Annotated in this window: 52 protein-coding genes and 6 pseudogenes (1 of these 58 cut by a window edge); 26 read left to right on the plus strand and 32 right to left on the minus strand. The window is 69.2% G+C overall.

Features of this window, described 5'->3' with window-relative positions:
- Positions 1 to 1317 precede the first annotated feature (1317 nt).
- Both SAM23877_RS00010 and SAM23877_RS00015 read right to left on the minus strand, forming a co-directional pair.
- On the minus strand, positions 1318 to 1479 hold the full coding sequence (locus tag SAM23877_RS00010; protein ID WP_159041943.1) for a hypothetical protein: 162 nt from the start codon (positions 1477 to 1479) through the stop codon (positions 1318 to 1320).
- 107 nt (positions 1480 to 1586) lie between these two features.
- The gene (locus SAM23877_RS00015; protein ID WP_053141967.1) at positions 1587 to 1883 is read right to left on the minus strand and encodes a hypothetical protein; all 297 of its coding nucleotides are present in this window, start codon (positions 1881 to 1883) and stop codon (positions 1587 to 1589) included.
- A gap of 713 nt (positions 1884 to 2596) precedes the next feature.
- Here SAM23877_RS00015 and SAM23877_RS00020 point away from each other — a divergent pair.
- The gene (locus SAM23877_RS00020) at positions 2597 to 5257 is read left to right on the plus strand and encodes a DEAD/DEAH box helicase (RefSeq protein ID WP_079029930.1); all 2661 of its coding nucleotides are present in this window, start codon (positions 2597 to 2599) and stop codon (positions 5255 to 5257) included.
- 209 nt (positions 5258 to 5466) lie between these two features.
- On the opposite strand, the gene SAM23877_RS40950 is transcribed toward SAM23877_RS00020, so the two are convergent.
- Positions 5467 to 5931 (minus strand): DEAD/DEAH box helicase family protein, encoded by a 465-nt coding sequence (locus SAM23877_RS40950; protein ID WP_053125580.1) that lies wholly within the window; start codon positions 5929 to 5931, stop codon positions 5467 to 5469.
- A gap of 376 nt (positions 5932 to 6307) precedes the next feature.
- Here SAM23877_RS40950 and SAM23877_RS00030 point away from each other — a divergent pair, with 376 nt between their 5' ends.
- The gene (locus tag SAM23877_RS00030; protein WP_244902867.1) at positions 6308 to 6784 is read left to right on the plus strand and encodes a hypothetical protein; all 477 of its coding nucleotides are present in this window, start codon (positions 6308 to 6310) and stop codon (positions 6782 to 6784) included.
- Between the two features lie 4 nt (positions 6785 to 6788).
- Here the strand turns inward: SAM23877_RS00030 and SAM23877_RS00035 are convergent, their stop codons facing one another.
- The 3 genes from SAM23877_RS00035 to SAM23877_RS00050 form a co-directional block, all read right to left on the minus strand.
- Entirely contained in the window at positions 6789 to 7175 is a 387-nt protein-coding gene (locus tag SAM23877_RS00035; protein ID WP_053125584.1) for a hypothetical protein, read from the minus strand.
- A gap of 880 nt (positions 7176 to 8055) precedes the next feature.
- Positions 8056 to 8571: an NUDIX hydrolase gene (locus tag SAM23877_RS40955; protein ID WP_053125599.1), complete on the minus strand. Its 516-nt coding sequence runs from the start codon at positions 8569 to 8571 to the stop codon at positions 8056 to 8058.
- 570 nt (positions 8572 to 9141) lie between these two features.
- On the minus strand, positions 9142 to 9714 hold the full coding sequence (locus tag SAM23877_RS00050; protein WP_053125602.1) for a CGNR zinc finger domain-containing protein: 573 nt from the start codon (positions 9712 to 9714) through the stop codon (positions 9142 to 9144).
- Between the two features lie 151 nt (positions 9715 to 9865).
- On the opposite strand from SAM23877_RS00050, the gene SAM23877_RS00055 reads away from it, so the two are divergent.
- The 3 genes from SAM23877_RS00055 (at position 9866) to SAM23877_RS38755 (ending at position 12061) form a co-directional block, all read left to right on the plus strand.
- Positions 9866 to 10321 carry a VOC family protein gene (locus SAM23877_RS00055; protein WP_053125604.1) on the plus strand — a complete coding sequence of 152 codons (456 nt, stop codon included), beginning with the start codon at positions 9866 to 9868 and terminating at the stop codon, positions 10319 to 10321.
- Between the two features lie 96 nt (positions 10322 to 10417).
- The gene (locus SAM23877_RS00060) at positions 10418 to 11329 is read left to right on the plus strand and encodes a pyridoxamine 5'-phosphate oxidase family protein (RefSeq protein WP_107408705.1); all 912 of its coding nucleotides are present in this window, start codon (positions 10418 to 10420) and stop codon (positions 11327 to 11329) included.
- A gap of 315 nt (positions 11330 to 11644) precedes the next feature.
- Positions 11645 to 12061 (plus strand): carboxylesterase family protein, encoded by a 417-nt coding sequence (locus SAM23877_RS38755; protein WP_107408627.1) that lies wholly within the window; start codon positions 11645 to 11647, stop codon positions 12059 to 12061.
- 393 nt (positions 12062 to 12454) lie between these two features.
- Here the strand turns inward: SAM23877_RS38755 and SAM23877_RS00070 are convergent, their stop codons facing one another.
- Positions 12455 to 12919 carry a hypothetical protein gene (locus SAM23877_RS00070; RefSeq protein ID WP_053125610.1) on the minus strand — a complete coding sequence of 155 codons (465 nt, stop codon included), beginning with the start codon at positions 12917 to 12919 and terminating at the stop codon, positions 12455 to 12457.
- A gap of 193 nt (positions 12920 to 13112) precedes the next feature.
- The gene (locus tag SAM23877_RS00075; RefSeq protein ID WP_244902869.1) at positions 13113 to 13733 is read right to left on the minus strand and encodes a GNAT family N-acetyltransferase; all 621 of its coding nucleotides are present in this window, start codon (positions 13731 to 13733) and stop codon (positions 13113 to 13115) included.
- A gap of 221 nt (positions 13734 to 13954) precedes the next feature.
- Between SAM23877_RS00075 and SAM23877_RS41995 the strand changes: the two genes are divergently transcribed.
- Together SAM23877_RS41995 and SAM23877_RS40960 are read left to right on the plus strand one after the other, a co-directional pair.
- Positions 13955 to 14179, plus strand: a complete 225-nt coding sequence (locus SAM23877_RS41995; RefSeq protein WP_079029931.1) for a transposase — start codon at positions 13955 to 13957, stop codon at positions 14177 to 14179.
- A gap of 196 nt (positions 14180 to 14375) precedes the next feature.
- Positions 14376 to 14894 carry a transposase gene (locus SAM23877_RS40960; RefSeq protein WP_159041945.1) on the plus strand — a complete coding sequence of 173 codons (519 nt, stop codon included), beginning with the start codon at positions 14376 to 14378 and terminating at the stop codon, positions 14892 to 14894.
- Between the two features lie 212 nt (positions 14895 to 15106).
- On the opposite strand, the gene SAM23877_RS00085 is transcribed toward SAM23877_RS40960, so the two are convergent.
- From SAM23877_RS00085 to SAM23877_RS00100, 4 genes are all read right to left on the minus strand, one after another.
- Positions 15107 to 15499, minus strand: coding sequence for a hypothetical protein (locus SAM23877_RS00085; RefSeq protein ID WP_053125618.1), 393 nt, complete (start codon positions 15497 to 15499; stop codon positions 15107 to 15109).
- Between the two features lie 35 nt (positions 15500 to 15534).
- Entirely contained in the window at positions 15535 to 16299 is a 765-nt protein-coding gene (locus SAM23877_RS40495) for a hypothetical protein (RefSeq protein WP_218922749.1), read from the minus strand.
- Positions 16300 to 16513: 214 nt separating this feature from the next.
- Positions 16514 to 17383 carry an MBL fold metallo-hydrolase gene (locus SAM23877_RS00095; RefSeq protein WP_053125620.1) on the minus strand — a complete coding sequence of 290 codons (870 nt, stop codon included), beginning with the start codon at positions 17381 to 17383 and terminating at the stop codon, positions 16514 to 16516.
- Positions 17384 to 17416: 33 nt separating this feature from the next.
- A complete protein-coding gene (locus SAM23877_RS00100; protein WP_053125622.1) occupies positions 17417 to 18028 on the minus strand; it encodes a ScbR family autoregulator-binding transcription factor in 612 nt (203 codons plus the stop codon).
- 398 nt (positions 18029 to 18426) lie between these two features.
- On the opposite strand from SAM23877_RS00100, the gene SAM23877_RS00105 reads away from it, so the two are divergent.
- Entirely contained in the window at positions 18427 to 19137 is a 711-nt protein-coding gene (locus SAM23877_RS00105) for an HAD family hydrolase (protein ID WP_053125626.1), read from the plus strand.
- A 365-nt stretch (positions 19138 to 19502) separates the two neighbouring features.
- Here SAM23877_RS00105 and SAM23877_RS00110 read toward each other — a convergent pair whose 3' ends face one another.
- Positions 19503 to 20348 carry a helix-turn-helix transcriptional regulator gene (locus SAM23877_RS00110; RefSeq protein ID WP_053125630.1) on the minus strand — a complete coding sequence of 282 codons (846 nt, stop codon included), beginning with the start codon at positions 20346 to 20348 and terminating at the stop codon, positions 19503 to 19505.
- A gap of 135 nt (positions 20349 to 20483) precedes the next feature.
- Here SAM23877_RS00110 and SAM23877_RS00115 point away from each other — a divergent pair, with 135 nt between their 5' ends.
- Positions 20484 to 20930, plus strand: coding sequence for a nuclear transport factor 2 family protein (locus tag SAM23877_RS00115; RefSeq protein WP_053125632.1), 447 nt, complete (start codon positions 20484 to 20486; stop codon positions 20928 to 20930).
- Positions 20927 to 21793 (plus strand): NAD(P)H-binding protein, encoded by an 867-nt coding sequence (locus SAM23877_RS00120; RefSeq protein WP_053125634.1) that lies wholly within the window; start codon positions 20927 to 20929, stop codon positions 21791 to 21793. Before SAM23877_RS00115 ends, SAM23877_RS00120 begins: the two co-directional genes overlap by 4 nt.
- Positions 21794 to 21908: 115 nt before the next feature.
- Here the strand turns inward: SAM23877_RS00120 and SAM23877_RS39520 are convergent, their stop codons facing one another.
- Together SAM23877_RS39520 and SAM23877_RS00125 are read right to left on the minus strand one after the other, a co-directional pair.
- The gene (locus SAM23877_RS39520; protein ID WP_159041946.1) at positions 21909 to 22082 is read right to left on the minus strand and encodes a hypothetical protein; all 174 of its coding nucleotides are present in this window, start codon (positions 22080 to 22082) and stop codon (positions 21909 to 21911) included.
- A 2-nt stretch (positions 22083 to 22084) separates the two neighbouring features.
- Positions 22085 to 22957 carry an alpha/beta fold hydrolase gene (locus tag SAM23877_RS00125; RefSeq protein ID WP_244902870.1) on the minus strand — a complete coding sequence of 291 codons (873 nt, stop codon included), beginning with the start codon at positions 22955 to 22957 and terminating at the stop codon, positions 22085 to 22087.
- A 79-nt stretch (positions 22958 to 23036) separates the two neighbouring features.
- On the opposite strand from SAM23877_RS00125, the gene SAM23877_RS00130 reads away from it, so the two are divergent.
- Positions 23037 to 23594, plus strand: coding sequence for a CGNR zinc finger domain-containing protein (locus SAM23877_RS00130; RefSeq protein ID WP_053125639.1), 558 nt, complete (start codon positions 23037 to 23039; stop codon positions 23592 to 23594).
- A 118-nt stretch (positions 23595 to 23712) separates the two neighbouring features.
- Here SAM23877_RS00130 and SAM23877_RS00135 read toward each other — a convergent pair whose 3' ends face one another.
- The 7 genes and pseudogenes from SAM23877_RS00135 to SAM23877_RS00150 form a co-directional block, all read right to left on the minus strand.
- Positions 23713 to 24258, minus strand: a complete 546-nt coding sequence (locus SAM23877_RS00135; protein ID WP_079029934.1) for an AAA family ATPase — start codon at positions 24256 to 24258, stop codon at positions 23713 to 23715.
- A gap of 601 nt (positions 24259 to 24859) precedes the next feature.
- A complete protein-coding gene (locus SAM23877_RS39525; protein WP_159041947.1) occupies positions 24860 to 24997 on the minus strand; it encodes a hypothetical protein in 138 nt (45 codons plus the stop codon).
- Between the two features lie 12 nt (positions 24998 to 25009).
- Positions 25010 to 25600, minus strand: coding sequence for an RHS repeat-associated core domain-containing protein (locus SAM23877_RS00140; RefSeq protein ID WP_244902871.1), 591 nt, complete (start codon positions 25598 to 25600; stop codon positions 25010 to 25012).
- A 19-nt stretch (positions 25601 to 25619) separates the two neighbouring features.
- On the minus strand, positions 25620 to 25799 hold the full coding sequence (locus tag SAM23877_RS39530; RefSeq protein WP_053141961.1) for a hypothetical protein: 180 nt from the start codon (positions 25797 to 25799) through the stop codon (positions 25620 to 25622).
- A 58-nt stretch (positions 25800 to 25857) separates the two neighbouring features.
- A pseudogene (locus SAM23877_RS40965) lies at positions 25858 to 26226 on the minus strand (RHS repeat-associated core domain-containing protein); the annotation flags it as partial.
- Between the two features lie 749 nt (positions 26227 to 26975).
- Positions 26976 to 27636 (minus strand): annotated as a pseudogene (locus SAM23877_RS00145) (nucleotidyl transferase AbiEii/AbiGii toxin family protein).
- Positions 27633 to 27993: pseudogene (locus SAM23877_RS00150) on the minus strand (hypothetical protein). The pseudogenes SAM23877_RS00145 and SAM23877_RS00150 overlap by 4 nt, the downstream one beginning before the upstream one ends.
- A gap of 357 nt (positions 27994 to 28350) precedes the next feature.
- Here SAM23877_RS00150 and SAM23877_RS00155 point away from each other — a divergent pair.
- Positions 28351 to 28888 (plus strand): annotated as a pseudogene (locus SAM23877_RS00155) (transposase); the annotation flags it as partial.
- A gap of 380 nt (positions 28889 to 29268) precedes the next feature.
- On the opposite strand, the pseudogene SAM23877_RS00160 reads toward SAM23877_RS00155, so the two are convergent.
- Positions 29269 to 32574 (minus strand): annotated as a pseudogene (locus SAM23877_RS00160) (RHS repeat-associated core domain-containing protein).
- 525 nt (positions 32575 to 33099) lie between these two features.
- On the opposite strand from SAM23877_RS00160, the gene SAM23877_RS00165 reads away from it, so the two are divergent.
- Positions 33100 to 33414, plus strand: a complete 315-nt coding sequence (locus SAM23877_RS00165) for a hypothetical protein (RefSeq protein WP_053125643.1) — start codon at positions 33100 to 33102, stop codon at positions 33412 to 33414.
- Between the two features lie 410 nt (positions 33415 to 33824).
- Here the strand turns inward: SAM23877_RS00165 and SAM23877_RS00170 are convergent, their stop codons facing one another.
- The 4 genes from SAM23877_RS00170 to SAM23877_RS00185 all read right to left on the minus strand — a co-directional run bounded on the left by SAM23877_RS00170 (position 33825) and on the right by SAM23877_RS00185 (position 36996).
- Entirely contained in the window at positions 33825 to 34481 is a 657-nt protein-coding gene (locus tag SAM23877_RS00170) for a class I SAM-dependent methyltransferase (RefSeq protein WP_053125645.1), read from the minus strand.
- 226 nt (positions 34482 to 34707) lie between these two features.
- Positions 34708 to 35244, minus strand: coding sequence for a hypothetical protein (locus tag SAM23877_RS00175; RefSeq protein ID WP_053125647.1), 537 nt, complete (start codon positions 35242 to 35244; stop codon positions 34708 to 34710).
- A gap of 868 nt (positions 35245 to 36112) precedes the next feature.
- On the minus strand, positions 36113 to 36814 hold the full coding sequence (locus SAM23877_RS00180) for a restriction endonuclease (protein ID WP_053125649.1): 702 nt from the start codon (positions 36812 to 36814) through the stop codon (positions 36113 to 36115).
- Complete coding sequence (locus SAM23877_RS00185; protein WP_053125651.1) at positions 36811 to 36996, minus strand: hypothetical protein; 186 nt, start codon at positions 36994 to 36996, stop codon at positions 36811 to 36813. The genes SAM23877_RS00180 and SAM23877_RS00185 overlap by 4 nt, the downstream gene beginning before the upstream one ends.
- A gap of 575 nt (positions 36997 to 37571) precedes the next feature.
- On the opposite strand from SAM23877_RS00185, the gene SAM23877_RS00190 reads away from it, so the two are divergent.
- The 4 genes and pseudogenes from SAM23877_RS00190 to SAM23877_RS36880 all read left to right on the plus strand — a co-directional run.
- Entirely contained in the window at positions 37572 to 39614 is a 2043-nt protein-coding gene (locus tag SAM23877_RS00190; protein ID WP_174532277.1) for a TerD family protein, read from the plus strand.
- A gap of 749 nt (positions 39615 to 40363) precedes the next feature.
- Positions 40364 to 40705, plus strand: coding sequence for a DUF6087 family protein (locus SAM23877_RS00195; protein ID WP_244902872.1), 342 nt, complete (start codon positions 40364 to 40366; stop codon positions 40703 to 40705).
- 96 nt (positions 40706 to 40801) lie between these two features.
- Positions 40802 to 41689, plus strand: coding sequence for a septum formation family protein (locus SAM23877_RS00200; protein ID WP_053125657.1), 888 nt, complete (start codon positions 40802 to 40804; stop codon positions 41687 to 41689).
- 145 nt (positions 41690 to 41834) lie between these two features.
- Positions 41835 to 42029 (plus strand): annotated as a pseudogene (locus SAM23877_RS36880) (phosphopantetheine-binding protein); the annotation flags it as partial.
- 269 nt (positions 42030 to 42298) lie between these two features.
- On the opposite strand, the gene SAM23877_RS39535 reads toward SAM23877_RS36880, so the two are convergent.
- From SAM23877_RS39535 to SAM23877_RS00215, 4 genes are all read right to left on the minus strand, one after another.
- Entirely contained in the window at positions 42299 to 42460 is a 162-nt protein-coding gene (locus SAM23877_RS39535; RefSeq protein ID WP_159041948.1) for a hypothetical protein, read from the minus strand.
- 100 nt (positions 42461 to 42560) lie between these two features.
- The gene (locus SAM23877_RS00205; protein ID WP_053125658.1) at positions 42561 to 43049 is read right to left on the minus strand and encodes an ATP-binding protein; all 489 of its coding nucleotides are present in this window, start codon (positions 43047 to 43049) and stop codon (positions 42561 to 42563) included.
- 467 nt (positions 43050 to 43516) lie between these two features.
- On the minus strand, positions 43517 to 44803 hold the full coding sequence (locus tag SAM23877_RS00210) for a PP2C family protein-serine/threonine phosphatase (protein ID WP_053125660.1): 1287 nt from the start codon (positions 44801 to 44803) through the stop codon (positions 43517 to 43519).
- Positions 44803 to 45606, minus strand: coding sequence for an alpha/beta fold hydrolase (locus SAM23877_RS00215; protein WP_053125662.1), 804 nt, complete (start codon positions 45604 to 45606; stop codon positions 44803 to 44805). Before SAM23877_RS00215 ends, SAM23877_RS00210 begins: the two co-directional genes overlap by 1 nt.
- Before the next feature lie 1049 nt (positions 45607 to 46655).
- Here SAM23877_RS00215 and SAM23877_RS39540 point away from each other — a divergent pair.
- The 9 genes from SAM23877_RS39540 (at position 46656) to SAM23877_RS39545 (ending at position 56242) form a co-directional block, all read left to right on the plus strand.
- Positions 46656 to 46820, plus strand: a complete 165-nt coding sequence (locus tag SAM23877_RS39540; RefSeq protein ID WP_159041949.1) for a hypothetical protein — start codon at positions 46656 to 46658, stop codon at positions 46818 to 46820.
- Positions 46821 to 48147: 1327 nt separating this feature from the next.
- Entirely contained in the window at positions 48148 to 48810 is a 663-nt protein-coding gene (locus SAM23877_RS00225) for an urease subunit gamma (protein ID WP_063796763.1), read from the plus strand.
- The gene (locus SAM23877_RS00230; protein ID WP_053125668.1) at positions 48794 to 50632 is read left to right on the plus strand and encodes an urease subunit alpha; all 1839 of its coding nucleotides are present in this window, start codon (positions 48794 to 48796) and stop codon (positions 50630 to 50632) included. The genes SAM23877_RS00225 and SAM23877_RS00230 overlap by 17 nt, the downstream gene beginning before the upstream one ends.
- Positions 50633 to 50708: 76 nt before the next feature.
- Positions 50709 to 51383, plus strand: coding sequence for an urease accessory protein UreF (locus SAM23877_RS00235; protein ID WP_053125670.1), 675 nt, complete (start codon positions 50709 to 50711; stop codon positions 51381 to 51383).
- A 28-nt stretch (positions 51384 to 51411) separates the two neighbouring features.
- On the plus strand, positions 51412 to 52110 hold the full coding sequence (ureG, locus tag SAM23877_RS00240) for an urease accessory protein UreG (protein WP_053125672.1): 699 nt from the start codon (positions 51412 to 51414) through the stop codon (positions 52108 to 52110).
- Positions 52107 to 53039 carry an urease accessory protein UreD gene (locus SAM23877_RS00245; RefSeq protein ID WP_244902873.1) on the plus strand — a complete coding sequence of 311 codons (933 nt, stop codon included), beginning with the start codon at positions 52107 to 52109 and terminating at the stop codon, positions 53037 to 53039. Before ureG ends, SAM23877_RS00245 begins: the two co-directional genes overlap by 4 nt.
- Positions 53040 to 53733: 694 nt before the next feature.
- Complete coding sequence (locus tag SAM23877_RS00250; RefSeq protein WP_159041950.1) at positions 53734 to 54012, plus strand: hypothetical protein; 279 nt, start codon at positions 53734 to 53736, stop codon at positions 54010 to 54012.
- 743 nt (positions 54013 to 54755) lie between these two features.
- Positions 54756 to 55103: a hypothetical protein gene (locus tag SAM23877_RS00260; protein WP_053125678.1), complete on the plus strand. Its 348-nt coding sequence runs from the start codon at positions 54756 to 54758 to the stop codon at positions 55101 to 55103.
- A gap of 626 nt (positions 55104 to 55729) precedes the next feature.
- Entirely contained in the window at positions 55730 to 56242 is a 513-nt protein-coding gene (locus tag SAM23877_RS39545) for an ATP-binding protein (protein WP_063796808.1), read from the plus strand.
- 93 nt (positions 56243 to 56335) lie between these two features.
- Here the strand turns inward: SAM23877_RS39545 and SAM23877_RS00270 are convergent, their stop codons facing one another.
- Positions 56336 to 56443, minus strand: partial view of a GAF and ANTAR domain-containing protein gene (locus SAM23877_RS00270; protein WP_053125682.1) — the 3' end only. It continues 582 nt past the right edge of the window; only the last 108 of its 690 coding nucleotides appear in the window; its start codon lies off the right edge, out of view; it ends in the stop codon at positions 56336 to 56338.

A 56443-nucleotide genomic window follows, 5' to 3' on the forward strand; every position in this document is an offset into this window, starting at 1 on the left:
CGGAGCGGGTACCACATCGCTGCGCGATGTGCAAGCGAACACCCGCGCTGCGCGCGGGTGTTGCGCTCACGCTCCGCGTGAGCGGAGCGGGACGCTGCGCGTCCCGCCCACCGGCCCGGCTGCGCCGGGCCGGTGACGCTCCGTCCGCTGCGCTCCCGGAGCGCGGGGCCTACGGCCCCGATGGGGTGGCCTCCGCTGCGCTCCAGCCACCCAACCGCACCCGCTGCGCGGGCACGGCAACGGGCCTGCGGCCCGGGCAGCGAGGAGAGGGTGCTGGGTGGGCCGGTTCTACTCGGGCTGGGTCACAGTCAGAGCCCAGCGGACACTGTCATCCGAGGCGTCAACGCCCACAGTGAAAGAACCTCGCTGCACGACCCCGGGGTCCATGGTCACCGAGCCCACACCCGCTCTGCCGGCAGGACAGTCCACCGAAAACTCAGCCACGCGTGCCTGCTGCGATTCCATCGTCACCGCCACACTGCCTCCGCCTTCACAGGCGACCGTGAGCACGGTCGGCAGCCCTTCCCATGCCCCACCGGACGCGACCCCGCCATCACCCGTCCACTCCGGCACCCACACCAAACCCTCAGGCCCGGGATGAGGAAGAAGACCACCATCCGCCGCGGCTGGCACCGCCCCTGCGCCCACCGCCCCGAAAGCCGCCAACAACGCCACTGCTACGGTCCTACGCGCACTCATCACGCCTGCCCCTCCTGATGGTCTGTCACGGCCAAGGCAGTGTGACGCGCGGGAAGACCACCACGCATGAGTACAACGACTCATGACATCCAGAGCGCTATGGGACATCAAGGGGTCGGCCCTGCTGCCGCGGGGTCGCTGCCGAACAGGCCTGCCGACCGAACCGCTACAGGGGAGGTCGGGTGTGGGCTAGAGCTGCTGGATCAGCATCCATATGACGAGTCCCAGGAAGATTACTCCGACCGCCCGGTTCATTTGCGTAACCCTTGCTTGTGGGCTCGGTCGCCTCGTGGTTCTTCACCCAGCCTCTCTGGAGGCGTGCGTTGGCCTTCCAGAGCAGTTGGGGGCGTACGACTTGGATCACCCCCATGACCAGAAAGAAGCACAAGACCAGGACGAATACCGGGCTGCTGCCATCACTGTCCGTGGCAGCCTGCACTACCGCATTGGGACTCATGAAGGCCGGTTGCCCCGGCCCCGGAGCAAGTAACGGAGGACACCGTCCAGGTGAACGCCTGCTAGGTGGCCTCTGCTGCGCTCCAGCCACCGGCCGAGCCCACTGCTGCTAACGGGCCGGCCTGCGGTCCGGGAAGGGAACCCCTGCACTGAGGGGTTGGCTCACTGACCGTCGCGCGCTGCTGCTTTCCTCTTGGCCCGGTTCGCCACCCACTGCACCACCACGTTGACCACGGCCACGAGAACCGCGAAGGCGAGCGCGTCGAGCCACGTTCTGCCTGTAACAGTGCGCCACACCACCGCGGCCGCCCCGTAGACGGCCACAACAATCGCCCAGCGCACCCAACGTCGAGACCACCACTCGACTGACCGCTCCCGTGTCTGCATGCCGACCAGTTACCCGGGATTCATGCCAGCAGGGTGACGGGGCTTCAGGCGGGGGCGTGACGGCGGGTGGCCGGCGCCTTGTGCGGGGCGGCGTAATGCGCGGGCCGGCCGGTCGCGGGGACGGCGAGGCGCCGCAGGGACAGGCTCGCGGTGGCCAGGAGAACGGTGAAGACGGCCAGGAGGAGGACGGACACCCACATCTGTCGGCTCCCGGGTGCCTGCCAGCCAGTCCAGGCCGCGGACCCTGCCCACAGCGCCATGGCTGCTGCGTAGAAGGAGCGGATGCGGCGCAGTTGGCGCTCGGCCCGCAGGAACTGGATGCGTTCGGTCTTCGGTGCCATGCGGCACCGTGTACCCCGATGCGTGATGCCCATCAGGGTCGGATGAAGTCTCGTGGAGGGGATCTGTCGAGGGGTGTCGCTAGTCTGCCTCTCAATGTGATGCAGCATGTAGTATTGGCGTAATGGGGGGACATTCGGTAGGAAGTGGTGCGCGTGGTGGTCTACGAGTACCTTCCGTGTGAACTTGCCCGGGCCGGGGTGATAGCACAAGCCGCTGGACTCGATCGTCACCAGGTGTCCGTGCAGGTACGCCTCGCGCAGGAACGTGTCGGGCGTGCGCGGCTGCGCCCTACGGAACCGCATCATTTGAGCGAGTTGTTCATCGCGGACCTGCGGCGCCTGCAGTGGGAACGGATCGCCCAGCTCATGGAGAGAGCAGGTGGTCGCGTACGTGCCCTCTCAGGACTTGCGTGCAGTCCGCTATGAAGAGCAGCGTCTGCAGCGGTTGGTGACAGACGGGGCCGAGGCTGAGCGGTCCGGGAGCGCAGCTTTGGAGATTGCGCGGCATCGTGTCTACCGGGTCGATACCCGGTGCACGCCGGCCGCTGCCGTCCGGACTTCCATGCCTCCACCGTCCACCTGATGGCCGCCTCCCCCGACGAAGCAGGCCGACGGGCGCGGGGCATCCACAAAGGAGACGACGGTCTCAACCAAGGCAGTAACTACCGGATCACGTCCGTCCAGCAGGTCCTTCCCGAACCGGGGGAAATCTTTTGATCCAGCTCCGAGAACACCAGGTGGAACAGAAACAGAGCATCCGGGAATGGGTCGGATTTTCTGCAAGATCATCTGTTCCCCCGGAAGGGATGCGGGGCACGATCGTGTCCGCCACCGGATCCGGCAAGACGATCATGGCTGCCGCGAGCGCGCTGGAGTGCTTCGCGGGCGGGCGGATCCTGGTGACTGTGCCCACCCTGGACCTGCTCGCACAGACCGCCCAGGCGTGGCGGGCGGTGGGCCACCGGGCGCCGATGGTGGCGGTGTGTTCGCTGGAGAATGACCCGGTGCTGGGCTCGCTGGGTGTGCGTACCACTACGAATCCGATCCAGCTCGCGCTGTGGGCCGGGTCCGGGCCCGTGGTCGTGTTCGCCACCTATGCCTCGCTGGTGGACCGCGAGGACCCGGAGGACCCGACGGGCCAGCGGACGTTTCGCGGGCCACTGGAAGCTGCTCTGGCGGGCGGGGAACGGCTCTACGGCCAGCGCCTGGGCGGTTTCGACCTGGCCATCGTGGACGAGGCGCACGGCACCGCTGGTGATCTTGGTCGGCCGTGGGCGGTGATCCACGACAACGCCCGCATCCCTGCGGACTACCGGCTCTACCTGACCGCCACCCCGCGGATCCTCGCCTCGCCCCGCCCGCAGAGGGGCGCGGCCGGCCAGGAGGTGGAGCTCGCGAGCATGACCGACGACCCGTACGGCACCTTCGGAGCCTGGCTCCCCGGCGCCGAGCTCGGGCTCTCGGAGGCCATCGAGCGGGGCATCCTCGCTGGATTCGAGATCGATGTCCTCGAGATCCGCGACCCCTCCCCCGTCGCCGGGGATTCCGAGGAGGCGCGGCGGGGCCGGCGCCTGGCGCTGCTGCAGACCGCACTTTTGGAGCACGCTGCGGCGTACAACCTGCGTACGGTCATGACGTTCCACCAGAAGGTCGAGGAGGCCGCCGCGTTCGCGCAGAAGCTGCCGAAGACGGCAGCCGAGCTGTATGCGGGCCAGATGTCGGCTGAGGAGCTGGCGAAGGTGGAGGAGAAGGTGGCGGAGCTGCCCGCGTCGTCGATCGGCGCCCGGCTGTACGAGCTGGAGGCCGGACGGCACGTACCGCCCGAGCGGGTGTGGTCGGCGTGGCTGTGCGGGGACCACCTCGTCACCGAGCGACGCGAGGTGCTCAGGCAGTTCGCCAACGGCATCGACGCAGAGGGCCGGCGCGTGCACCGGGCGTTCCTCGCCAGCTGCCGCGTCCTCGGGGAAGGCGTCGACATCACCGGCGAGCGGGGCGTGGAGGCCGTGTGCTTCGCGGACACCCGCGGTTCGCAGGTGGAGATCGTGCAGAACATCGGCCGGGCCCTGCGGCTCAACAAGGATGGGTCCACGAAGGTCGCGCGGATCATCGTGCCCGTCTTCCTCGAGCCCGGCGAAGACCCCACCGACATGGTCGCCTCCGCGAGCTTCAAGCCGCTCGTGGTCGTCCTCCAGGGCCTGCGTAGCCATGATGAGCGTCTGGTGGAGCAGCTCGCCTCCCGTGCCCTCGCCAGCGGCGAACGCAAGACCCACCTCCAGCGCGACGAGGACGGGCAGATCATCGCGGCCCACGGCGAGGTCCAGGAGCAGGCCGGCGTCGACGGTGCGGTCGAGTCCGCGCTCCTGCACTTCTCCACGCCACGCGACCCGGCGACCATCGCGGCGTTCCTGCGTACCCGGGTCTACCGGCCCGAATCGCTGGTCTGGCTGGAGGGCTACCAAGCCCTGCTGCGCTGGCGAAAGGAACATGAGATCACCGGGCTCTACGCCATCCCATACGACACGGAGACCGAGGTCGGCGTCACGAGGGCCTTTCCGCTGGGCCGATGGGTCCACCAGCAGCGCAAAGCGCTACGGGCCGGGGAGCTCGAACCGCGCCGCAAGAAGCTCCTCGACGCCCCCGAGGCGGGCATGGTCTGGGAGCCCGGCGAAGAGGCCTGGGAGAAGAAGCTGGCGGCGCTGCGCTCCTACCGCCGGGCCACCGGACACCTCGCGCCCAGGCAGGACGCGGTCTGGGGAGACGCCGAAGGCGAACTCGTCCCCGTCGGGCAGCACATGGCCAACCTCCGCCGCACAGACGGCCTGGGCAAGGACCACAAGCGGGCGGCTGAGCGCGCGGCGCAGCTGGCGGCGATCGACCGCGACTGGAACTGTCCCTGGTCGCTCGACTGGCAGCGTCACTACCGCCATCTCGCCGACCTGGCGGAGGACGAGCCTGGCGGGGTGCTGCCCGACATCGCACCCGGCGTACTGATGGACGGCGACGACATCGGGCGGTGGCTGAAGCGACAGACCCGGCCAGCGGCCTGGAAACAGCTGTCCCCCGAGCAGCAGGAGCGGCTGTCGAAGCTGGGCGTGCACCCCGCTCTGGCACCACCTCCCGCCCCGGCGGGCAAGGGCGCGGCGAAGGGGCCGACCAAGGCCCAGCAGGCGTTCCGGCGTGGGCTGGCCGCCCTGGCGCAGTGGGTCGAGCGGGAGGGTGCGAACCGTCCGGTACCGCGGAAAGCGGTCGAGTTTTTGCCTGACGGGACCGAGACGAAGCTCGGCGTATGGGTATCGAACACCCGCGCCAGACGCGACAGGCTCAGCGCGGAGCAGATCGACGCTCTGCGGGAGCTGGGGGTGGAGTGGGCGTAGTTGAGTCTGGAGGCTGTCCTGGCAGATCGCTGGGCTGGGAAGACAGTGAAGCGGCGAGATGCTGCCCCGTATCATCGCGTGCCGAGAAGCATGCGTAGGAAAGGGATCTGGCCGTGGACGAGCGGGGCGAGGAAGCGAAGCGGCCCGACGAGGAGTACTCAGAGGAACGCTTCGAGGAACTGGCCCGGTTCCTCTTCTCCCGCACAGACCTACTGCTGCTGAACCGCCCTGAGAACTCCGACACGGACCTGGCTGTACAGGCACTCAACAACGCGGTACGCGTACTGCTGGGTCAGGTACGGGCATACCGCGAGTGGGGGCAACGAGCCCGCCCTCGCCGGCGCGTGGGACACGCTCACCACCATCGCGCAGCGATGGCGACACCATCCCGACTTCCTCACCGACTGGGGATGGGAGTGAGCCCGGCAGAACAACGCGGCGATGCTGCTCCGCGCACGGGCGGGGACGTGTCGACGCTGAAGCACCAGGCCCTTGCCGCCTTCCAGCCCGGGGGTACCGCCGCTGAGCGCCATCCGCGCAGCGGCGGTCTTGCCCCGGCCCGGGTCGCCGAACAGACATACCGCGTCCTGGGTGGCCATCGCCTGCCCGACCGCCTCGCTCACCGTCCGCACCGACGACGTCCCCACCAGCTGCGCGCCCTCAGGCAACGCCACACCTGCCGGAGCACCGTTCTCCCCTGCCGGCAAGCTCCCGGTGCAACGACGCCAGGGAGGGCACCTCGCCCCCGGCGCCTTCGATGCCGGTGCAGCGCCGCGACGTTCCCGCCCGCCTGAGCCAGTGCCTCCCACATCTCGCCGTCGGCCGGACCGGCACACCCCGATGGCCCTGTCCGGACCTGAAGAGGAGCTGATGGTCCATCGGTCCGGGGATCGAGGAGGAGCGACCTCATCATCGCGTGCCAGGGTCGGGAATCGGACATTGTGTACGAGATTTCCTGAAACATCGGACTCAGCCCTCTTATGTGCCGGAGCATGCCGACTACGGCTTCGCCTCACCAGGGCGAGGGCGTCCGACCGCGGGGAGACACGGATGAAGCGTTCGACGAGAAGGCTAGGCAAGCCGCAGTTGCTGGGTGTGGGAGTCATGACGCTCCTCCTCGGCCTGGTCGCTGCCCCCACCGCGCAGGCGGCTCCGGCACCGGCTCCCGCTGCCGAGGAGTGCACCGGCAGCTGGGACGGCAAGACGTACTGGGCCAAGGGGCCGACCGGCCGCAATGGCGGCGGTTACGCGCGGACCTACTGGAACGGCTCCACCAAGCGCAACTGTGCGAAGTTCTGGTCCAGCCCTTACGACGGGCTCGCCTCCAACATCACCCTGGCGATCTTCGACGAGGGCGGTGACTACGCCATCGATCCGCCGAAGGAGCACCCGGAGAACTATCGCTACTACGCCGGCCCCATCTACACCTGGTTCAACGCGACGGGACAGTGCATCAGCCTGAGCGGCTCCCTGGTCCGAGGCGGAGCGAAATACCATCTGGACACCGGGCCGATCCGGTGCGGCTGATCCGTCACCATCCGAGGCGACGGTACGGCGCGCGTTCGTCGGCTTCGGCTTGCGCTTGTGCTGCGACGGCGCGATCCTGGCAGTTCTCGCACAGGTGCGGGTGCGACTGGCGATTGCCCCAGCCCGGGTTGGAGCCGACTGCCTCCCAGCGGTCGTCGGTGAACTTCTGTCCGCAGTCCCTGCACACCGGCCGCCGCGCTTCGCGCTGCGCGGCTTCCCGTTCCTCACGGCGCCGCTGTTCTTCCCGGGCTGCCTGGCGGCGGGCGAGGTAGGCATCGCGGCGGGCATTGCCGATCGCGTCCAGCAGTGGCTGGTGGTGGTCACGGCCGAAGCGCCAGAAGGCGGGCCCGGCCGGACCGTGTTCGCGCAGCTGCTGAAGCGTGGTCGCCACGATCGGGATGCAGCGGTCGTAGGGAGTGATAGCCGCCTTCGGGATGCCACCGTCCTTGCCAGTGGTGGCGGGTGAAGTCGGCGACCCTGGCCATCTGCCTCTTGGCGGAGCGCTGGCCGGCCTGGTGGAAGACGAGCAGGACCGGAGGGTGCACCCGCTCGTACTCATCGGACGCGGGTGCGGACCAGCGGGTGCGCCACACCGGCTTCTCGATACCTCGGTATCCCTCTCCTGCCGCAGGAAGAACCGGGCGTACTTGTCGAACTGCGCGGCGATGAGGACGGCGTCCTCGGTGCAGTTGTCCACCTCGAGGAACAACAAGGGCACGCCGGCCTCCGGGGCGGTCAGGACGACGTCGGCGCGGGCGCTGCCGATAGCGGGGTTCTTCCAGGTGCCCCTTCACCGGGAGCGCGACCTCGGTGGCGTAGGAGGCGAGGGTGCCGATCCCGTCAGGTGCGTGCACAGCGGCCTGTGCGCCGCGACCGCTTCGGCCGGCTCCCCCACAACCCGGGCCAGGTTCGGTTTCGGGCGGATCAGCGCGATGACCATCTCGTTCACCGTCATCGGGTGTGAGACGCCGGAGCGGCCTGCGCGGAGCATCTATCCATGCCCCGGGGCACGATGGAAGTATCCGCATTCAGACATGCAGCGGGGGGCGCACCCTGCCCGACCCCCGCTTTCGTCCATTAGGTGACTTGCCAGACCAGAGGATTCTTACTGCTCGCCGACTGTCGACACCTCATTTGGATCGGCACCCTCGGCCAGCAACCGGGCCAGCCTCTGCATCCTCGTGTTCCACCGCGTGATAGGCAGGCGTCCAGTAGTCACTCACCAGGGCATTCAATCGCCGCCGCAATGCGTCTGCGTCATCCGGGGCGGGTCAAATCCAGTTGTAGTTGGTGTCGTCCAGGGCCGGCAGGAGGGACTGGGCGGCGTCGAGCGGCGCGGTGGGAGCGGCGAGTTCGGCGAGCGGGACTGGTGGGAACAGAGCCTTGTTGGCAGCGTCCTTGTAGTGGCTCCAGGTAAGGTGGCCGACGCCAGCCATGTCGTCATGTTCGACGGTGTGCAAGCGGGCCCGAATGGGGGCTGCGATGTGCACGCGGAAGACGAGGTGGAGTTTGCGGGGTGGGGTGCTGCCGGGGCGGGTGACCATGGCGTCCTGTATCCAGGTCAGCTGTGGGGCGCTGCTTGCGTCTGCGAGGTTCAGGCCCAGTTCTTCGTCGAGTTCGCGTGCGAGGGCGTGTGGGATGGGTTCGCCGGGTTCGACGTTGCCGCCCGGCAGGGTGTACTGGTCTTGGCCGTTCTTGGTGCGGTGGATGAGGGCGATCTCGTCGCCGTTGAACAGAGCCGCGGCCACGCGGATCTTGATGTGGGCGAACGGTTCGGCGAACGTCACTGAGGCGTCCCTCCTTCGGTGGGCGGGGTCCGGTGGCTGCCCTTGGCCAAGCGGCACAGGCAGATGATGCAGCACGCGAGTCGCACAAGCCGTTACTGGCTCTAAGAAAAGCTGCTGATCATGAGTCCTCGCGGCGGTGAGTTCGGCGCATCGCCGACCGGCACGGGACGGCTCCTCGTCGCAAGGCCCGGCCGTCGCGGACGCGGGTGGTCTCGACGAGTGCCGGTCTCTTTCCGGTGAGGTGGAAGTCCTTGCGGAGGTGCTGCACGCGCTCGGCGAGCGCCTCACGGGCCGCTTGTTCCCCGCCGTTTCGAGCGCGGTGATTGCAGTAAGCGTGCCGGCCGGCTGACGCCGTCGGGGCTCTCAGTGCCCGGGCGAGGAAGTCACTGATGAGCCTGCTCAAGCGAGCGCCAGGCCCGAAGAAGCGGTCTCATCGGCGCCGGGGCGCACACCTGCCGGGTCGCCGTCCGCCCGCCGGTCCGGTGCCGGCCGTCGTGGCCGGCCGCGGGGCGGGTGCCGTCGGACGGGCCCACAGCGGCCGGTGCTTCCGCGGTGCGCGGAAGCGCCGGCTCATTCGCGGCGGTGGCGGGCGTAATGGCGTTGTGCCTTGGCGCGGTTGCCGCAGCCGGACATCGAGCACCAGCGGCGGGTGCCGTTCTTGGACACGTCGTAGAAGTGCAGCACGCACTGCGGGTTGCCGCAGGCGCGGATGCGATCCGGGCGGTCGGCCATCAGGCGCAGGAAGTCGGTGACCGCGGCCCAGCCCGGCAGCCAGGCCGGATTGGCCACCTCGGGCATGGTGGCCGGTCCGCCGGGGCCCAGGACCTGCCGCAGCCGGCCGTGGGCGAGCACGTCGTTGACGGCCGTGACGGCGGCGGGCGTCGGGTGCGCTGGGTCGGCGACCGCCTCGTCGAGCGCGGCGCGGGCCTGACGTAGTCGCTCCTGCGTGTCACGGCCGGCCGGGACGCGGGCGCCGCCGAGGGCGTCGCGGACCAGGGGCGTATTCAGCCACAGTGCTGTTCCGTCCAGGGAGTCGAGGAGGTCGTGCCGGCCCGTGGCGTCGATCCAGCGCGTGTTGAGCAGGTCGATGGCGAGCGGTTCGCCGGTCAGCGGCCTCGGGTCGGGCTCGGCGGGTGACGGCATGGTGCGGGTCCCTTCGTCGCGGCGGCACCCCACCCACGATAACCGGTCATTCCATGGTCACCGGTTGACTGCCCTTCGTTCTAACTTTTAATATCCACTTCAATGGTTACGAGGTGATCTCGTGGCCCCTGACGAAGGCGGTTGATCGACCATGGGCAAGGCGAAGAACCTGCAGACCGGTCACATCGGGCTGAATGTCACCGACCTCGACCGCTCGCTCGCCTTCTACTGCGAGGTCTTCGGCTTCGAGGTGCTGGCCCAGGGCAAGGAGGACGGCCGCCGCTGGGCGTTCCTCGGCCGGGACGAGCGCCTGGTCGTCACGCTGTGGCAGCAGAGCGAGGGCGCGTTCGCCACCGACCGGCCCGGGCTGCACCACCTCTCCTTCCAGGTCGACACCGTCGAGGAGGTCAAGGACATCGAGGAGGTGCTGCGCCGGCTGGGCGCCGGGTTCGCCTACGACGGTGTCGTCCCGCACGGCGAGAACACCAGTTCCGGCGGCATCTTCTTCACCGACCCCGACGGCACCCGCCTGGAGATCTACGCGCCGACCGGCGCAAACCCCGCTCACGCCCCGACCGAGAACGCTCCGACCTGCGGCTTCTTCTAGCCCGCGACGCTCGCCCCCGGCGCTCCCGCCCGGACGGGAGACCCGCCGGGCGGGAGCGCCGCCTGCCCTGTCCCGATGTACGAGAAGGAGCACGCCGTGGCCACCTATCACGCCGGCGAACTCGCGGTGCAGGAGCGGGCCGGCCTCGCCTTGCGGGCCGCTTCGGCGCTCCGCGCCGTCCGCGCCGAAGTACCGCCCGTCGCCCGACAATTCCTGGCCGAGCGACCCCTGATCGTGGTGGGCGCCGCCGACCCGGGGGGCCGGCTCTGGGCCACCCACCTCACCGGGGAACCCGGTTTCCTCCGCGTCCCCGACCCGCGCAGCCTGGTCATCGATGCACTGCCCGTCCCGGAGGACCCCCTCGCCGGTGTCCTCGGCGCGGCACGGTCCCTGCCGGTGGGGATGATCGCCATCGAGCCCGCCACACGACGCAGAATGCGGATCAACGGCCGCGCCGACCGGGACGGCACCGGACTGCGCGTCACCCTCGACCAGGTCGTCTCCAACTGCCCGAAATACATCCAGCAACGCGACCACCGCCCGGCGGACGCGGACGGGCCGGTGCTCCGCCGCGCGACCACGGGGCGCGCGCTGGACGCCGCGCAACGCGCGGCGGTAGGGCGGGCCGACACGTTCTTCGTCACCACCGCGTCCGACACGGGTCACGTCGACGCCTCGCACCGCGGCGGCAACCCGGGGTTCGTCCAGGTCCTCTCCGCCACCCTGCTGCGCTGGCCCGACTACACGGGTAACGCGATGTTCCTGACGCTGGGCAACCTGCACGTCAACCCGGCGGCGGGCATCCTCGTACCGGACTGGGAGACGGGCACCGCCCTCCATCTGTCCGGGACGGCCCGGACCGTCTGGGACGCCGAGGAGATCGCACGCACACCGGGGGCGCAGCGGCTCGTGGAGTTCTGCGTCGAGGCGGTGCACGAGGTGTCCGGCGCGTCCCCGCTGCGCTGGGGCGAGCCCGGCTACTCCCGCTACAACCCGCCGGTCCGCTGACCTCGCGCGGCGGACCGCCCGCCCGCACGGCCCCGGCCGCTGTCAGTGCCGGCTGACCCGCTACACGGCGGCCGAATCGCAGTGCCCACCTCGACGGCGTGGGCGAGCGGCACCCCACGCGTCCTCCTCACCCTGCATCCGGCCATCCACTCACCCCGATGACGCGGTTCCGGACGGGCCGGCGAGGGCGGAACCGGATGGCGGAGGGCCGCCGGCCGTCCGGAGCACGACAGACCGGGCCAGTCCGGTGCGAGTTGTCCAGCCGGCGTCGGCCGTGCGAAAACGACTTGTCCGCGCCCAGGGCGGCCGGACAGGCTGACCGGACAAAATCACGGTGCAAGGCCCCACGCACGTCACCGTTCCCACCCTGGCAGCACCCTCCGCGGGCAGCGGAAAGGCCAGGTGGCGGCGTTCCTGAGGACCCCCTACGTGGCCCCGCCGTTCGGCCCACGGCGCTTCGTGCGGTCCGAACCGCCACAGCCGTGGGCCGGGATGCACACCGCGCTCACCCCCGGGCCCGCCGCACCGCAGCTCGGCTACCACCCGGCGATGGCCGCCCTGCTGGAAGAAGCCGCGAGCACCGGCGAGGCCCGAACGCGATACGGACCGGAGCGTTCTTCGCCTTCCATCGTTCAGGTGCAACCTGAGAGAACGCGTCACCGTTTGTCGTCGCGTGTCGCGCAACACCCACGGAAGCCAGTGCCGCATCAGGCAACGTTCGCCTTGCCGTGACGTGGGCGGGAACTGTCCTGCTGCTCGCGAGGTCAGCCGAATGTCTCGCGGTGGCGCTTCAGTCGAAATCGCTGGCGGAAGTAAGGCCCTCGACGAAGGATCCGAAGTCCCCAGCGAGGGCCAACGGTGTGGGGCTCGCGCGAGCCCCACCCGGCGTCCCGCTGGTTGCCGAGCGGGCGTGGTAGGAGATCTCCCACACCCCGGGGAAGGGGATCTTGAGTTCCGGGACCTCGGTGATGTGCCATCCAAACAAGACGGCCCAGCTCAAGCGCACCCCTCCACGCCAGCCTGTTCGACCAACATGCACCGGCCCAGGATGACAGGCGCCTGCGAGAGGAACGGGAGCACGGTGGCCTCGATGCTCACGTGCCACTCAAGAGTGAAAGCAGGTACTCAGCGGGGGCTGGGCTTCAGCAGCGTGGCGGCCTCGGAGATGAAGCTTCCGGTGGCTTCCTTGGCTGCCTGTCGGCGGGCGTCCAGCACGGGGCGGTCGGTGGCATGGCGCAGCGCGTACGTGGCGTCTGCGGCCTGCTGGGCGGCACCGGCCAGCTCGGGGAGCAGGACCTGGAGGCGGATGTGCGGCGCGGTGATGGCCGCCCGGGTGTCGTTGCTCTTGGTCTGGGCTCCCAGTTGCTGCTCGCTGTCGGCCTCGTTCAGTGCCAGCCGTTCGCGGTGGAACATGGCCGACCGGTGTGCGTCCAGAGCGGCCGCGAACTCGGTGACGGCGGCGAGCTGGTCCTGGCGGTGGCTGTCGGCGCGCTGTTCTGCGCGGTCCGTGCGTGCTGTGCGGTGTTGGAGGAGTCCTGCCGTCAGGGCGCCGGCGAGGGTTCCGAGTACGGCGATGACCGAAGGCCACATCAGGTGGTGCGTCCTTTCGAGGGGGAGGGACTGACGCGGAGGCGCACGGCGTCTCCGCGTCAGTTACGGCCGCGCTCCAGGGCTAGGGACTGTTCTGAGTTCAGATCACGTGGTGGGTTGGAGGCTGCGGAGCCACGGGATGGCACCGCGTAGGTGGAGTCCGGCGAGGTGGGCCAGTGGTGTCATCTTCAGGTCACTGGGCAGCATCCGATGGCTCGTACCAGAGGCTCGTCATCGGGGAGCGCATGGTCCAGCCCAGTGAGGAGTAAAGCGCCCGACCCTCGGGCGTGCCGACCAGGAGGCCAGTCTTTGCGCCGGTCTCGTACGCGGCGCTCTGCAGCGTGCGCATCACCAGGCCGCCGAGGCCCTTGCGCCGGTGCTCGGCGGCGGTCTCGACCTGGTCGACCACGACATGGGCGCCTGCCTGGGCGATCTGTCCACGGGCGGCGAAGTGCCCGGCGCGCGTGCGGACCAGTACTCGGCTGACGCCGCCCCGGGTCCAACTGGTGAGCGTGTAACCGGCCGGCACCTCATGGCGCTCTGGCACTAGATGGCAGGTCATCAGAAAACCGGGGCTGTCGCGCCGCCAGCCCGGCCCGACCCAGGGCAGGACCGCCTGATGCTCGGCGAACAGCTTCAGCCACGTCCCGGGCGCGCTCGTCCCGGCGACGATCTTGCGCACATCGGCCTCGGAGGGCTCCGGCAGCACGTGTCGGGCAACGTGTTTGGGCTGCCCGACGTCGATCGTCCACCCCCACGGCTCGTCGACCGGGTCCGAGCTGCCGCGGGAGACGACCCAGCCGTTGATCCACATCCGCACAAGTTCACTGATCCTGGTGTCCGGCATCGCCGCCCGCCCCGCCTGAATGGTAATAGGTGATAGTGCGCAATGAACCTTACGCAACAGACGCAGGATTCACCATAGGAGCAGGTCGCTTGGCCAAGGACCACGAGCGATTGCCACGGGTAGCCACTGGGACTGTTCCGAGTTCAGGTCGCCGACGCCGGGCGATCGCGGCCCGGTAGAACGGTGGTGTGACGCGTGGTGATCTGAGCGATGCCGAATGGGAGTTGGGGGAGCCGTTCTTGCCGCTGGGTGAGCGCGGGCCAATCCCTGACCTGCGCCGACACTTCGATGCGGTGATGTGGCGGTACCGGACTGGGAGGCCGTGGCGGGACGTCCCTGAGCGCTACGGATCCTGGTCGACCGTCTACGGTCGGTTCCAGCTGTGGGCGGCGGCTGAACCTTCCAGGCATTGATGGACGGGATGATCGCCGAGGCCGCAACGCGAGGGCAGGTCGACCTCAGCCTGGTCAGCGTGGACTCCACGGTAGCCCGCGCGCACCACCACGCGGCCGGGATGGTCGTCGACCCGGAGTTGCCGCGGAACCTGGAGAAGGCCGTCGCGGAGCAAAAGGGGCTTCACCAAAGGGGCAAAACGAACCGTTATTGGCGGTGCCCAACCCGGCCGACGAGACGGACGACGCGACTCACGAGGAACGCCGCCGCGTGCGCCGCCGCCGCAGGGCCCGGCTTCGCGCGGCCGAGCTGGGGCGCTTGGGCGGCGGGCTGACCACCAAGGCCCACCTTGCGGCCGAACACCGCTGTCGGCCGTTGTCCTTCATCCTCACGCCCGGGCAGGCCGCCGACAGTCCCCGCTTCATCCCGGTCGTCGAGCAGATCAGGGTCCGCGGTCTGGCGGGCCGGCGCCGCGCCCGCCCGGACGCGATCGCCGGCGACAAGGCGTACTCCTCCCGCGCCAACCGCGCCTACCTGCGCCGACGCCGGATCCGGGGCGTCATCCCGGAGAAAGCCGACCAGACCGCCAACCGCAGTCCGAGCCGGCCGTCGGCAACGGCACGGGACTGGTCGGTCTCTCCGAGCGGGTCCAGGCGCTCGGGACGAAGGCGCGGGCCTTCGATCCCCGGCCCGGCGGCCGCCGTCGATGAGCTGGTGTGCGGCCTGGTCGGGTAGTTGGCCGACTGGCAGCAGTCGATCGGCGAGCTGGGCCGCGCGTTCACCACGGCAACTGAAGGCCGACCGCTACCCGGCTGGTCCACCGAGGTCGTCGCACGCCACCACCACGCTCACCTGCTCGCCGCCATCGTCGAGCTCGGCGGTGAGCTGGAGCTCCCAACTACCCGTAAAGGGCGCTTCAGGGGCGCGGTCATCCCAGAGCTGCGCGGTCAGCGACGCCTGCCGCCGCCGATGCGGCGGTCGTCGGCCAGTGCGGTCAGCGGGCCGAACTCGCGGGCAAGCTCGTTCCACGTCAGCACCTCGCCACAGCGGGCCGGGAACTCCTTCGGGTTGAACTCGGGCATGGTCCAGGTGCCAGTGCCCCGGTCCCGCAGCCACAGGTCCCCGTCACCGTCGACCACCGTCGGCGGGACCGGCACGGGCTCGGCCTGATCGGTGGGCTCCCAGGTGACCCGGCCCGGGTGGGAAACGCGGCGCAGCTCGGTGGTGGCCAGCCGCGCGGCCAAGTCACGGGTGGACTCCTCGGCGTCCTTGACCGACGCGAGTCGGAATGCGTCGTCAAGTACGGGCAGGGCTGGATTCTTGCTGCGCTTTGAACTCATACGCTGACGACCTCCGGTGGGGGGCGTCACATCCGTTATGGCACCCCGTAGAGGGACACGGTATCCGAGGCGGGAGCCGGGCGCGGCGCACTGACCGTCCCGCAGACGGATACCGGCGTCAAGGGCGTCTCGCCGGGCCAGGCCGACGGGTTGCGGCCGAAGTCGGCCGTGTCCAGCATCCGCGTCTCGTTGCGCCGCAACCCGTAGGCGTACGCAGTCTTGAGGAGCATCGCGTCGCGGAAAGCGGGCAGCCATCCCTTGCGGCCGCGTCCGCGGACCCGGCTCACCTCGTCGTCGGCGTGGTCGAAGAACGCCTGTAACTCATCTCGGGTGAGGGCCCGTTTCGGGGCCTCGGTCTCGCACTCCTGCATGTGCACGGCGGTATTCCACTCGTGACCCACCTGGATCGGATGGGTGCCGAAGCGGCGCTCACACTCAGCCGCCCAGCCGTAGGCCGGGTCGGTGGCGTAATCGCAGAACAGACGCGCCGCCACCTGGTAGCCGCGCAGCGTCGAGCGGACGCAGCCACGGACCGCCCGCAAGTCACCAAACCACTCGTCCGCCAGCATCGAGGACCAGCTCCACGGAAAGGCATCCGCGTGCGCGGCGAACGCCCGCACCTTCCGCTCCCGACCGTTGATGGTGGACAGCGCGAGGTTCCGCGCCAGCTGCTGGTTGCGCCAGCCGTCCAACATCGCCTCGAGGACCTGCTCCTCCGGCCGCAACAGCGGTACCCCGTGGGCCAGATGCAGCCGCACGGCCCCCGGTGCCAACCCATCCTTGGCCGCCAATTTCATCACGCTCCGTAGGTCGCATCGAGCGCGAGAATCTCGCATCAGATGCGAAGCCCGGAGCGGGCGTGCTGCGCCTGCAGGCGGACCGGATGTGGCTCCAGTCCGGAGGCAGCTGCCGCCTCACGGTTTTCAGTCCCGTCGACGACGAGACCGCCGAGAAATTGGAGCGTCTGCATGCCCTCGCGGGCTGACCCGCGCCGAACGGCTCGGACGACCGCGATCACGCCGAGATGAACGGCTCCGTCAAATGCGGCGTCGCCAGGTGCAGCGTGGTGGCGGTTTCGCGGCCGAGCATGCGCTCCCTTGAGTGCCTGGCCGCCTCAGGGTCGGTCTCGTGCGAGTAGGCGAGCTCGGGGTGGAGCAGCTGGAGCGCGTGCACCAGGAGGTCGCCGGTGACGAGCGCCAGCTCGCGCCCGTCGGCGACCAGCACACTCTGGTGCCCGGGCGTGTGCCCGGGCGTGGCAACCGCGCGCCCGGCGCGCAGCGGCGTGTCCCCGTCGAGGAGCCGGAGCCGACCGGCCGCCGCGAGCGGGTCGGTTAGGGTCTCGCGAAGCTGCGGGTTGAGCGCGTCGAGGGCGTCGAACTCGGCCCGCTGGAGCAGGTATTCGGCGTTCGGGAAATAGGGCCGACGGCCGCTGGTCGCACTGCCAGGCGCAGGGGCGCCGCCCACCGCGCCGCCCGCTGATGGGACGGCCGCCTCGGTCACGACCGCCCACCCGACGTGGTCGGTGTGCAGATGTGTGAGCACCACGGTGTCGACTTCGGCCGGGTCGATGCCCGCGGCGGCGAGCGACTCGGGGAGCGCACCGGGCACGGGCGCCCACGAGCCGGCCGGGCTGTCCGCCGGACCGATCCCGGCGTCCACGACGGTGAGACCCCTGTCGCCGCGGATCGCGTACGCGCGGAACTGGAGTTGCCAGCGGCCCTCGGTGTCGACCGCGCCCGGGTCGTAGCGGTCGGCCTCGGCCCACTGAGCGGCCGTGGCCTCGGGGAAGGCCTCGGCGCGCGGGGAGAAGAACGGGCCCTCGCCGTCGGCGAGGGCGATGATCTCGGTCGAGCCGATCCAGAGGCGGGGAACGCTGAGGGACATGGCCGCGATCCTGCCATGCCTTGCACGGGTGCGTCACAGGGCTGCCGGGAGGTTCCCGCGGGGCGGTTGCGGCCGGAGGGAGGGCAGGGTCAGGTGCCACCAGTCGGTCAGGCGGTCGTCGAGGGCGTTCGTACCCTCGAGGGCGTCGGTGAGGGTGCACAGGCCGAAGAACGCGCGCACCAGGGTCCGGGCTGTGCGGGCGGGGCGGACGCGCTCGTTGAGATGTCCTGCTAGGCGGGCCTGTGCGAGCAGTCGCGTGGCGGCGGCGGTCCACAGCGCGAAGGGGTCGGGTACGGGAGCCGTCATGACGGTGCGTTCGGCCCACAGGCGGGCGCCGGCGCGTGTCACGGGGTCCTGGGCGAGGTCGTGGGCGATTGCATAGCTGAGGGCAACGAGCCGTTCGAGCGGGGGGACTGTCTCGTCTTCGTAGGGTGCAGCGAGCTGGGACCAGGTGGCGAACCGGTCTTCGACGACGGCGAGGGCGATGCCCTCCTTGCCGGTGTAGTGGAAGTAGACCGCGCCGCTGGTCCGGCCCGATCTTGCACTTATGTCGTTGACGCTGGTGGCCGCGTATCCCTGTTCAGCGAATAGTTGGGCGGCCGCTTCCAGCAGTGATCTGCGGGTTGCCTTCGCCCGTTCTTGCAACGTTCCATCCGCCCTCGCTCTGTTCTCATGTTGGCCACGAATTTAGTGCGCCAGCGTACGCCCGGAGCCCAAAGAGGCACTTTGGTGGGGCAATTACGCAGTTCTTTCGAAGGCGAACACTTGCGAGTGGTAATGGGCGCAAGGGGCTCCGGGGTGGGCGCGGCCTAGGGCGTGTGTCAACTGATGGGCGAGATAGCGGTATTGACGGTCTCGGCGGCTGTGTCACGGTTGTCGCCGCCACCCGGCCATACGCCTGTTTCCGACACCCGTCGAGTCACCAAAAAGGGTTATTGCCCGATTTGCCTGGACGAAAATAACGTAGCGGAAGCTATCTTTCCGTTTCCCCTTATGGCTACGGAAAGGCCGCATGCGTACACGTGAAGGCATGGGAGGCTCCAGTGACCACCTCGGACCGCGGTCTGCTCGACTGGTCGCCCGAAGCCGTCGTCTTCGACTGCGACGGCACCCTGATGGACAGCGAACGCCATTGGCAGGAGGCTCGCAGCCGGGCCTTTCGGGAGCACGGGCTCCAGCCGCCGCCCGGGTTCGCGGAGCAGGCCCTTGGCCTGCACTACGAGGACTGCGGCCGGCTCATGGCGCAGTCCGTGCACAAACCCGAACTGACCGAGGACCTGACGGCCGCGCTTCTCGACCACTTCCTGGCACTGGTCACCGACGAACCGGTGACGATGCCGGGTGCGGTGCGGCTCGTACGGCTGCTCTCCGACCGCCTGCCGCTGGCGGTGGCCAGCAACTGCCCGAGAGTCGTGGTCGAAGGCAGCCTGGAACGGGCCGGGCTGCTCGCGCACTTCCAGCACCTCGTCGTCCCCGACACCGGGGACCGCGTGCGCCCCAAGCCGCACCCCGACGTGTACGCCGTGGCGGCCCGGCTCTGCGGCGTCCACCCGCACCGGGCACTGGCCGTGGAGGACTCCCTGACCGGTGTGGAAGCGGCCCGCCGGGCCGGCCTGCGGGTCCTGGGCGTCGGCCCCCGGCCACAGGGCGACGGCGCCGCCCGGGCCGACGGGTGGTTACCGGCGCTGGACGCTCCCGAACTGCTGGCCTGGGCCCACGCGCTGGACGGCCCGCGGGGGACGCGAGAGCCCTGACAGCCCGCCGAGATCCGCCAACGCCAAGCGCTCGCACTCCCCCGGTGACCGCGGACGGCAGCACGCTGGTGCGGCGGGAAGAACCTGATGCGGTGGGCCGGGCCAGGCGCGCCACGGCTGCCCGGGTTTCCGGCCCTCGCCCCGGGTCCGCTCGCCGGAGCTTGCCCAGGTCGCCTTGACCGTGGCCTTGATCACTGGGACGACCGGCTCCGGGTGGCGGTCCTTGTAGTCGTCCATCGCGGCGAGGAAGTCGTCCGGGACGCTGCCGCCGCGGAGAGGTCTGCCAGCTCTGCCAGCCGCTGGGCTGGGGCTCCCGAGCGTTCGTGGACAGGGGCCTTGCCGCCCCACCTGGCCCGGGCCAGCGGTCACGGTGCCGCGTCGAAAGGACCTAGCTTGGCCAGTGCGGTGGCGCTCGGGCTGCCGGGATCTGCGGTGTAGAGCACCAGCCGCAGGCTGGTGCCGGGCATGAGCAGGGTCTGACGGTCCAGTTCCAGCTCGCCGACTTCGGGATGCTGCAGGCGTTTGCGCAGGGTCGGCCGGGGGTGCACGTCGTGGCTGCGCCAGCCGGCGACGAAGTCCGGGTTGTGTGCGGCGTACTCGTTGACCAGCTCGCCCAGCGCACGGTCCGCCGGGTGGCGGGCGCCGGCCGCGCGCAGGTGGGCGGCGGACTGCCGGGCGAAGTCGCCTTCCGCGCCGGCAGGGGCCGAGCAGAGGGTGCCGCTCAACCGGATGGCGAGGCGCACGGTGTTGCGCTCGTGGACGGACAACTGCGCGAAGTCGATGATCAACGCGGCCGCCGCAGCGTTCCAGGCCACGATGTCCTCCAGGTCGTTCACCACATAGGCGGGAATCGGCCCGAGCCGATGCAGCAGTCGGTGCGCATCGGCAGGCACCGGCGCGCGATCGGCTTCCGTACTGGGCGGGATCTGCCCGGCCAGCCGTGCCAGGTGCTCACGCTCTGTGTCGGTGAGGCGCAGTGCCGTGCCCAGTGCGGACAGCACCTGCGGCGACGGACGCGGCGCGCGGGCCTGCTCCAGTCGCTCGTAGTAGCTCGTGGACACCCCGGCCAGGGCGGCCACCTCTTCCCGCCGCAGCCCGGGGGTACGCCGGGCACGCAGGCCGGGTGGGTGGACAGCTGTGGCCGGCATCTGGGCCGGGCGCAGCGCTTCCCGTCGGCGGCGCAGGAAGTCGGCCAGATCTGCTCTGCTCACCCGGCCAGGTTGGCACAGCGGCACTCGGCTTAGCCACGGACCAGTGGTCCGGGGCTCACTGGTGCGTTCCACGGCACTGCCTCGTGCACGCACTCTGATGCGGTCACACGTCCTGCAGAACGCTGGAGAATCACCGTGTCACCACGCACTTCCGAAGAGACCTTCCGCCGGCTGCTGGAGCTGCTGCTGGCCAAAGACATGGATGCCGTCGCCGATCTGTGGGCGGAGTACGGCACCGCCGAGTTCCCCTTCGCCCAGGGTGCCTCACCGAGACGGCTGACCGGACGTGAGGCCGTCCGGGGATATCTGGCCGGCTACCCGGACCTGATGGACGTGCAGGCGATCCCGGCCCTCACCGTGCGTCACACGGACCAGCCGGACACCATCGTGGTGGAGTTCACCGCGCGCGGCCGCACGGTGGCCACCGATGCGCCGTACCAGTTGGACTACATCACGGTGCTCGCCACCCACCAGGGCCTGATCACCCGTTATCGGGACTACTGGAACCCGCTGGCGGCCGCCTCAGCGGCCGGCACGCTGCCCGAACTGCTCGGCTCGCTGCGCTCGCAGGCCACGCGATGACCGGCGTGCTGATCACCGGCGGCACCGGGAAGACCGGAAGCACCCTGGCCGAACTGCTCCGCAGGAGTGGTGTGCCGGTCCGGGTGGCAAGCCGCATCCCAGCGGCCGATGCCCCGGACGCTGTTCGGTTCGACTGGAGAGATCCGGCCACCCATCCGGCCGCATTGCACGGGATGGACCGGGTCTACCTGGTGCCTCCGGTAGACACCACAGATCCGATGCCGCTGGTCGAACCGTTCTTGGCCGAGGCCGACCGCCTCGGCGTGCGCCGGGTGGTGCTGCTCGGTGCCGCCATCGTGCTGCCCGGTGCCGCCAGCGCGCTGGAACTGGCCGCGCGCGTGCGGGCCCGGCCGGGATGGGTGGTGCTGCGCCCCTCCGGGTTCATGCAGAACTTCTTGGCCCCTCACCCGCTGGGTGAGGGGATCCGGCGACGCGGTGAGATCCGCACAGCTGCCGGAACCGGCCGGGTGGGCTGGATCGACGCTCGAGACATCGCGGCGGTGGCCGCCGTGCTACTGACCGGGCCGTATGGCCACCCCGACGACCGGCGTGACTACCTGCTCACCGGGCCGAAGGCGCTGAATTACCAGGACGCGGCACAGATCATCACCCTCCACACCGGCCGGCCGGTCCGGGTCGTGCCCGTCGGGGTCGCCGAGCAGGCGGACGCCTACCGTGCGTCCGGCATGCCGGACGCCTTCGCGGCCGCCCTGGCCGCCGTCGACGTCGGCATCCGAACCGGCCGGGACGCCCGCGTCAGCACCGCGGTGCTGGACTTGACCGGCCGCCCGCCCCGTACCTTCGCCGAGTTCGTCCAGGACCACGCACCCCAGTGGGCGGACGTCGGGACACTCGAAGACTGACCGGCACCTGTGCCGGCCCCGGCGTGAACTCCTCCTCGGACCAGCTCGTGAGGTCGGCCGCCCATGGTGCTCAACCCGTCAGATCAACTGACAATGCACCCGCTGAAGTGCTCAGTCACACCGAGGTTCGCGGGCTGTCTCCGTGGTCGGCGTCGGCGACGGTGCCGTCCTTGATGTACCGGGCGAGGACCGCGTCGACCGCGCCGCAGGCAGACACGGCCGCGAACAGGCTGCCCGCAACGCCCCAGGGGCGGCGCCGTACGACGATCACATCAGGGTGGGCGGGCACGGTCACTTCCAGGTGCGGTCGAGGAAATCGGCGATCAGCGGAGCGATCTGCGGCAGGTGGGTTTCCAGGGCGAAGTGCCCGGTGTCGAGAAGGTGGACTTCAGCGTCGGGCAGATCCCGGAGGTAGGCGTGGGCTCCGGGTGCGAGGAAGAAGGGGTCGTGGGCTCCCCAGGTGATCAGGGCGGGCGGCATGTTCCGGCGCAGCCACGCCTGCCAGCGTCCGTAGCTGTCGATGTTCGTGCGGTAGTCGAAGAAGAGCGCCCGTTGGGCTTCCTTACGGCCCGGCTGGTCCAGGAAGTGCTGATCGAGGGTCCAACTGTCCGGGGTGAGGAGCTCGGGGTCGGTGACGCCGGCCTCGTACTGGTAGCGGGTACCGGGCAGGGTGAACAGGTCGCCGAGCGCAGCCTCGGTGCCGGGCTCCTGGGGATCCGCGAGGAGCACGCCGCGGGCCGCGTCCGACAGCCCGTCCTCATAGGCGTTGCCGTTCTGCACGACGAGACCCGCGATCCACTCGGGGGAGCGTTCGGCGAGACGGAAGCCCACCGGTGCGCCGAAGTCGAACACGTACATCACGAAGCGGTCGAGGCCGAGCTGCCGGACGAACCCCTCGGTGACGTCGGCGAGCCGGTCGAACGAGTAGGTGAAGCCGTCCGGGACCTGGGTGTGGCCGAAGCCCGGGTAGTCCGGCGCGATCAGCCGGTAGCGGGAGCCCAGCACGTCGATGAGACGGCGGAACTGATGCGACCCGGACGGGAAACCGTGCAGAAGCAACAGCACGGGAGCGTCGGCCCGGTCGGGCAGGGACTCGCGGTAGAAGACCCGGACCCCGTCGACCTCCACATGGCGATGGACGGTACTGGCGACTGAAACAGACACGTCTAATCCCTTCACTGGCGATGGATGCGTTAGACATGACCAGACTAACGGGTTAATGAGGGGATGTAGGATTAGTTGCATGAGCGCGCTTGTACCTCCGATCGGAGAACCGCTGGCCCTGGACCTGGTCAACACCCGCCCGGCCACCGGCGACTTGCTTGCCGCCCCCGACGACCTGCGCACATGGTGGGCCCTCCAGACCGAGCGCCTCCCGGACGCAGCACCCGAACAGGTCACGGCCGCGGATCTGGCCGCCGTCCAGGCCGTACGCGAACACACCGCCCGCGCCCTCGCCCACCTACGCCGGGGCGAGAAGCCCATGACTGACGACCTGGCAGCCCTCAATGAGGCGCAACGCGCCGCACCCTCGATCAGCGAGCTGGCGTGGGACGGATCTGCGGTGACCGCCACGCGCAGACGCGACGGATCACCAGGCCAGCGCCTGGCCGCCTGGCTCGCGGAGGCTGCCGCCGAACTTCTGGCCGATCCGGCGGTCACCAAGATCCGGGAGTGCGAGGCACACGACTGCGTGCTGCTCTTCCTGCCCGCCCACCCCCGCCGCCGCTGGTGCTCGGCCGCCCGCTGCGGCAACCGCGTGCGCGTCGCCCGTCACTACCAGCGGCACAAGAACGGATAGCCCCCGCCCCTTCCCGCCTTGGGTGTGCATCAGAGATGCAGCAGGACAGGTCCGTCATCCGGTACCGCCACGGACGGCGGCCAATGAGGTGCTCTCAGCGGCCTTCTGACGGGCTCTCTCAGCCGACGATGCGAGCCGTGGCAAGGTCAGCGAGGATCTGATCTACGGTCTGGTGGGGTGTCTGGTCCGACGTGTCCAGCCAGAGCCCGCGGAGCGGGGTGTCACGGCGTAGGGCGTCGTCCAGGAGGTCGACCGTCCAGGGGCCGCCGTAGCCGTTCTTGTGGCGGCCGGCCTCACGCGCTGCGAGTGCTTCGGGGCGGGGGGCAAGGACGACCAGATACAGGGGCCTCGCGGTCACGGCATCAAGGTAGGCATCCAAATGCTCGCCGAGAACGATGTCTTGGACGACGACGGTCCATCCCGCCTGCGCGTACAGGTCTGCGACCGCAGCGGAGGCCTGGTAGCGCAGTCGCAGCTGAGCCGTTGCCTCGGCGGTCGGCTGGGGCGTGAACTCCTCGCGACCGGACACGATCATCCGCCGGAAGCTGTCGCCGCGCAGGTGCACGGAGCGTGGGAGCCGCTCGGCCAGCAGCTGGGCGACAGTGGACTTCCCTGACGCCATGGCTCCGGTGACGAGCACGACTGCGGAACTGAGCTCCTGCACTGTTGGCCCCTGTCGTGGTGCACCTGCGTCAGAACTACCGTGAAATCCCTGGCGGGACAGGCCTCACCACGAGATCATGTCCGTAACCGCCCAAGGCTTCACATTGGTTGCCTATGTTGCCACGCTGGATGTCCCACGCCAGGTCGTGGACCACCTCGCCGTCTGCCGGCCGCGCGTCGAGACCGGATCGGCACTCCGACGGCTCGCGGGCGCTCGGACCGTTCCGGCAGGCCGTGCTGGTGTTGCGCTGGTTCCGGGAGCGTGGCTGCGTGCACTACCTGGCCCGAACACCCGCCCTCACAGTGCGCCAGCAAAATACGATGACAAGTCACATAGCGGCCGCCCCGAGTGCTATCGCTTCACCCGCGAATCGGGCGCGCTTGCCGGTGCTGTTTTCGAGGTGAGGACCGGCTGGTAGCGCGTCGGTGAGTCAGCGATGCCGCTTTGAAAGCCCCATGCAGATGCCAGCCAGCACCGCAAGTATGGCAATGACGAGCAGGACCGCCCCCGTGGCGCCACCGGGGAACCAAGAGGATGCCTGAGGTGCGTGGACGAAGGGCCGGCGCTCAGTTGCCGACCCTCCGCTCAGCATGTCGTCGCTCTACCTCTCACCCTTCTTCTTCGCGTCCCGCCGCTGGCGGAACATAGTCCCCACGGCAACTCCGACCACGGCGATAACTCCCAGGATGATGGTCGCCATCATGGAACCGTTGATCGGCGTGAAGGCCAGGGTGTCCATTTGAACTCCTCTTTACGGGAAACTGCCCGAGATTCCGATACCGCCCCCGACATCGAGCGCGGTATACCCTGCGGCGAGGCCGATTCCGGTCTTACCTCCGATGCCTGCAGACGCTGCAAGAACTCCTACTCCACCGGTCGCCGCGCCTAGAATTCCGGTGGCGACGGTCTGTCCGACAGAGTTTCCCTGCATAATCGAGCCGGTGACGCCGAGGCCCACTGAGGCGGCCGCCAAGCCGATGCCGAGCGGACCGCTCGCGAACGCCCCTGCGACTGAGGCGCCGACGCCTGCGGCTCTGGCCCACTGGCCGCCGTCCCAGCCCAGGAAGTCCAGGCCCCTGGGGTCGACGCGGTTGATGGGATCGCCGCCCGCGTAGAGATAGGCGTTCTCTTCCTGGCCGGAGGGGTCGGGCTGGGTGAAGCGGCCGAGGGTGGGGTCGTAGTAGCGGTGCCCCATCTTGTACAGACCCGCCAGGTCGTACAGGCGCGCCGGGTCGGCGTATGCGCCGGCGAATCGGTAGGACGTGCGCTTGCCGGTGCCGTGCGTTAGGTGTGGGTGCGCTCGCCGGTGGCGTCGGCGAGGCCGAGGACTGCTGGAGGCCAAGAAGCGGTGGCCCGCCCACCTACCTCCTCCCCAGACCGAACCTATTCGTCAGCAGAGAGACTCCTGCCAGCCCCAGCGCTGCTGCGGCGATGTACATCCACACGCTTCCACCAGCCGCAATCACCAGTAAAACACCCACGATGATGCAGGCCACCGCCAGCATCACGAGGGGTAGCGACCTGTTGTTCGTGTCTGACACTGCATCTCCTGAGAGACCGGCTGCGGGCGTGACTTCGAGTCACACCCGCAGGAACTTGCTATTCCATGGTCACGAAGGACACGACACCGGCTGCAGCCCCTACAGCACCGCAACCGGCACCGACGGGCGTCGGCCCAGCGGCTGCCGCGCAGACAGCAGTGCCCACCGTATCGACTGTCGCCCCCTTGTTGACCTTCTTCCTTACTTCCTTCGATGCGCACACCACGCCGCCGGCAGCCTTCCCAAGGGCGTTGACGCAAAAGCACAGACCAGATGGATCAGCAGGGTTGATAGGGTCTCCGCTCACGTAGAGGTAGGGGTTGGTTTCCTGCCCCGACGGGTCGGGTTGGGTGAAGCGGCCGAGGGTGGGGTCGTAGTAGCGGTGCTCCATCTCGTACAGACCCGTTGGGTCGGCGTACGCGCCCGCTCTTGCGCCGACCCATTCACCTACAGCCGAAGTCGGTACCACTCCTCCTGACGTAGGCAGCAAAGATGCCCGCCCAATGTTCAAAAATGAACCCAGGCAGGCACCTTGGGCCGCTACTTCTTTTCCCTCTTGTAACTCCAGTAGGCCAGGATGATGGCAGCCACGAGAACGAAACCTCCCAGGGCCCAAGTAGCTACTGGATTGCCGAATCCGATTCCGGACGTCGCAGTAATCATTTCCCTCCTAGAGCCATGAGCCAGTGATTCCGACGCCTCCCAGGTAACCGCCGACCGCGTAGCCGACGTCAGCCGCCTTCGCGGCCTTCCGCCGCGGCCGGTGTCGCCTGCGTGGCCCTAGCCGGCCATCAGCACGCCTGGGTCATCCGCTCGTCCGCCGACCGGTTGCGTGAACTCGGCCTTCCGTGCTCGCAGGAAGCCCTGAAGTGCTTCGTCGTCGTGCACCGCACAGCATGAAGCCCCGCAGTACTGCGCCGTGAGCGGAGTGGTACTCGGGAACGTGAAAGGCGGCCACGGCCGTTCAGCGCGAACACGCACGCTCAACAAGCGAGCGGTGTCCGCAATTTGCCCGGCCGCGGCTCCATCGCAGGACTGTGGTGCGCTGGGCGTTGCCGGCATGGCGACCTGCCCACAGTCTGTCCAACCGTGGCCCATCACAGGCAGGAGGGCCTGGTCCTGCTGCTGGCCGAGGCTTCCCGCCCACGGCCACCCGATGGACACGATGACTGCCTCTCAGGCGTTCTCGTCATGGATCCGCGCGCCCAGGTCCTCCGCCCACTCCAGCGCCCACGCCTTGAGTTCTTCGATCTGTCGGGAGGTGAGCCCCGTACGCCGAGTAGTCCTCATCCTCGTACCAGTCCGCGCCGATCAGCCGGTCCCGGAGGTCTTCGAGGCTGAACTCGTCGTGGGCACGACGGCGGCCCAGGGACTCGAGGTCGGCGGTGGAGCGGTGGCGGGAGGCAGCCTGGACGTCGATGAGGTCGCGGACGGTGCCGCGGTCGGCGAGGGCACGGACCTTGGTGCCGATCACGTCATCGAGGGAAAGAACGGGGCCGTAGGGGGTCTGGGCGGGCGGAGCCCAGAACGCCTCCTTGAGGACGTCGACCTCGCACTCCTCGCCGGTGTCCGGATCGGTGACGAGGAACCGGCCGCTGAGCGGATCGGTCTGGACGTGCGTGGTCCGCCATCCGCGTGCACTGAGGCCTGCTGTGAGTGAGGCGACGATCTCCTGCATCGGAGCGGGGTTCTCGGTGGCGACGTCGAGATCACGGCTGAAGCGTTCGACCAGGCCGTGGGCCTGCACGGCGTATCCGCCGGTGAGGACCAGAGGGTAGGGGGAGCCGAGGTCGAGGATGTCGGCGAGGAGACGCTCGTGGAGCGGAGTGAGCTTCACGCGGCGGTCGTGTCGGCCGGAGCGGTGCCGAGCAGCTCAGGGAAGGCGTCCTCCCAGACCTCTCGGATGTAGGGGCTGATCAGGCGCCGCAGCACGGGCCTGCTCGGTGAGCAGCCGGTGGTGCAGGAGGGCCGCCAGGTCCTCACGCAGTCCTTCGGCGAGGACGGTCCGGTAAAGCGTCATTCGGGACTTCGGACGGTCCAGGCTGTAGCTCGTCCGCCCGGACCAGACGATGTGGAGCGGCAGATCCAAGTTGCCCTCGACAGGACCGGCCAGCTCCTGCAAGTGCTTGGGCAATCGGCCACGGTAGCGATCCCGCAGCACCTCGGCGCGGGGGGCGGTGATCGTCGTGTCCATGCATCCAGTATGGCTGCTGGGGGCGATGGCATGGCCGATATGGGGGCTCCCCCGTCGTACGTACGGGTCGGGTGCCGACCACCCTTCCTGGGAGATCTGATCCAGTGGCCGCGGCATCGACTACCCGCACCGGCCCCAGGTGGACGGCAACCGGCTGCCCTGCAGACCCGAGTCCGTCCCTGCTTACGGGCGCGGGTGATCATGGAGCAGCAGGTCACGCGGACGGCCGCCGCAGTGGAGTCAGCTGCGACTTCCGCCTCGGTGTCGGAGTGACGAGGGTGCCTAACCTTGCGCTTTCACGAAGCGGGCTGTCCGACAGGCGATCAGGTAAGCAGAAAGCGCCTCTGACCATCGAGAATGAGGATTGCTGAGGTCCTTGTTCCCGCTCCTGTCGGAGGCACTTTCCGGGTGAAGCAGCCTACCCCCGGGTCCTACCCCCATGTCCATGTCCATGATGACGGCCGAGCCGTGGGCTCCCAGGCCGGATCGGTCCTACTGGTCGAACCAGTCCGCAAGACCGGTCTGGATCAAGCGATATCACAGGTGCTGGTGCCGTGGCGCAACCGCAGGCCCTCCACGACCCGGGCAAGGTCCTGCTGGACGTCGCCCTGGCGGTCACACTGGGCGGGGACTGCCTCGCGGACGTCGCGACGCTGCGGTGCGAGCCGGCCGTCTTCGGCCCGGTCGTCTCCGACCCAACCGTCTCCCGCCTCATCGACACCCTCGCCGCCTCCGACGAGAAGGTCCTGCAGGCCATCCGGTCCGCACGGTCCGAAGTCCGGCAACGGGTCTGGATGCTCCGGACGCCAACGGACAGGTCATGGTCGACCTCGTCGGCGTCCTGGTGATCGCGCACTCCGACAAACAGGACGCGGCCGCGACCTGGAAGAAGACTAGGTTCTGTAAGACCGGCCACACCAAAAGAAGGTGATCGCAGCAAGCAGCGCGATCAACCGGCCCTTATTCGAACCCTTCTCCTGAGTTGGTTGAGTTACGGGGCGGTGCCCGCCCCGGCCTACTGTCTGCGTCGAAACTGAACCAGCACCAATACTGTTGCGGACACGCCTAGGACACTAAGGAACAGGAAGCCCCAATGCTCGCCCATGATGGACGCTCCTGAAGAGAGGATGCACAGAACGAGTACCGTCCAGACGCAGACTTTCCAGGTTCGGCTCTCACGCAAATCTCCTGAGCTTCGCATGCACACTTCCCCTCACTCTTACTATGTTGTTCGGGGTGGAGACGATCATCCGTCGCCTCCACCCTGAGCATCTCCTAAGCGATGTGTCGCCCGACTACCACTCCAACCCCGAAGGCGCCGCCGACGAAACCGCCGATGCCGACGCCGACCCCGCAGGCTTGGGGACCGAAGAAGCACGCACCGCCTCCGATACCGGCTCCGGCACCGGCAGACCCACCGATGATGCTGATATCCGTCACCAGGTCGTCGATGCTGTAAAGGCCGCTAGGGTCGATGCCGTTGACGGGGTCGCCTTCGGCGTACAGGTAGGCGTTCTTCTCCTGGCCGGAGGGGTCGGGTTGGGTGAAGCGGCCGAGGGTGGGGTCGTAGTAGCGGTGGCCCATCTTGTACAGGCCGGTCGGGTCCGCTTACGCACCCGCATAGCGGTACGGCTGGGGAACGGACTCCGTGGGTGTGGTGCGCGGGAGACCGGTGGGGCCGAAGGCGTAGGTGTGCGTCCGCTTGCCGGTGCTGTCGGCGAGGCCGAGGACGTTGCCGGTGGCGTCGGTGAGGTAGTAGTAGGACTTCCCCCCAGTCGTCATGGAGTTCAACGTGCCCGCCGGTTCGCGGATGAATCCGGTGTCCACACCGCTGGTGGTCGTGGAGGCGAGGCCGAGGGCCGTGTGGTGGAACCACGTGTCGCCTAGCTTGGTGCGCTCCGCGTTGGTGGTGCCGGCGTGGACCAGGTCGTAGGTTGTGCCGCCCGAGGTGATGCCGGCCAGCTGGCTGTAGTCGGTCCACGACTCGCCGGTACGCGGGGTGGTGTCGGCTGCGGCGGTTTCGTTGCCGAGCTTGTCGTAGGACCAGCCGGTGGTGGTCCCGTTCTTGCCGGTCAGCTCGCTGGCGTCGTTGTACGTGTATGTGGTGCCGCCGGGGCAGGTGTTCTTGCTGCCATCGCGGCTGGTGAGGTTGCCGGCCTTGTCGAAGCAGTAGAGCCACGACGCCTTCCGGGCGCCCGCTGCGTCGGCTTCCAGGGCGTAGGTGAGGCGGTCCTGGGAGTCGTAGGTGTAGGTGGTCTTGTACTGGGTGAGGTTGTCGGTGCGGGTGCGGATCTTGGTGGTGTCCTTGCCCGCGCTTGTGTAGCTGTAGGTCAGGTCGATGAAGGTCTGGGTGCCGGAGGTGGTCTTGATCTTTTCCGGGCGGCCGTTCTTGTCGATGGTGACCGTCTGGGTGGTGCCGCCGGGGTAGACGGTCTTGGTGCGCTTGTCGTTGTTGTTGTAGTCGAAGTCGGTCTTCTTTCCGTCCGGCGCCGTCAGGTGGTCGAGGCGGCCGGCCTTGTCCCAGGTGTAGTCCGTCGTCCCGGTCGGATCGAGGTAGTAGTCGACGTCACCACCAGGGGTATAGGCGAGGACCGTCTGGGCGCCGTTTTGCAGGGTTCGGCGCTTCTCGCGGTTGAGCTTGTCGTACTCCCAGGTGGTGGTGCCGGAGGCGTCGGTGCGGGTGGTGACGTTGCCGTCGCCGTCGTAGGTGAACGTGACGGTGGAGTGGGTGGAGGAGACCTCACGGACGCGGTCACGGTTGTCGTAGACGTAGACAGTCTTGATGCCACGGCCGTCGGTGACGGTCTCCACCCGGCCCAGCGCGTCGTAGGTGTTGGTCGTCTCCCCCAGCGGCGCCGGCGGCTTCACCTTCCACAGGTTGCCCTGGTCGTCGTAGGTGAAGGAGGTGACCTTGCCGTTGCCGTCCTCGGCGGTGCAGCGCTGGCCCTCGAAGCCGCCGCACTTGGGGGTGGCTTCGTTGTAGGTGTACTCGCGGGTGCCGCCGGCGGTGCCCGACGTCGTCACCGACATCGTGTTGCCGTTGGCGTCGTACTTGAACGAGTCCTTGCGGCCGTCCGCGGTGGTGAAGTCGTTGGGCAGTTCGGTGCCCGCGATCGTCTGGTACGCCGTCACGGATGCCGTCGCGCCCATCGGCAGTTTCTGGGAGATGGCGTTGTTGCGGCCGTCCCAGCCGTACGTCGTCGTGTTGCCGCCGGTGCCATCGGCGCCGGTGCCCATCGCGTCAGTTGCGGTCTGGGTGAGGTGGTTCTTGTACGTCGCGTGGCGGGAGTGACCGAGTGGGTCGGTGACCTTGGTGACCTCACCATCGGCGTTGTGGACGTACTTGGTGGCGTCGCCGTCGGGGTCAGTGACCGTCGTCGTGCCCGCGTCCGCCGGGGTGGCCGCGCTGTAGTCGTAGCGCCAGGTCGGGCCCGTGTGACCGGTCGACGAGGACTCGGTGGCGCGTTGCATGGAGGTGACGCGGTTGTGACTGTCGTAGGTGAACAGGGTGGCGGTGCCCTCGGGCGTGGTCACCTTCGTCACGCGGCGGGAGGAGTCGTAGTCGTAGGTGGTGGCTTTGCCGGCGGTGTCGGTGACCTTGGCGAGGTTGCCCGCGCTGTCGAGGTCGAGGACGGCGGTGCGGCCGGTGTGGTCCTTGGCCTGCCACTGGTTCGGGTAGGTCTTGACCAGGTCGATCCAGCGGCCGGAGCGGGTCTCGGTGAGCTTGAAGCCCTTGTGCTCCGCGCCTTCGTCGTGCTGGTCGACGGTGATCGTGCCCTTGTTCTTGTCCGTGACCTTGGTGAGGGTGCCGTACTCGTTGTAGGTGTCCTTGGTGCCGGACTTGCGGTCGGTGAGGGTGTAGGTGCCGTCCGCGTTCTTCTTCAGGTCCTTCGAGTAGCCGGCCGGGGTGGTGTAGGTGCCGTCCGTCTTGGCGGTGAAGCGCAGCAGGTTGCCGGTGGCATCGAAGACGTCGACCTCGCCGTCGCCCACCTGCAGGTAGCGCTCGTAGGCCTGCCACCAGCGCTGCGACACCTTCCCCCACGGCGCTTCGAGGGAGTTGTAGGTACGGGTGAGCTGGAGTTTCTGGCCGACACCGGCGATGTCGAAGTCCGTCGCCGCCAGCATCAGGTTGCCGTTGGAGATGTCCATGCGCGCCACGAGGGCGTCGTTGAGGCGGGTGTCGAGGATCTGATGCCAGGGCACCTCGCCCTGTCCCTCGGGCAGATAGTCGGACGCCGCGGCGGCAGCGGCAGCCGCCGAGCGGGACGCCGGGCTCTGGGCCGGTGCCTCGCCCGTGGCACGGCCCTTCTGCGCCGCCCGCCAGGCCGCGACCTCGGCCGACGGCTTGACCTCAACCTCCGAGTCCGGGGCCTTGATCGTGCCGGCCGGTGTCGCGGCTGCGTCGATCTTGGTCGGCTTCGTCCACGGGCTCTCCGGCTCCGGGAGTTCCGGCTTCGGTGCCGCCGCCAAGCCGGGAGCGGCGGCGATCACCACGGCAGCCGTGGTGATCGCCGATATCAGAGCAGTTCTGTGTGTTCTCCGGGCACGCCGAAACGGCGTGCCTCCAGCACGCGGGTGCATCAGCTTCCCCCCACAGGAAGTCAGACGGGCAGTCAGAACAGGTGACTCAGACGGTCACCAGCGGCACACAAGTTGTCACAAGAAGTGCACAAATCGGCGCGGCGTCCCCCCGAACGCCCGTGACATGCGGTCCGGAATCAGCCCCGCCGCTTCAGCGCGGCAAACCGGACCTAACCACCCTGACCACCCTGCAGTCCGGGCGGAATTGATGGTTCTGTTACCACTCATCGGCGATACCTTGACCGAAACCTTGTGACCTGGGCCTCCTTCATTAAAGGGGAGGTCAGCGGGTGTTTTGTTTCGGCCAGGTTCAGGCCTGCCTCCTACGGGCTCGGACGGCGCTCAGTGGCCGTCGTCGCCGGTCATGGACGGAAAGCGCTGTCCAGGCAAGTTGTCTCAGAGCGTGCGGCGGACGTGAGGCTCTCCTGCATGCACGGCTTCACGGAATGCACACTTTCCTCGTCCTGCATGCGTGGTCCCCCAGCCCGCGGCAACCACCCCTGCTGTGAAGGACGTTCTTCCCCGATGAACGCACTGGGCAGACGCATGCCCTGCTCCAGCCCAAGCCGCCACCCCTCCCCCGCCACGCACCGGACCACCCGCGCCGTGCAGCGGACCGGACGCCTGCTGTGCTGGAGCCTCGCCGCCGGCATGACCACCGCCGCCACCGACCTGCTCCTCGAGCCCCAGGCACCGTGGTGGGGCACCGTCTGGCTCCTGCCCTGGTATCTCACCTGCCTTGCCATACCGGCGTGGGCCGTCCTGCGTGCCCGCGAAAAGACCACCCGGGGCACGCCTGGCCAGCACGACACACACGACGACTGGGACCAGGCCGCGTGAACGAACACGGCGCGCCGTAGCGGACCGACAGGGGCAGCATGGCCCTGGGTTCCGGAATACACGGGTGCTTGCGGGCTGCGGGCTGCGGGCGCGGGCAGTGCGACCGGGCGGTCGCCGTCGATCTGGCCGAGCGCCATGAGGCCGGCGGGTACCGGCGCAGCATGCCTCATAGCTGGCGCGCGAGCACTCAGTGCGCCCATGGGCGCGGCCGTGCCCGGTACGAGCAGGAGGAGGTCGGTGCGGGTCAGTGAGGAAGCGTCCGGGTGTGGAAGGAGGGTTGGTGTTGTCCACCAGAGGGGCGGCTGGCTCTGTTCACACGAGCGGGAAGCCCTTCGGAAGGCATGCGATAGCTGCGCGGTGCGAGACCTGTCGGAGGGCAGGTTCGATTCACCGCCTGTTTGGCCTTGGGCTCAGTGCTGGTGCCACACCAGCGTGTAGCGCCAGAACAGCCGGCGGCGCAGTCGTGCACCGGGCAGTACATGCCGGGTTTCACGGTCGATCTCGGCGAAGCCCATGGTCGCCGGCCGAACTGGCGCCGTCATCGAAGCCGGCGGCAATGCCGTGCGGCCCTTGTTCTTGATCCATCCCGTGGCGGCGTTCAGCGGAAGGGCGGCGGCGCTGAGCAGATGGTCACCGGGGGTTTGCGCGTGCCAGAGCCCGACGACCACCAATGTCCCCCCAGGGGCCAAATGCCGGCGGAAGTGGGCGAGGGCGTCGTTGAACGGCAGATGGTGAAGGGCCGCGACACAGGTGATGACGTCGTAGGAGGCAGCAGGGATACCGGTGAGCGCGTCCGCGGTGGTGAAGGTCACCGGAGCGTCCGGAGGGGTCATCGCCTGGGCGCGGGCGACGGTTGCCGGATCGGAGTCGATCGCGTCCACGGCCGCGGCGCGCGTGGCCATGAGCCGGGCCAGGTCGCCGGTGCCGGAGCCGACGTCCAGAGCGGTGCCGAAGCTCCTGGGGAGCTGCCGCATGATCCACCGGTGGTAGTGGGCGTTGTGGTCCCAGGGGTGGGCGGCGTTGAACCGGTCGAGGGCATGGAGGAAACGGTGCGGCAGCGTCGTCATGTCGGTGAGTCCATCAGGATCGTCTCCTCGCCGGTGGCCCCAGCATCGAGGATGTTTGCCTGAGTCTTTGAGCTGCGGTCCGCCGGGTGCCTCCCGTCCTCTTGAACATCGGTTTCGGCCGGGTCGGTCTGCCTTCCGAGAGGATGAAGCACCTGCTGCCGTAGTCGGCCGACAAGGCCGGGTCGCCGGAGCGGGTGTGATCCCGTTCCTCACGCATGTGCCGCCGTCAGGCGAGGGCGCTGCCGACGGCTTCTGCCAGCGTGTCCGCCGACTCCGGGGTCAGGCGGTAAAAGCCCTGAAGGCTGACGGAGTTCTCGAGGCGGCCGTCCACCACGTACTTCAGGTTGCGGGTCTGGTCTCGGCGGTTGCGCCAGGCCAGCCTCCCGAGCAGTTCTCCGGGGACCGGCACGTCGAAGCGTACGGGTGTCGCGTCCACGTGTACCGCCTGCGCGCCGCAGCCACCGGCTCCGAGCATCGACCAGTCATCGTGCCCGGGATACGCAGGGTCCTCCCACGTTGCGGGAGCTGGGCCGCAGCAGCCGCGTCGCTCGCGGTCGACCACGCGCATCCGGCTCACCACGAACACCTCGCGCCGGTTGACATGCAGCGCGTACACCTCGTCTCCGGAACGAGCACCCGTCCACGCGGGCAGGGAGGTGTGAACGCCGCTGAAGGCGACCGGTGGCCGCTCCCCTGCTCGGCCCGCCTTGCGCAGCGCACGGCACGTGTCATGGGTCCACAAGACGGTGAAAGCATCGGGCATGCCCTGATCCTATGAACGGGCACTGACAGCGCTTCCCACCGTGCCCGAGGCGGGAGCCGCTGCCCGTGCTGTTGCGCAGGGTTCTCCTCCGGCCGACGCTCGGCGTTCCTCGAGCGCCCGGCTCCCGCGGCACCGGAGCGCGGAGGCCCCGGCCGACGCGCACCGCCTACCAAGGCCGTGCTCCGGTCCCCCGGCCGCGCACCGCGCCGCCCGCCCCGTCCCTTTCCCGTTTCCTATCTCTTTTCCTTCGGCCGGGGCCGGCGCAGGGGGTGCAGAGGGGGATGCCGGGCTCCCGGCCATGCGACTGTGTGCGTGGTGACCTGCGGCTATGCCAGCAAGTGGTGGGCGGGTGGGGACAGTTGTCGGTGGGGTTGTCGGTCAGGTCCGTGGTGGGATTGCGGGCGTGGTCGGGGGCGGTGTTGTCACTTCGTGACCGTGATCGGGCCTTGGTGGTCGGCCCTCGGCGGCCAGTCCGAGGGCGGACAGCTCTGCGGCGTAGTACTGCCCTCTGGCCGGGGTCGGCTCGTGCCCAGGACGTCGCGCGCACCTCACCCAGCGGTCAGCGTGCGGCCCGTTCACGGATGCACGCCCGCCGCCGGCGCCAGGACCTCCGCGAGCGCGGCGGTCGCGGAGCGGGCGAGGGGGTGGTCCGGCCGGTGTTGCGCAAGGCGCCCGTGTGACGTGGCGTCCGAGCAGCAGTGTGCGGGGCTCGGTGAGGGGAGCGGTGATGGCGTCGGTGGTGGCGCGGACCTTGTACAGGACCAGGAGAGCGGCAGCGAGCACAGCCGGTCTCATCAACTTCTGGTGTATCTCCAGAGGATGGGGCCCCGACCGGGTGGCCGGGTCCCTTCCACTGGTAGGCGACGGTTCAGCTCAGCGAGGTCGGGCGGCGCGGGGGCGGCACCGCCCGCAGAAGCTCCCACAGGGGGCGTGAGCCGGCTGCCCATACGGCCAGGGTCTGGCGGTCGACGACGTGCAGCCGCTGCTGCCTGGCGAAGGTGGCGGCGGGGTCGGTCACCCGACCGTTTGTGATGATCACTGCGACGTCGGCGCCGTGTACCTGGCGGGCGGTGCCGTTGAGGACCTGGAGGTCGGGTGTGCCCACCGGTGAGCCCTGAGCGCCGTTGCGGCGGTGTTTGCACTGGATGACCCAGCGCCGCCCGTAGGGGTCGGTGGCTTTCACGTCGGCGCCCAGGTCGCCGCGGCCGCCGACCCGCTGGGCATCCCGGCAGCCGTCACGCTGCATGAGTTCTCGTACGGCGTCCTCGAAGCGTGTGTGGTGCAGGGCGTCCAGCTGCGGCAGGCCGTAGCGCAGGCCCTGGGCACGCACCGCCTCCCAGCGGGTTTGCTGCTGGCGGTGGTAGAGCCAGCCGGCGCCCGCCAGGGCGGCGAGGACCAGGGCAACGACGAGGACCCACCAGTGGGCCAGCAGCCAGTTGACGACCATCACGACCAGCGTGATGCCGGCGGCGGCTGCCGCGGCGTAGGCGAGCAGCTGGGCGTCGCGCTGCTGCTGCCTGCGGGAGGGCCGTCGGCTGCGCCGCCGCGCGGGCGGCCTCCGGCGGGTCACCGCTCCCACCGGATCGGGTACGAGATGGTGGGACGCGGCTGCGGCGCCCGCACGGCGGGAGCGTCCTCGAAGCGGATCGGGTACTGGACCGTGGTCAGCGGCCGCGGGGTATCCCCTCCGCCCGCGGAGATGTTGCTGTTGCCCAGGCCGACCACGGCCAAGGCCACCACGCTGAAGATCATCGTTTCTCGTCTTGCACCCGGCGCCCACCGCGAATGCGCGCGGACCCGTGTCCCGTCAGAACGCACGTACGACCGCACTAAAGGCATGCACGCCTCCCCCTCGTCACAACTTCCCCCACACCAGGCCATGCTGCCAGCAGCCACTGACAAAGCGTCAGCACATCAGCACCCCGGGTGATCAAGAAAGGGGAGAACAGGCCAGGCCAGACAAGACGCGGGCCCCCCAGCGCCGGCTACCGAGCACGTCTGTGGCCAACATCGCTTGACTGGGCGTGGAGTCGCCGCGCCGGTGCCGGTTCCTGGCCTCGGTCGTCAGCCGAGCACGCCACGGATAGGCAGACGCCGTGTCAAGACCAGGAGTCGTTTCATGAGGCTCTCCAGTTGCTGCGGTCTCAGGTGGCTGCGGAGCTAGCGCGCTTCAACCGCACTTCTGGCTTCACAGAACCTCCACGATCGGGCTCTGTGCGTACTACAGTTTTCTCCGCGCGACTCGTCCACTTGTGTCGCGCATGGGGGCAGGTGATACGGAGTCCTCCGTATGCCCAAGGTGCACTGTTGGGGGCTTTGTGCAGGAAATGATCAAGGGTTCGAACGTGGCCCTCGCGGATCTGAGCGACAACGTTGGTTCAGTGGTTGTCAGCCTGGGCTGGGTCAGCCCTACGGGTGAGGGTGACGCGGACGTGTCGGTCCTGCTCCTGGACGCGAACGGCAAGGTGCGCAGCGACAGCGACTTCTACTTCTACAACCATCCGGTGGCCGCTGATGGAAGCGTGCAGCTTCTGGGCAAGACGCCGACGTCGGACGGCAGCGAGGACCGGATCAGCTTCGATCTGACCGCGGTACCGCCCGGCGTTGACCGGATCGTCGTCGCGGCGAGCAGGTACGACGGGGCCCGCTTCGGTGAACTGGAGGACGTACGGATCACGCTGGCCGACGCCGCTGGTGACAGTCTCCTGCGCTTCGCCGTCGACGATGTCGGCTCGGTCGGGGCGGTGATCTTCGGCGAGTTGTACCGGCGGGGCGAGGACTGGAAGTTCCGTGCTGTCGGGCAGGGCTACGAAACCGGGCTTGCCGGGCTGGCGACGGACTTCGGTGTCGACATCGATGACGACGCGGCTGAGGAGGCGGCAGCAGCGCTCGACACCGCCGAAGTCGGCGAGCAGGCGATTGCAACGGCTTCGGCATCGGTCGAGGAGCAGGCCCAGAAGGCGGCCCTGGAGGCCATTCCCGCTCCTCGCCGGCCTGAGGCGGAAGCAGCCGAGCCGAAGAGGCCGACCGCTCGCCCCCGCACGGCCAAGAAGAAGGTCATCCTTCCCAAGACGGTGAAGAAGTCCCTGGCGGAGAACGACTCCTGGAAGGAGGCCAGACTTTTCCCCGTCTCGGTACTCAAGAGCGACCGGGACCGCGAGATGCGTGCCACCTCGGTGCTGCTGTCGGTGATGGCGCAGGTGCCAGAGTTCAGCAGGAGGCTGACTGCAGGGTTCGGAGCTCCGGCAGGCCGCATGGAGACGTTCACGGAGGTCTCCTTGCCCCACGGTGACAGCCCGCGGCGCCCGGACGGGGTGATCCGCGTGGAACGAGCGGGCAAGTTGTGGACCGCGCTGGTCGAAACGAAGACCAACGGCAATCCGCTCAAGCCAGACCAGGTACAGGCCTACATGGACATCGCAGCGCGCCGTGGTTACGAGGCAGTGATCACACTGACGAACGATGTCGCGCTGGAAGGCAGCCCCCTCGTCGACGTCAAAGTCGACAAGCGCCGCAAGCACAAAGTGGCCCTCTGGCATCTGTCCTGGGCGGAAGTCGCCCATCAGGCGCAGATGCTGATCAGACACGAGGGAGTGAGCAACGCCGCGCACGCCTGGCTGCTGCAAGAACTGCTGCACTACCTGCAGCACGACAACTCCGGATGCCACGGCTTCCAGAACATGGGCCCTGCCTGGGTCCCCGTGCGCAACGGCATCGACGACGAAACCCTCTGCCAGGGCGACACCCGGGCGCTGGAAGTGGTCGAGAACTGGGAGCGGCTCATCCGCCAGGTCTGCCTCAGGCTGGGCGGCGAACTCGGGCAGAAGGTACTCCCCGTTCAGCGCGCCAAACGCGGAACCAATCCCAAGGAACGCCGAGACCGCCTCGCGGACCAACTCTGCCTCGACGGACGGCTCCAGGCGGAAGTGCGCATCGACAACACCCCCGGCGTGCTCTCCGTCAGCGCCGACCTGCGCACCGGCAGACTGCGCACCTCCATCGAAATCCCCGCCCCCCAGCAGGGCTATCCACTCAGCTGGGCCAAGCGACTCGTCCGACGCCTGGCCGAGGCACCAGCGGACCTGCATATCGAAACCCTCACCGACAGCGAAACGGGAGGTCCCCGCGGAACCCTGGAACGCCTCCGCCCCGAACCAGCGGACCTCCTCCCCAAGGAAAACAGCACCAAGATCACCGGGTTCCGTCTGTCCCTGCTCAAAAGCATGGGAAGCGGCCGCGGCAGCGCCGAGACCGGCTTCATCCGCAGCGTCGACGACGCCGTACACCGCTTCTACACCACCGTCGTCGCCCACCTCGACGCCCCGGCAGCGCACCGGACTTCATCTCGGGAGCGCGCCACGACCGCATGACGCCAGGATCCAGGTGCGGGGCCAGCGTCTGGGTTCCGTGAGCTGTTCTCTTTCGCATGCCCGCACCCCGCCGACAAGAGGACACCTCACACCGGCGCCACGTAACGGGTGGCATTGGGACGAGGCAGGCCAGAGTGTCGAGGAGCCCATCCCGACGAGGACCATCAGCAGGCTGAACAAGGGAGCCGGCTATGTGCAGTCAGGAGGCGGCCGTTGCACCTGCTCAGAAGCGGAGCAGGTGCAACCGGGCGAAGTGATCTCGATGAAGAGCAGTGAACGCGCTGGGACCATCAGCTTTACCAAGGTGCAAGAAAGGGCGCCCGATCTGTTCAGCCTGTACAAGGCGGCGGGTGCCAGCGTGCTCAGATGGTGCTCCTGGCGAGGAGTGTGCCCCTGTACGGCGTTCACGGCACCCTTTACGGCCTGGGCGCACAATGAGCTGCTGCAGGAACTGACCCAATGCGCCGCCCAGGGCTCAGCCCGTTTGCCCCGACGGCCTCCTGCCGAGGCCGTCGGTCGGGAAAGCATCCCAGCACGGGACGCCTCCCCCACAGACCCGGAACGTCTCGGAGCGGGCCGGCAGACTCACCGGCCGGTCAGACGAAGAACAGGCGGCCGGTGAACGGGGCGGGTTCGCGGAGTTCCCCGACTCCACCTCTGCACGGCCCGCCCCACCACGTTGTTCAGGACTCCCCCGAAGGCGGCGTCGACGGCGCACTGGGCAAGTGGCGACACAGAGGGAGCAGCCCATGGAAGACGAGCCCCTCGACGAGTGGGCAGTCCGCCGTGCTCAGCGCCGCCCTGCGCCGGGCGAGCGTCGCGCCGTTCCGCTCGGTGAGGAGACCCAGCGCGGCACCCACGTCGATCCTGACGTGCCCCGCGGCATCCAGGCACGCCCAGCTCGGGCTCGCCCACGGCCTGGCGGGCCCGCTCGTCCTTCTCGCCCTGACCACCCGCGCCGGCTACACCGTCGACGGCCAGCACGCAGCACTCGACGCCAGCGGGGCGATCGGCTGGCCGGGCCTGTGCCGCCGACTCCGTGCCGTACAACCCTCGCGGCTCGTCCCGAGTCTGACGCCGCGATGAGGTGAGGGCCTGCCCTCGAGGCACTGGGCCACGGCCGGGCGCAGAGATGGCATACGATCCGCATACCCCATGTAAAGATCCAGTAAGAGGATGTACACGTCATGACTGTCCGTGCCCCCTATCGTTCCCTTCGCGGCATATCCGCCGTTGCCGCCCTGCTCGCGATCGGCGCGGTGGGGTGCTCGGACGTCACCGACGCCGTCGACAGCGCCAAGGACGGCGCGAAGAAGGTGGCCCGCCAGCGCTCGGTGTTCTCGCTGGACACCGGTGACTGCTACAACCCGTCCGGCAAGGCCGAGGGGACGGCGTACACCGTCGAGATCGTGCCCTGCGACGAGGCGCACGAAGGCCAGGTCGTGGGCGAATTCAAAATCGACGAGGGCAATAAGTACCCCGGCGACGACGGTGTCTCGGCGGTCGCGGACACCCGCTGCCCGCTCGAGGCGCAGAAGTACGCCCCGGACACCTGGGCGCTCCCCAAGGGCGCCGAGCTCTTCTACTACACCCCGACCGCGGAGAGCTGGGCGACGGGCGACCGCTCGGTGAGCTGCACCTACACCGCCGCGAAGGGCGCGCTGAACGGCACGCTGGACACCGCGAACTCCCTCAAGCCCGAGCAGCTCACGTACCTCAAGGGGTCGAACGCGGTCTACGAGGCCCTGTGGGCGAACCAGTCCGAGAAGGACACCGTCGAGGCCGACCTGCCCGGGTACAAGGCGCAGGCCAAGGCTGTCGCGGCCGCTCTCCAGGCCCACGTCGAGGGCCTGAACGGCATCGACGGCGCCGAGGTCGGCACGCTCCGTTCGACGCTGGCGAAGGCGGCCGGCGACTGGCAGAAGGCCGCGGACGCCGCCGACGCCGACACGTTCTACGCCGCCTACGACCCGGCGTTCACCGGCATCGACCCGAACAAGTCGGTCGCCGCCCGCAAGGAGCTGGGCCTGGCCACCACCGTCCCGGCCGAAGAGGCCGAGGTCTGGGCGGGCTGACACATCTGAGGGGCGGGCGCCGGCCGGCAGGCTCGGATCGGCGTCTCCTCCCTGCGGGGGCACATCGAAGATCGCGGGTTGCAGATCATCGGCGAGCAGCTTGAGTGCAGCAGGGTGAAGGTGAACCTTCTCCGACTTCCACGATGATCTCGGAGCCGATGAATTGACCGTCGTCGATCTCATGGCCGCTCTGGAGAATGAGTTCGGCGTGCAAATCCCCGAGGAGTACGAGCGGAAGGGCCATCCCGCAGATCACAGCAGCCGCTTGGGTCGCCGTACCGTCTGTGATCCTCCTGGCTGCCGTGAGCACTGCTGGCACGGCACAGGCAGCGCCCCTTGACCCGCGCCGGGGACAAGTCGATCAACGACGGCGGCGTGAGGATCAATTTCTGGCAGGGAATCTCGGTCACTGACGAGTCAGGTGACTTCTGAGACGTCCGGACGGTTTCTGAACCAGGGGCCAAACGGGCTGGATGGTGGCTCTTCCTTCATCTCTTGACTTCCGTCCACGGCCCACCTGCCCATTCGAGGTTCAGGGAACTGAACGGCGATGTGTGGGCAAGTAGCGGGGTCGGGCGGGTGATCCTGTCCGGCCCCGTTGTCGTCTCGTCAGCCGAAGTCGAGCGCCTCCTGTGCGAAGCCGGCCGGGGCCGGGGTGGGCGGGGGCGGCGGTGGTATGCCGTCCTGGCGCGGGGTCTTCCAGCGCTCGGTCAGCTCGTCCTTCCACCCTTTGGGCGGGTTCCTGTCGCAGCGAAGATTGCGCGTTCTCATCGAACACTGAGTGCCACTCGCGTGGGTCTACTCACCAGACCGCGCAGGATGGCCGCGCCGCTCAACCGGGCGGGGGTGCTGCCAGGGCGAAGTGGCTGGTTCAGTGCGGGATGGCGGAGGGGAGCAGAGGGCTGCCGATGCTTGGCGGTGTCACGGGCAGGTGAGCGGTGATCAGTTTTCCCGTGGCGCGCAGGGCGACGACGACTTTCTCGCTGACGGTCTGGACCAGGTGCAGTCCGTGGCCGCCGATGCGGTGTGGGTCGGCCTTCTTCGGCGTGGGCTGCTCGGTGGAGCTGTCCCACACGGTGATCGTCAGCTCTTGCCTGGACATGCGCAGGGTCATCCCGCAGGCGCCTGGAGCGTGCCGGATGGCGTTGGTGATCAGTTCGCTGGCGGCCAGCTCGGCGTCCATGGCCAGAGCTGGCGGCACCATGGCGTGCCCGGTTCGCGGGGCGTGGGCGAGGAGGGCGCGTACGGACCGGCGGGCGTCCGCAGCCTGCGCCGCGCCATCGTCCCAGGTCGCGCCGTAGTACAGCGGGGTTTCCTTGTCCGTGCCATCTGCCGTTTGTTTGCTCAGCGTGACGACCATGTGGGGTTCTCTCAGTGTGCTCGCCGTTCAGTGGGGGGGTTGTGCTTCGGTCGCGTACCCAGGAGACGTGAGCGCATACCGCGGACACGTCCGATGCCCGCCCATCGGGGTAGGCGCCGCTTTGCGCGGGTCAGTGGTGCGCGGCGGCGTCGCTGTTGGGGTGGAGGGGGAAGATCGGGTCGAGGCCGTCCATGTGCAGCATGTGCAGGGTGTAGTCGGGGACGGCGGCGAGTGCGATACCGATCGGCGTGGGCGGTGTGGGCGTGGTTGCGGGCGGCGATCAGGGGGTGATGCCGCTGAAGCTGCAGACCTAAAGACCGGTCAGGTCGAAGACGAGGCGCTGGCCGGGCTGGAGGGTGAGGGTGGTGGTCAGTTCGCGGAGTTCGCCGGCGGTGGCGTGGTCGAGGTCGCCGCTGAGTCCGCAACAGGTCCTGATGTGGCGTGGTGGGTGGTGGTCTTCAGCGGGCTCATTTGGTGGTTTCGGTTTGAGGGGCGGGGGCGGGGACGCCGAGGGCGAGGAGGGCGGTGTCGTCGTCGAGGCCGTCACCGAAGTCGTCCAGCAGACCGGTGAAGGCCTGGATCACGTCATGGGCGGGTCTGCCGGCGTGGTCGGCGGCGAATGCGAGCAGGGCCTCTTCTCCGTAGAGGGCGGTGCGGTCCGCGCCAGTACGGGCCTCGGTGAGGCCGTCGGTGTACAGCACCAGAGTGTCCCCGGGATCGAGGACGGTGGTGGCGGCGGTGAAAGAGGCGGCAGGCAGGACACCGACGAGGAGGCCACCGGGAGTAGGGAGGAATTCGGCCTTCCCGTTGCCGCGTAGGACGAGGGCCGAGGGATGGCCGCCCGAGGCGAGATGGACCGTGACCCGCCCGGTGGCGGAGTCCGGTTCGAGGGTGCCGAAGATGGCAGTGCAGTAGCGCGGATCACCGCCGGTGTAGCGCTCGTGGAGGACCTGGTTGAGGGTTCTCAGGGCGGAGACGGGCTCCGGGTCGTGCAGGGCGGCGGCGCGCAGGGTGTAGCGGGTCAGTGAGGTGACCGCGGCGGCCTGGGGGCCCTTGCCGCACACGTCGCCGAGGAAGAAGGCGAAGCGATCGGTGTCGAGGGGGAAGAGGTCGTAGAAGTCACCGCCGAGCCGGTCCGGGGAGGCGGTGCGGTAGTGGGCGGCCGCCGCCACTCCCGGCACCGGGGGCAGGGTGGCAGGCAGCAGCGACTGCTGCAGTACAGCCAGGGCGTCCTGCAGCCGGGCGCGGCCAGCCTCCGCCTCCTTACGCGCCTCTTCCGCCTCTTTGCGGGCTCGCAGGAGTTCCTGCTCGTAGGCACGGCGGTCGCGGGCGTCGAACACGGTGGTGCGGATCAGCTGGGGTTCTCCGCTGCTGCCGTGTTTGACGACGGAGGAGACCAGGACCGGTATGCGGTCGCCGCCTGCCTGCTTGATCTCCAGGGCGATGCCATTGATCTCGCCCTGCATCCGCAGCAGCGGTGCGAAGTGCGTCTCGTGGTAGAGCTTGCCGCCCACGGTCAGCAGGTCCGTGAACCTCATCCGGCCCACCACCGCCTCACCCTTTAAGCCGAGCCAGTCCAGGAGAGTGGTGTTGATCTTGGCGATGGTGCCGTCCATCAACGTGGACAGATACCCGCAGGGCGCGCTTTCGTAGAGTTCCTCGACGCTGTCCTCCAGCAGCGCGGCGAATGCCGCGTCCGGTGTTCTGTTGTTGTCTGCGTCATGCGGGCCGGGCTCCTGCCCAGTGCGGCGCATCACCGCAGGCGCGCCAGAAAGTCGGTGATCGCTTCATTGGTGGCTTCGGGTGCGGACAGGTGCGGGCAGTGCCCGGTCGCGTCGAGTGTGACCAGTTTCGAGCCGGGGATCGTCTGGTGGACGAAGGCGCCGACCTCCCGGGGAGCGATGACGTCCTGGGTGCACTCCAGGATCAGCGTCGGCACCGTCACCGCCTGCAGGTCGTCCCGTGAGTCCGACAGGAACGTAGTCCGGGCGAAGACACGGGCCATGTCCGGGTCCGTGGCGCAGAAGCTGTTCTTCAGCTCCTCACCGAGCTCGGGCCGGTCCGCGTTCCCCATGATCACCGGTGCCATCGCCGCCGACCAGCCCAGATAGTTCGACTCCAAAGACGCCAGCAGTTCGTCGATGTCCTCGGCGCTGAAGCCGCCCCGGTAGCCGTCGTCGTCGACGTAGCGCGGGGACGGAGCGACCATCACCAGCGCCCCGAGACGCTCCGGCGCCATCCCAGTGGCCAGCACACCGATCATCGCGCTGACCGAATGCCCCACAAAGACCGCATCACGCAGATCGAGCGCCTCACAGACCTCGACCACATCCTGGGCGTAACCGTCCAGCGAGGCGTAGCGGTCCTCTGAGAACGCGGACAGGTCCGAGCGACCCGCACCGACGTAGTCGAACAGCACCACCCGGTAATCGTCGGCCAGGGCGGGCACGGTCAGCCGCCACATGTTCTGATCACAGCCGAACCCATGCGCCAGCACCACCGCCCGCCCTCGAGGGTTACCGGTGACCGTGACGTTGTTCCTGCGTTCGATATCCATCCCCCCACTGTCTCAGGCCCTGTCCACCCCTCGTCACGCCCACGGACCGCCCCGTGCCCCGGCCGGTGGCTTTCATCTGCACCGTGCATGCCCGCTATGCCACGGAACAGGGTTGTCACCCGGACGTCTTGGGGCTGCACGGTTCAGACGGCACCCACGGTGCGGGCCAGGCGCCCCGGGCTCGCCTGGCGGGGCGACGGCGTCCAGTGGGCTTTACTTGTCCGCATCCCTGCGGGGGCTGACGATGGCGGAGACCCGATCGGGGGTGGCGCGGCCGCCCCGGCGGCGCGTGCGGCCGTGCTGTCGCACGGGAGGGGCCCCAACGGTGCCCCGATCCCCTCGCCCGCGGTCCGGGCCCGTCTCACTCCCCCAGATCACGGCGATGTCGACATGTAGTACCGCTGGCGCGCTTCCCTGACGTCCTCCGGGAAGGCATCCGCCAGGCCGGAGTCGGTGTTCGAGTTGTCAAGCTTCTCGATCGCCCTGTGCGCTCTGGGAGTTGCCAGTGGTCCCGGTCTCGGGCAGTGCGGGCTCGCGCCGGTGGAAATCGGCGTGGCGTCCCAGGGAACGCCTGGCCAGCACGACACACACGACGACTGGGACCAGGCCGCGTGAACGAACACGGCGCGCGCCGGACCGACAGGGGCAGCAGGGCCCGTGGAATGGAGGGGCCGGTTCCCGGACTTCGCGGCCGCGCATCCCGAGTACGGTCTGGGCCCCACGCCGGAGCAGGCGAGGGCGCAGTCCGACCTGCTTCTTCGGACCCGTCGTTGTGAGGCGCACCCTTTTCCGCCACGCGTGTGATTCCGGGATTGGCCTCCACGGCGGTGGGCATCCCTGCCATGGGGCGGCTGTAGCAGTGATTCGTTCCCCCACGGCGCTGCACAGCCGCTCCCAGCCCTCTGCATGTTCCGTCTGCCCGGGTGACGATGGTGTGTGGCCGCCCGAGCATGCCGATGCCGCGTCAATCCCGGCCCCGTGGGGGCAGCGAAAGGACCACAGTCCAGCCTGCCGCGGTACCAGGCCTCATCGCACGGCGTTGTCCAGACATGATCCGCAGCAGCAAGAAAAGCGAGCCGGTCTTCGCCCAACTGACCGGGGCCTACTGGCTGAACGACGCGCTGTCGTGCCCGTGGTGCACCGCGCTGCACCAGTCACACCCCTCACCGTCGTACACGCCCACCGCCGCAGATTCGCGTGCCGGCAGCACCTGAGCCGCATCCGGGACGTGATGTTGACCGTGGCCACACTCACCGTCACGGCCGCGCTCGTCTTCTCACTCATGCCCTGACACCCTCCACCCGCCCGCGGGAAAGGAGGCGCCAGGCGGTGGACTCTGCCTGTCGTACCCGGCCCGTGGGCGAGCGGCTGCCGTGCCCGGTTCCGCAGGGAGGGAGCCCGCCGGCTCCGCCGCGCTGGGGCGTGGGCACACCTCGGCAGGTCTAGCCGCTCCCGCGAGCCGGCAGGGCTGTGCGGACGGGTGAACGGGCGTGGGCGAGGTAGGCGGCGCACAACGCCTGGCCTACCGGGCAGCGAGTGCGCCCGCACATGGTGCAGCCCTGGATGTGGTCGACGTACCTGCGGTACCGGGCCCCCTGCAGAGGGGTGGGATCCGTGCCGGTCTCCATCATCGATTCGCCTCCCCAGTGATAGACCGAACCAGACGCTACGGCTTGCCGCCAGTGATGAAAGGGAGTTGCTCCAGACAGCACGCTGACGGGCGAGGGCCGCCTTCGCAAACATCACTCCCGGGCCTGTGGCGGAAAAATGCTCCCTTCGCTGACCGGCTGGTCGTTTCCATACAGGCGAAGCTGCCGTCGTCAGCGGGGTCTGGGGCAGTACCGGCCGTGGCGCGGTGCGGGCGGTGGGCCTGTGACTGCGGCCGGCGATCCGGGAATGGGGGCGGGCCGCGGCCGCGGGAGGGTGGTCAGCCTGAACTGCCTGTCGCCGACATCTGCAGATGAGTGGCGGCTTGTTCTCGCCTGGCCGAGTTGTTCGCTGTATGACCACGGCGGCGGGGTCCGCGCCCGGTCTCGGTGCTCAGCCCGGCCGTGGGCGGGCCCGTCGCTGTCCGGCGGCCGGGGAGCCGATCTTGAGGACCTCGTCTGTTGCCGGGCGGCCTTCGGCCTCACCGTCCCCGGCCGCCCGGCCCCCGGATGGGGCCGCCTCACCATGTACCGGCCTGGGCCACGGCAGGCCCTCAGGGGCAGTCGGCGGAGCCGCGGACCGCGAGCCAACCCAGGAGGGCCGCGCCGCTGTCCCCGGAGCGGGGGCAGAAGCTTGTCCGCCATCGAGTTGCGGTGCGCGCATCCACGTCGGGCGTCCTCGGATGGGACGGTCGTACACGGGGCAGGACGTTGCGCCCCGTATGCACCCTGTGCCCCCGGTTCACTCCATCAGGGCTGACCTGTGCGTTTCCGGGCCCATGGGTTCTCCTCTCTCCCAGGATCGGTCTGCGGCAGGTACCGCGGGCGGCATCTTCCTTGCGCTTCGTGGTGCTTGCCGCGTGGGTGTAGCGACGAACAGGAGAGGGGGATCGGCGTGCATCTGACTCCACATGAGCAGGAGCGTCTGTTGGTCCACGTGGCGGCTGACGTCGCCCAGCGGCGGCGTGAGCGCGGTCTGCTGTTGAACTATCCCGAGGTCATGGCGCTGTTGACGGCGCACGTCTACGAGGAGGCGCGGGCCGGGGCGACGGTCGATTCGGTGATGGAGTCCGGGCGCCATGTGCTGCAGCGCAGCGAGGTCATGGACGGCGTGCCGGAGATGGTCGACAACGTCCAGGTCGAGGCGACGTTCCCGGACGGGACGAAGCTGGTGACCATCAGCGATCCGTTCGATGAGGCGTCTGCCGAGGTGGACGTGCATCCGGGCAAGCACGAGTTGCTGCCGGACGAGGACGAGCACCGGGTGGTTTTCAACGAGGGTGCGACGGCGGTGCCGCTGGTGGTGCGCAATCCCAAGGACCGTCCGGTCCAGGTGGGGTCCCACTTCCACTTCGCCGAGGCCAACGAGGGGCTCAAGTTCCGGCGCGAGGCGGCCCACGGAATGCGGCTGAACATCCCGTCCGGTACCTCCGAGCGGTTCGAGCCCGGTGACAAGCGCACCGTGATGCTGGTGCCGATCGCCGGTGAGCGGATCGTCCACGGGCTCCAGGCCGACAAGAGCGAAGAGGAGAAGCACCTCGATGCCGGACAGGACTGAGAAGGACAAGCCCTGGGACCCATTGCTGCGTTCCCGCTACGCCGACCTGTACGGCCCGACCGCGGGCGACCGGGTCCGGCTCGCCGACACCAATCTCGTGCTGCGCATCGACGCCGACTGGTGCGGTGGCCCGGGGCGCAGCGGCGACGAGATGGTCTTCGGCGGCGGCAAGGTGATCCGTGAGTCGATGGGCCAGTCGCACATCCCCCGCGACGACCCCCGCGAGCCGGTGGACACCGTGATCACCGGTGCGCTGATTTTGGACCACTGGGGAGTGGTCAAGGCCGACGTCGGACTGCGCGACGGCCGCATCCGTGCCATCGGCAAGGCGTACAACCCGGAAACCATGACGCCGCCCGACAACGACGACCCGCGGGCGTCGGCCTTCGTCGTGGGCCCGGAGACGGAAGTGATCTCCGGCAAGGGCCGCATTCTGACCGCGGGCGGCGTCGACACCCACGTGCATTTTCTGTGTCCGGAGCAGATTCACGAGGCGGTCGCGTCGGGGGTGACGACGCTGATCGGCGGTGGTACCGGCCCGGCCGAGGGCAGCACGGCCACCACTGTGACGCCCGGCAAGTGGCACATCCAGCGGACCTTCGAGGCGCTGGACGCCTTTCCGGTGAACATCGGTCTGCTCGCCAAGGGCAGCACCGTCTCGAGGAAGGCGCTGCACGACCAGGTCGCGGCCGGCGCCCTCGGCTTCAAGATCCACGAGGACTGGGGTGCCACTCCGGCGGTGATCGACGCCGCGCTGAGCGTGTGTGAGGAGACTGGTGTCCAGGTCGCGCTGCACGCCGACTCGCTGAACGAGGCCGGTTTCGTGCAGAGCACCTACGCCGCGACCAAGAAGGACCGCCGGGCCAAGAAGGCGAAGTACCGTAGCCTGCACATCTTCCACATCGAGGGCGCCGGCGGCGGCCACGCCCCCGACATGATCAGCCTTGCCGGCAAGCCCAATGTGCTGCCCGCGTCGACGAACCCGACTCGGCCCTTCACGGTCAACACCGTCAAGGAGCACGTCGACATGATGATCGTGTGCCATCACCTCAATCCGGAGGTCGAGGCGGACATGGCGTTCGCCGACTCCCGGATCCGGCCCTCCACCATGGCTGCCGAGGACCTGCTGCACGACATGGGCGCCATCTCGATGATGTCCTCGGACGCCCAGGCCATGGGCCGCATCGGTGAGATGATCATGCGGACCTGGCAGACGGCGCACGTCATGAAGTCCCGCTACGGCCACCTGCGCGAGGACGACGCGCACGCGGACAACTTCCGTGCCCGCCGTTACGTCGCCAAGTACACGATCAACCCGGCCATCACCCACGGCATCGACCACGAGGTCGGCTCCGTCGAGACAGGCAAACTCGCCGACCTGGTGCTGTGGGAGCCGAAGTTCTTCGGCGTCAAGCCGCACATGGTCATCAAGGGTGGTCAGATCTCCTACGCCCAGATCGGCGACGCCAACGCCTCCATCCCCACCCCGCAGCCCTACCTCCCACGGCCCGTGTGGGGCTTTGAGGGCCGCGCCCCGGCGGCGAATTCCCTCAACTTCGTGGCCGAGGCCGCCCTGGACGGTGAACTCGTCGAGATCGGGCTGCTCAAGCCCCTGCGCGCGATCCGCTCCACCCGGGAGATCACCAAGGCCGACATGGTCCACAACAACGGTGTCCCGAAGATCGACATCGATCCCGACACTTTCGACGTCACCATCGGCGGGGCCACCACCTCCGACGTCCGCACCACGGTCGACGGGCAGGAAGTGGGACGAAACTACGCCACCGAGCTGCCCTTGGCGCAGCGGTACTTCCTGTTCTGACCCTCGCGGCCGGGTCGTGGCGCGCCCGCGCGCGGTCGGCTCGGCTTCTTCGTGCGAAAGGTGGTCCCGTCACCCCATGAGCCGAACTGCTCTGCTCGTCCTGGCCGACGGCCGTTTTCCCGCCGGCGGGCACGCCCACTCCGGCGGGATGGAGGCCGCCGTCGCGTCCGGCCGGGTTCACGACACCGCGAGCCTGGAGTCGTTCTGCCGGGGGCGGCTGCACACCGCCGGACTGGTCGCGGCCGCTCTCGCCGCGGCCGCCGCCGACGGCTACGACGCCCTCGCCCTGGACGAAGCCGCCGACATCCGCACCCCCGTCCCGGCGCTGCGCCGTATCGCACGCCGTCTGGGCCGGCAGCTGATGCGCGCGGCCCGGGCCACCTGGCCCAGCGCCGACCTCGACCACCTCGCCCGACACCGGCCCCAGGGCGCCCACCAGCCGGTCGTGCTCGGCGTCACCGCCCGCGCCGCCGGTCTCACCCCGCTCGACGCCGCCCAGGCCGCCGTCTACGAAAGCGTCGGCGGTCCGGCGACCGCGGCCGTGCGGCTGCTGAGCCTGGACCCGTTCGACGCGACCGGCGTCCTGGCGCGGCTCGCCGGCGAACTCGACACCGTCGCCGACGCCGCGGCCGACGCGGCGGTGCAGGCTGCGGCGCAGGGGGTCGCCGCCCTGCCCGCCGCGTCAGCCCCCCTGCTGGACATCACCGGTGAGCAGCACGCCGCCTGGACCGTCCGGCTCTTCGCTTCCTGACCAGCCCTGACCGTTTCCTGGAGCACCTGTGCATCTCGACCACCCCGTGACCATGCCGCACCGTCACACCCACAGCGCCGAACCGCTGCTCGCCGACGGCAGCCGACGCGCGCTGCGCATCGGTCTTGGCGGTCCTGTCGGCTCGGGCAAGACCGCGACCGTGGCCGCCCTGTGCCGCGCCCTGCGCGACCGGCTCTCCATTGCCGTGGTCACCAACGACATCTACACCCAGGAAGACGCCGCGTTCTTGCGCCGCGAGGCCGTCCTGCCACCGGAGCGCATCACCGCCGTGGAGACCGGAGCCTGCCCGCACACCGCCATCCGCGACGACATCTCCGCCAACCTCGAAGCCGTCGAGCACCTCGAACAGACCCTGCACCCGCTCGACCTGATCCTCATCGAGTCCGGCGGGGACAACCTGACCGCGACTTTCTCCCGTGGACTGGTCGACACCCAGGTCTTCGTCATCGACGTGGCCAGCGGTGACGACATCCCCCGCAAGGGCGGCCCCGGCATCACCACCGCCGACCTCCTCGTCGTCAACAAGACCGACCTGGCCCCCTACGTCGGCGTCGACCTGGACACCATGAGGGCCGACACTCGCAAGCAACGCAAGGGCCTCCCCTACGCCTTCACCAGCCTCACCGCACCTGACGGCGTCCAGCCGGTCGCCGACTGGGTCACCGGCTGTCTCACCGCCTGGCACGCCAACGGATCCACCCGGTGAGCCACACCACCGCGCAGACGCCGGCCGTGATCCCGACGCCGGCCGGCGGAACTCTCAAAGCCGACAGCGGGCCACCCGGCCGGCGCTCTGCCGAATCCGCCCCGGTGCACCCGTCCGGCGTCGTCGCCGCCGCCCGGATCCAGGCCACCCACAACGGCCGCACCACCATGGTCCCGCTCCTGCACAGCGACGGCCCCTTTCACCTGCGCCGGCTACGGGCCCGTGGAGAACAGGCACGTGTCTGCGTGCTCGGTGCGATGAGCGCGCCGCTCGGCGGAGACCGGCTCGCCCTGGACATCACCGCCGAAACAGGCGCCCGGCTGGAGGTGACCAGCGCAGCTGCCACCATCGCCCTGCGCGGCCCCACCACCGCACCGGCCACCTACGACGTGCGGGTCAGGGTGGGCGACCACGCGACCCTGCACTGGCTCCCCGAGCCCTTGATCAGCACCCGGGGCAGCACCCTGCACCAGACGTTCACCGTCGACCTCGCTGCCACCGCCCACCTGCTCATGCGAGAAGAACAGCTCCTGGGCCGCTCCGGCGAGGCGCCGGGCCACCTCACCACCCGCCTGACCGTCCGCCGCGGGGGACGGCCACTTTTCGACCAGTACACCGCCTTCGGCGACCCGGCACCGGCATGGGACGGCCCCGCCGTCCTCGGACCCCACCGCGCCACCGGACAACTCCTCCTGGTCGACCCCACCCTGCGCACTCCCTGGGAACCACACGTCATCGGCAACGACCCAGCCGAGGGACACGCGGTACTGACTCCCCTGGCCGATCCCCAGGCCCTCATCGCCACCGCCGTCGCCCCGACCCCCGCCCAACTGCGCCATCTTCTGGACGCCGCCCTCGCCTACGCCTACGAGCCGCCAAGACCGGAATCCGAAGGCGAGCTGTCTCGGGTAGAGCCAACATCGCCATAAAAGTGCGCAAATCGATCGAAAATGAGGCGAAGTGTCACCACGCCCCCGCCCGCGGCCGCGATGCCGAGCCTCTCTCGCCCCGCAGCTGCGTCGGAACGCGGGACCTTCTCCCGTCGGTTGGCAGACATCCAGTCCTCCATCTGACGGTCTCGGGTGAGGCGGTGGTGCAGCTTGAGGTGATCTGCCGAGCAGCGCGCCCGTGCGCCCCCGCAGGCTCTCTCCCGGCCAAGGCCCGATGCGGGTCACGGTCGACTGCATGGCGGATACAACAGAGCAGGCGTGCGCAGGTCGTGGGGACGGGAGCGACTGCCCGAACGGGGAAACCGAGGAGCTGGTCGACGGCGTCCGGTGCGAAGAGTGCCAGCACCACTGGGAACTGGACGAGACCGAACGGGGCCGGCGTGCAGCCGCAGAGGAGGGGATGACGCGGCCGATGGGGGATCCACGAGAGGCCGGACACGGAACCGCCGCGTAGGCCCGAAGCAGTGGCCGCACGGGGGCGGCCATTGCGTCGGTGTCATCCTGCGGTTGTCCGGCCTGCACCAGGCTCGGGAACAGCACTCGCTTCGATTCTCCTCGAATGCAGGAGAGCGGCTTAGGTCTCCCTTCTAGTCTCCAAAGTGCGAAGGCCAACCTGATACGGGCTGGTCAACCAACGACATCGGAGACTGCTGTGAGGGCGAAGAAACTACTGGTGACCAGCGCCGTGCTGGTCGGAACCGCCGTGGCGGGGACCGTTGCTGTCTCGGTGCCGGCGCACGCCACTGTCGCCTCGGCATCGGCGCATGACGCCCGGGCCGAAGCCCTGGACGGCGGCCCTCCCGGATGGGGTTACGTGCAGACCTTCACCAGCCCGTGGATCTGTCAGGGCACCGGGGACGAGGGTATCGCCGAGGGCAGGTGGACGGACTTCGTGTGCGTGTGGCGAAGCGGCGGCCCGGGCCACCAGGTGTGGGACCTGTATGTCCCGTAGGCCGGTTGGGGCGGTGTGCCGATCTGTGCCGCCGTGCAGGGCTGGTTCTACGTGGCAGCGGTGCTGCACTGGATGAACCCAGGACTGGTGGTCGCGCGTGGCCGCGCTGCTCGAGCCGGGTGGCGTGTTCGCCTCGCGACGGACCGTTTCGGCCAGTCGGCCCGGCTGGGGGCTGTCCGCGCGGTGCGCGCACCGTTCCTCCAGAGTGCCGAGAGGCCCCCTCACGGGACGGGATGCAGTGGTCGGGCACGGAGCTGCAGGGGGCGGAATGGTTCACCAGCGTTGCGCAGTCCGTGATCGTAAGGCGCGTGACGATGGGGCGCCCGCCACTATGCCGGTCGTCCATCGACCGTCTCGTCCTGCCGTTCGCGGAGCGGGAGCAGGTGTTCCGCCAGATCGGGCAGGTACTGCCGGACAGGGGCGAGATGGCCGCTCGTCGACCTCGTCTGCCGTCTCGTGCGTCGGCGCGCCACGAGGGTTGATCGCGCTACCTCGCGCTCCGCGGCCGCGCCGGCAGGAGGCGGTAGCCGGTCGGCCTCGGCGGGAGCGCAACTCTCCGTCCCGGGGTTCGTTGACAGGGAAGGTTGCCGGGCGTTGACTGGCGGGACGGTGGAGGCCGGCCAGACGGGCCAGGGGTGTCAAGGGCCCGCTCGTTTCGGGTCGGGCCCTGCGGGTCGGCTTGTTCCGGGTGAGGGTCCAGGTGGCACCCGGCCGACGCGACGCGACAGGGATGTGGCCCACGAATGATGTATGACCAGGCACGTGCCCAGCAGCCTCCGGGCAAGGGTGTCGGATCGACCGCACGCCCGGCCCGGGGGCCGGAGCCGCTGCTGCCCGCCGACGAGCGGGAAAAGGTTTCCCAGCGCCTGCGGCAGGCCCTCCTCGACTTCGCCGACACCCCGCGGGAGGCGCTGGAAGCGGCCGAGAGCGCCTTCGACGAGGCCACCGCGGAACTCGCGAAGGCGCTCGCTGAACGTCGACGTGTCCTGCGGGCGGAGTGGCAGGACCAGGACTCCGAGGAGCAGGCGGAGGAGTTCCGGCACGCGCTGCGGCAGTACCGGGAGATCACGGAGCGCATGCTGCGTCTGTAGCCGGGGAGCGGCGGCAGGCAGCGGCTGCCGTAGGAGGCGGTCGCCGGGCAGGGTGCGCCTGCGGCACGGCACACCTGGCGTCCGCCGGGGTGGACGTCTTTGAGAGCGCGGTCTGTGCTGGCCTGACCGGGCGCGGGACCGGCTGGCAGCGTCAGCTTCGGCCTGAGGTGTCGGGAATGGTTGGCACTTTCGCTGCCGGTCGGTGTGTTCGTGTCGGGGCGTGCATGATCGAACGCCAGGAGTTCGGGGTCGCCGGACGCGGCACTCCACCACGGCAGGCGGGTCGGTGGTCTGGATGCTCGGCGCGAACCGGGCATGGCGCTGGGCGCTGCTCGTGCGCGATGCCCGGCACGGAGGTGTGCCCGTCGCCGGGGCCGGGTGTGACCGTCCCCCGTTACCGGCCGAGGGCCGGCAACGGGAGCAGGCCGGCGCCCGCGGCACACGTTCAGGACCACAGGCACCTGGCGGCCACCGGCCCCCCGGGGGGACTGCCGGTCACCGCCTGCCACCCCCGTGCCCGGGCGACGGCTTCCATAACGCCGGGCGGAGTGGGTAGACGGTGCTCAGCCCGCGAGAGACGGGACCTGAAAAAGCACAGACTCTTACGACTGAGAGTGACGATCTCCATGTCTCAACCGCTTATGAAGCAGGCGGACGGGCAGGGACCGGACCACACTCTGCGTCGGCACCTGGCCTGGAGCGGTCCCCCGCCTCCGGCCGCCCGGGCACGGGCCGAAGCCGACGCACTGCTGTCCGCCCTGCACCGCACCCACCGGATCACCGTGTCCTCCCGCGCCGCCGACGACGTCCGCCTCGTGGTCAGCGAGCTGATCGCCAACGCCGCACGGCACGCGCCCGGCCCCGGCCGCCTGGAGGTCCAGGCGGCCGAAGACGGCCGGATCGTGAGGATCTCCGTGTCGGACGCCTCCCCCGCCATGCCCCAGCCCCGACCGGCCGACCCCCATCGCGTCGGCGGACACGGCCTGGAGATCGTCACAGCCCTCAGCAGCCGCTTGATCGTCGAGCACGCCGGTGAAGGAAAACAGATCACCGCCGACGTTCCCCTCCACCAGGCCCGTTCCCCCGACACTCCCGGTCAGTACTACATCCACGGAGCGCCCGACGGCACTCTGGGGTAGAAGCCGTACGGCCGCGGCTTCGCCCACACCGGGCGTACGTCGCGGACAGGGCATCCGCAGGGCACGACCGCCCCTGACCAGCGTCGATGCTGGTCAGGGGCGGTCGTGCTCGGAGCGGAGCTTGTGCGCCACCTCGCGGAGTTTGATGTTGTGGTGCTGGGAGAGGCGGCGCAGCACGTTGAAGGCGTCGTCTTCGCTCAT

It is taken from the genome of Streptomyces ambofaciens ATCC 23877 (genome assembly GCF_001267885.1).
Lineage (GTDB): Bacteria > Actinomycetota > Actinomycetes > Streptomycetales > Streptomycetaceae > Streptomyces > Streptomyces ambofaciens.

What these genes read in the sequence shown, in the direction of transcription:
- SAM23877_RS00015 (WP_053141967.1), bottom strand. Translation starts at nt 1,883, where the DNA reads ATGGCACCGAAGACCGAACGCATCCAGTTCCTGCGGGCCGAGCGCCAA.
- SAM23877_RS00030 (WP_244902867.1), top strand. Translation starts at nt 6,308, where the DNA reads ATGAAGCGTTCGACGAGAAGGCTAGGCAAGCCGCAGTTGCTGGGTGTG.
- SAM23877_RS00050 (WP_053125602.1), bottom strand. Translation starts at nt 9,714, where the DNA reads ATGCCGTCACCCGCCGAGCCCGACCCGAGGCCGCTGACCGGCGAACCG.
- SAM23877_RS00055 (WP_053125604.1), top strand. Translation starts at nt 9,866, where the DNA reads ATGGGCAAGGCGAAGAACCTGCAGACCGGTCACATCGGGCTGAATGTC.
- SAM23877_RS00070 (WP_053125610.1), bottom strand. Translation starts at nt 12,919, where the DNA reads ATGTGGCCTTCGGTCATCGCCGTACTCGGAACCCTCGCCGGCGCCCTG.
- SAM23877_RS00075 (WP_244902869.1), bottom strand. Translation starts at nt 13,733, where the DNA reads ATGTGGATCAACGGCTGGGTCGTCTCCCGCGGCAGCTCGGACCCGGTC.
- SAM23877_RS00085 (WP_053125618.1), bottom strand. Translation starts at nt 15,499, where the DNA reads ATGAGTTCAAAGCGCAGCAAGAATCCAGCCCTGCCCGTACTTGACGAC.
- SAM23877_RS00095 (WP_053125620.1), bottom strand. Translation starts at nt 17,383, where the DNA reads ATGTCCCTCAGCGTTCCCCGCCTCTGGATCGGCTCGACCGAGATCATC.
- SAM23877_RS00120 (WP_053125634.1), top strand. Translation starts at nt 20,927, where the DNA reads ATGACCGGCGTGCTGATCACCGGCGGCACCGGGAAGACCGGAAGCACC.
- SAM23877_RS00130 (WP_053125639.1), top strand. Translation starts at nt 23,037, where the DNA reads ATGAGCGCGCTTGTACCTCCGATCGGAGAACCGCTGGCCCTGGACCTG.
- SAM23877_RS39525 (WP_159041947.1), bottom strand. Translation starts at nt 24,997, where the DNA reads ATGGACACCCTGGCCTTCACGCCGATCAACGGTTCCATGATGGCGACC.
- SAM23877_RS00165 (WP_053125643.1), top strand. Translation starts at nt 33,100, where the DNA reads ATGAACGCACTGGGCAGACGCATGCCCTGCTCCAGCCCAAGCCGCCAC.
- SAM23877_RS00170 (WP_053125645.1), bottom strand. Translation starts at nt 34,481, where the DNA reads ATGACGACGCTGCCGCACCGTTTCCTCCATGCCCTCGACCGGTTCAAC.
- SAM23877_RS00175 (WP_053125647.1), bottom strand. Translation starts at nt 35,244, where the DNA reads ATGCCCGATGCTTTCACCGTCTTGTGGACCCATGACACGTGCCGTGCG.
- SAM23877_RS00185 (WP_053125651.1), bottom strand. Translation starts at nt 36,996, where the DNA reads ATGATCTTCAGCGTGGTGGCCTTGGCCGTGGTCGGCCTGGGCAACAGC.
- SAM23877_RS00190 (WP_174532277.1), top strand. Translation starts at nt 37,572, where the DNA reads ATGATCAAGGGTTCGAACGTGGCCCTCGCGGATCTGAGCGACAACGTT.
- SAM23877_RS00195 (WP_244902872.1), top strand. Translation starts at nt 40,364, where the DNA reads ATGGAAGACGAGCCCCTCGACGAGTGGGCAGTCCGCCGTGCTCAGCGC.
- SAM23877_RS00200 (WP_053125657.1), top strand. Translation starts at nt 40,802, where the DNA reads ATGACTGTCCGTGCCCCCTATCGTTCCCTTCGCGGCATATCCGCCGTT.
- SAM23877_RS39535 (WP_159041948.1), bottom strand. Translation starts at nt 42,460, where the DNA reads ATGAGAACGCGCAATCTTCGCTGCGACAGGAACCCGCCCAAAGGGTGG.
- SAM23877_RS00205 (WP_053125658.1), bottom strand. Translation starts at nt 43,049, where the DNA reads ATGGTCGTCACGCTGAGCAAACAAACGGCAGATGGCACGGACAAGGAA.
- SAM23877_RS00210 (WP_053125660.1), bottom strand. Translation starts at nt 44,803, where the DNA reads ATGCGCCGCACTGGGCAGGAGCCCGGCCCGCATGACGCAGACAACAAC.
- SAM23877_RS00215 (WP_053125662.1), bottom strand. Translation starts at nt 45,606, where the DNA reads ATGGATATCGAACGCAGGAACAACGTCACGGTCACCGGTAACCCTCGA.
- SAM23877_RS39540 (WP_159041949.1), top strand. Translation starts at nt 46,656, where the DNA reads ATGATCCGCAGCAGCAAGAAAAGCGAGCCGGTCTTCGCCCAACTGACC.
- SAM23877_RS00230 (WP_053125668.1), top strand. Translation starts at nt 48,794, where the DNA reads ATGCCGGACAGGACTGAGAAGGACAAGCCCTGGGACCCATTGCTGCGT.
- SAM23877_RS00235 (WP_053125670.1), top strand. Translation starts at nt 50,709, where the DNA reads ATGAGCCGAACTGCTCTGCTCGTCCTGGCCGACGGCCGTTTTCCCGCC.
- SAM23877_RS00260 (WP_053125678.1), top strand. Translation starts at nt 54,756, where the DNA reads ATGATGTATGACCAGGCACGTGCCCAGCAGCCTCCGGGCAAGGGTGTC.
- SAM23877_RS39545 (WP_063796808.1), top strand. Translation starts at nt 55,730, where the DNA reads ATGTCTCAACCGCTTATGAAGCAGGCGGACGGGCAGGGACCGGACCAC.